At 73.5% G+C, this 57309-nt stretch carries 43 protein-coding genes and 2 pseudogenes (1 of these 45 only partly in view); 18 read left to right on the forward strand and 27 right to left on the reverse strand.

The genetic code is table 11. From position 1 onward, the window contains the following. Positions 1-89 precede the first annotated feature (89 nt). Positions 90-413, reverse strand: a complete 324-nt coding sequence (locus tag ACZ60W_RS22125; protein WP_469757055.1) for a hypothetical protein — start codon at positions 411-413, stop codon at positions 90-92. Between the two features lie 283 nt (positions 414-696). Between ACZ60W_RS22125 and ACZ60W_RS22130 the strand changes: the two genes are divergently transcribed. Continuing rightward, complete coding sequence (locus tag ACZ60W_RS22130) at positions 697-1683, forward strand: aldo/keto reductase (protein ID WP_469757056.1); 987 nt, start codon at positions 697-699, stop codon at positions 1681-1683. Positions 1684-1775: 92 nt separating this feature from the next. Here ACZ60W_RS22130 and ACZ60W_RS22135 read toward each other — a convergent pair whose 3' ends face one another. Next, on the reverse strand, positions 1776-2648 hold the full coding sequence (locus ACZ60W_RS22135; protein WP_469757057.1) for a hypothetical protein: 873 nt from the start codon (positions 2646-2648) through the stop codon (positions 1776-1778). A gap of 288 nt (positions 2649-2936) precedes the next feature. Here ACZ60W_RS22135 and ACZ60W_RS22140 point away from each other — a divergent pair, with 288 nt between their 5' ends. Continuing rightward, positions 2937-3575, forward strand: coding sequence for a GNAT family N-acetyltransferase (locus tag ACZ60W_RS22140; RefSeq protein WP_469757058.1), 639 nt, complete (start codon positions 2937-2939; stop codon positions 3573-3575). A gap of 28 nt (positions 3576-3603) precedes the next feature. Here the strand turns inward: ACZ60W_RS22140 and ACZ60W_RS22145 are convergent, their stop codons facing one another. The 6 genes from ACZ60W_RS22145 to ACZ60W_RS22170 all read right to left on the reverse strand — a co-directional run bounded on the left by ACZ60W_RS22145 (position 3604) and on the right by ACZ60W_RS22170 (position 11596). Continuing rightward, entirely contained in the window at positions 3604-4704 is a 1101-nt protein-coding gene (locus tag ACZ60W_RS22145; protein WP_469757059.1) for an aldose epimerase family protein, read from the reverse strand. Positions 4705-4984: 280 nt separating this feature from the next. After that, positions 4985-6043, reverse strand: a complete 1059-nt coding sequence (locus ACZ60W_RS22150; protein WP_469757060.1) for a LacI family DNA-binding transcriptional regulator — start codon at positions 6041-6043, stop codon at positions 4985-4987. Positions 6044-6170: 127 nt separating this feature from the next. Further along, the gene (locus ACZ60W_RS22155; RefSeq protein WP_469757061.1) at positions 6171-7223 is read right to left on the reverse strand and encodes an ABC transporter permease; all 1053 of its coding nucleotides are present in this window, start codon (positions 7221-7223) and stop codon (positions 6171-6173) included. Then, entirely contained in the window at positions 7220-8194 is a 975-nt protein-coding gene (locus ACZ60W_RS22160; protein WP_469757062.1) for an ABC transporter permease, read from the reverse strand. The genes ACZ60W_RS22155 and ACZ60W_RS22160 overlap by 4 nt, the downstream gene beginning before the upstream one ends. Continuing rightward, entirely contained in the window at positions 8191-10017 is a 1827-nt protein-coding gene (locus ACZ60W_RS22165) for a sugar ABC transporter ATP-binding protein (RefSeq protein WP_469757063.1), read from the reverse strand. The genes ACZ60W_RS22160 and ACZ60W_RS22165 overlap by 4 nt, the downstream gene beginning before the upstream one ends. Positions 10018-10510: 493 nt before the next feature. Continuing rightward, positions 10511-11596: an ABC transporter substrate-binding protein gene (locus ACZ60W_RS22170; protein WP_469757064.1), complete on the reverse strand. Its 1086-nt coding sequence runs from the start codon at positions 11594-11596 to the stop codon at positions 10511-10513. 592 nt (positions 11597-12188) lie between these two features. Between ACZ60W_RS22170 and ACZ60W_RS22175 the strand changes: the two genes are divergently transcribed. Continuing rightward, on the forward strand, positions 12189-15491 hold the full coding sequence (locus tag ACZ60W_RS22175; RefSeq protein WP_469757065.1) for a LamG-like jellyroll fold domain-containing protein: 3303 nt from the start codon (positions 12189-12191) through the stop codon (positions 15489-15491). A gap of 229 nt (positions 15492-15720) precedes the next feature. Continuing rightward, the gene (locus tag ACZ60W_RS22180; protein ID WP_469757066.1) at positions 15721-16863 is read left to right on the forward strand and encodes a S1 family peptidase; all 1143 of its coding nucleotides are present in this window, start codon (positions 15721-15723) and stop codon (positions 16861-16863) included. A gap of 97 nt (positions 16864-16960) precedes the next feature. Here ACZ60W_RS22180 and ACZ60W_RS22185 read toward each other — a convergent pair whose 3' ends face one another. Next, complete coding sequence (locus ACZ60W_RS22185; RefSeq protein ID WP_469757119.1) at positions 16961-17437, reverse strand: AbfB domain-containing protein; 477 nt, start codon at positions 17435-17437, stop codon at positions 16961-16963. Positions 17438-17455: 18 nt separating this feature from the next. Continuing rightward, a pseudogene (locus ACZ60W_RS22190) lies at positions 17456-19786 on the reverse strand (AbfB domain-containing protein); the annotation flags it as partial. Positions 19787-20563: 777 nt separating this feature from the next. Between ACZ60W_RS22190 and ACZ60W_RS22195 the strand changes: the two are divergent. Next, positions 20564-21826, forward strand: coding sequence for a family 16 glycosylhydrolase (locus tag ACZ60W_RS22195; protein ID WP_469757067.1), 1263 nt, complete (start codon positions 20564-20566; stop codon positions 21824-21826). 134 nt (positions 21827-21960) lie between these two features. Beyond that, a complete protein-coding gene (locus tag ACZ60W_RS22200) occupies positions 21961-23628 on the forward strand; it encodes a glycoside hydrolase family 64 protein (RefSeq protein ID WP_469757068.1) in 1668 nt (555 codons plus the stop codon). Between the two features lie 96 nt (positions 23629-23724). Here ACZ60W_RS22200 and ACZ60W_RS22205 read toward each other — a convergent pair whose 3' ends face one another. Further along, positions 23725-25104 carry a cytochrome P450 gene (locus tag ACZ60W_RS22205; protein WP_469757069.1) on the reverse strand — a complete coding sequence of 460 codons (1380 nt, stop codon included), beginning with the start codon at positions 25102-25104 and terminating at the stop codon, positions 23725-23727. Positions 25105-25407: 303 nt separating this feature from the next. On the opposite strand from ACZ60W_RS22205, the pseudogene ACZ60W_RS22210 reads away from it, so the two are divergent. Further along, a pseudogene (locus tag ACZ60W_RS22210) lies at positions 25408-25677 on the forward strand (helix-turn-helix domain-containing protein); the annotation flags it as partial. Here ACZ60W_RS22210 and ACZ60W_RS22215 read toward each other — a convergent pair. The 5 genes from ACZ60W_RS22215 to ACZ60W_RS22235 all read right to left on the reverse strand — a co-directional run bounded on the left by ACZ60W_RS22215 (position 25628) and on the right by ACZ60W_RS22235 (position 36183). After that, a complete protein-coding gene (locus ACZ60W_RS22215) occupies positions 25628-26362 on the reverse strand; it encodes an SOS response-associated peptidase (RefSeq protein WP_469757070.1) in 735 nt (244 codons plus the stop codon). The pseudogene ACZ60W_RS22210 and the gene ACZ60W_RS22215 sit on opposite strands and share 50 nt — an antisense overlap. Before the next feature lie 113 nt (positions 26363-26475). Then, positions 26476-28806 carry a M9 family metallopeptidase gene (locus ACZ60W_RS22220; RefSeq protein ID WP_469757071.1) on the reverse strand — a complete coding sequence of 777 codons (2331 nt, stop codon included), beginning with the start codon at positions 28804-28806 and terminating at the stop codon, positions 26476-26478. A gap of 137 nt (positions 28807-28943) precedes the next feature. Then, positions 28944-33617, reverse strand: a complete 4674-nt coding sequence (locus ACZ60W_RS22225; protein ID WP_469757072.1) for a DNA repair ATPase — start codon at positions 33615-33617, stop codon at positions 28944-28946. 93 nt (positions 33618-33710) lie between these two features. Then, on the reverse strand, positions 33711-35765 hold the full coding sequence (locus ACZ60W_RS22230) for a flotillin family protein (RefSeq protein WP_469757073.1): 2055 nt from the start codon (positions 35763-35765) through the stop codon (positions 33711-33713). Positions 35766-35958: 193 nt separating this feature from the next. Next, complete coding sequence (locus ACZ60W_RS22235; protein WP_469757074.1) at positions 35959-36183, reverse strand: hypothetical protein; 225 nt, start codon at positions 36181-36183, stop codon at positions 35959-35961. A gap of 224 nt (positions 36184-36407) precedes the next feature. Here ACZ60W_RS22235 and ACZ60W_RS22240 point away from each other — a divergent pair, with 224 nt between their 5' ends. Further along, positions 36408-37469 (forward strand): PucR family transcriptional regulator, encoded by a 1062-nt coding sequence (locus ACZ60W_RS22240; protein WP_469757075.1) that lies wholly within the window; start codon positions 36408-36410, stop codon positions 37467-37469. A gap of 45 nt (positions 37470-37514) precedes the next feature. Here ACZ60W_RS22240 and ACZ60W_RS22245 read toward each other — a convergent pair whose 3' ends face one another. Continuing rightward, positions 37515-38210: a TetR/AcrR family transcriptional regulator gene (locus ACZ60W_RS22245; RefSeq protein WP_469757076.1), complete on the reverse strand. Its 696-nt coding sequence runs from the start codon at positions 38208-38210 to the stop codon at positions 37515-37517. A gap of 184 nt (positions 38211-38394) precedes the next feature. Here ACZ60W_RS22245 and ACZ60W_RS22250 point away from each other — a divergent pair, with 184 nt between their 5' ends. Next, positions 38395-39897, forward strand: coding sequence for an APC family permease (locus tag ACZ60W_RS22250; protein ID WP_469757077.1), 1503 nt, complete (start codon positions 38395-38397; stop codon positions 39895-39897). Between the two features lie 111 nt (positions 39898-40008). Here the strand turns inward: ACZ60W_RS22250 and ACZ60W_RS22255 are convergent, their stop codons facing one another. Beyond that, positions 40009-40659: a YoaK family protein gene (locus ACZ60W_RS22255; RefSeq protein WP_469757078.1), complete on the reverse strand. Its 651-nt coding sequence runs from the start codon at positions 40657-40659 to the stop codon at positions 40009-40011. A 335-nt stretch (positions 40660-40994) separates the two neighbouring features. On the opposite strand from ACZ60W_RS22255, the gene ACZ60W_RS22260 reads away from it, so the two are divergent. Beyond that, complete coding sequence (locus tag ACZ60W_RS22260) at positions 40995-41315, forward strand: lysine transporter LysE (RefSeq protein ID WP_469757079.1); 321 nt, start codon at positions 40995-40997, stop codon at positions 41313-41315. 69 nt (positions 41316-41384) lie between these two features. Here ACZ60W_RS22260 and ACZ60W_RS22265 read toward each other — a convergent pair whose 3' ends face one another. Further along, the gene (locus tag ACZ60W_RS22265) at positions 41385-41858 is read right to left on the reverse strand and encodes a hypothetical protein (RefSeq protein WP_469757080.1); all 474 of its coding nucleotides are present in this window, start codon (positions 41856-41858) and stop codon (positions 41385-41387) included. Between the two features lie 469 nt (positions 41859-42327). Here ACZ60W_RS22265 and ACZ60W_RS22270 point away from each other — a divergent pair, with 469 nt between their 5' ends. Next, positions 42328-42795, forward strand: coding sequence for a PH domain-containing protein (locus ACZ60W_RS22270; RefSeq protein WP_469757081.1), 468 nt, complete (start codon positions 42328-42330; stop codon positions 42793-42795). A gap of 82 nt (positions 42796-42877) precedes the next feature. Here ACZ60W_RS22270 and ACZ60W_RS22275 read toward each other — a convergent pair whose 3' ends face one another. The 3 genes from ACZ60W_RS22275 to ACZ60W_RS22285 all read right to left on the reverse strand — a co-directional run bounded on the left by ACZ60W_RS22275 (position 42878) and on the right by ACZ60W_RS22285 (position 44168). After that, entirely contained in the window at positions 42878-43153 is a 276-nt protein-coding gene (locus tag ACZ60W_RS22275; RefSeq protein WP_469757082.1) for a hypothetical protein, read from the reverse strand. Beyond that, positions 43071-43340 carry a maleylpyruvate isomerase N-terminal domain-containing protein gene (locus ACZ60W_RS22280; protein WP_469757120.1) on the reverse strand — a complete coding sequence of 90 codons (270 nt, stop codon included), beginning with the start codon at positions 43338-43340 and terminating at the stop codon, positions 43071-43073. Before ACZ60W_RS22280 ends, ACZ60W_RS22275 begins: the two co-directional genes overlap by 83 nt. Positions 43341-43619: 279 nt before the next feature. Continuing rightward, complete coding sequence (locus ACZ60W_RS22285) at positions 43620-44168, reverse strand: GNAT family N-acetyltransferase (protein ID WP_469757083.1); 549 nt, start codon at positions 44166-44168, stop codon at positions 43620-43622. A 195-nt stretch (positions 44169-44363) separates the two neighbouring features. On the opposite strand from ACZ60W_RS22285, the gene ACZ60W_RS22290 reads away from it, so the two are divergent. Further along, entirely contained in the window at positions 44364-45158 is a 795-nt protein-coding gene (locus tag ACZ60W_RS22290; RefSeq protein WP_469757084.1) for an SDR family NAD(P)-dependent oxidoreductase, read from the forward strand. A gap of 210 nt (positions 45159-45368) precedes the next feature. Then, on the forward strand, positions 45369-46193 hold the full coding sequence (locus ACZ60W_RS22295) for a dienelactone hydrolase family protein (RefSeq protein WP_469757085.1): 825 nt from the start codon (positions 45369-45371) through the stop codon (positions 46191-46193). A 70-nt stretch (positions 46194-46263) separates the two neighbouring features. On the opposite strand, the gene ACZ60W_RS22300 is transcribed toward ACZ60W_RS22295, so the two are convergent. Further along, on the reverse strand, positions 46264-47640 hold the full coding sequence (locus tag ACZ60W_RS22300; RefSeq protein ID WP_469757086.1) for a lipase family protein: 1377 nt from the start codon (positions 47638-47640) through the stop codon (positions 46264-46266). A 269-nt stretch (positions 47641-47909) separates the two neighbouring features. On the opposite strand from ACZ60W_RS22300, the gene ACZ60W_RS22305 reads away from it, so the two are divergent. Continuing rightward, positions 47910-49196 carry a PucR family transcriptional regulator gene (locus ACZ60W_RS22305; protein ID WP_469757087.1) on the forward strand — a complete coding sequence of 429 codons (1287 nt, stop codon included), beginning with the start codon at positions 47910-47912 and terminating at the stop codon, positions 49194-49196. A 58-nt stretch (positions 49197-49254) separates the two neighbouring features. Here the strand turns inward: ACZ60W_RS22305 and ACZ60W_RS22310 are convergent, their stop codons facing one another. Together ACZ60W_RS22310 and ACZ60W_RS22315 are read right to left on the reverse strand one after the other, a co-directional pair. After that, a complete protein-coding gene (locus ACZ60W_RS22310; protein ID WP_469757088.1) occupies positions 49255-50415 on the reverse strand; it encodes a hypothetical protein in 1161 nt (386 codons plus the stop codon). A gap of 328 nt (positions 50416-50743) precedes the next feature. Beyond that, positions 50744-51322 (reverse strand): fasciclin domain-containing protein, encoded by a 579-nt coding sequence (locus ACZ60W_RS22315; protein ID WP_469757089.1) that lies wholly within the window; start codon positions 51320-51322, stop codon positions 50744-50746. A gap of 236 nt (positions 51323-51558) precedes the next feature. Here ACZ60W_RS22315 and ACZ60W_RS22320 point away from each other — a divergent pair, with 236 nt between their 5' ends. The 4 genes from ACZ60W_RS22320 (at position 51559) to ACZ60W_RS22335 (ending at position 56075) form a co-directional block, all read left to right on the forward strand. Further along, complete coding sequence (locus tag ACZ60W_RS22320) at positions 51559-53061, forward strand: cryptochrome/photolyase family protein (RefSeq protein WP_469757090.1); 1503 nt, start codon at positions 51559-51561, stop codon at positions 53059-53061. A gap of 39 nt (positions 53062-53100) precedes the next feature. Further along, positions 53101-54390 (forward strand): NAD(P)/FAD-dependent oxidoreductase, encoded by a 1290-nt coding sequence (locus ACZ60W_RS22325; protein ID WP_469757091.1) that lies wholly within the window; start codon positions 53101-53103, stop codon positions 54388-54390. A 137-nt stretch (positions 54391-54527) separates the two neighbouring features. Next, a complete protein-coding gene (locus tag ACZ60W_RS22330; RefSeq protein WP_469757092.1) occupies positions 54528-54983 on the forward strand; it encodes an SRPBCC family protein in 456 nt (151 codons plus the stop codon). A 42-nt stretch (positions 54984-55025) separates the two neighbouring features. Beyond that, positions 55026-56075: a MerR family transcriptional regulator gene (locus ACZ60W_RS22335; protein WP_469757093.1), complete on the forward strand. Its 1050-nt coding sequence runs from the start codon at positions 55026-55028 to the stop codon at positions 56073-56075. Positions 56076-56192: 117 nt separating this feature from the next. Here the strand turns inward: ACZ60W_RS22335 and ACZ60W_RS22340 are convergent, their stop codons facing one another. Together ACZ60W_RS22340 and ACZ60W_RS22345 are read right to left on the reverse strand one after the other, a co-directional pair. After that, positions 56193-56999 carry a DUF1295 domain-containing protein gene (locus ACZ60W_RS22340; protein ID WP_469757094.1) on the reverse strand — a complete coding sequence of 269 codons (807 nt, stop codon included), beginning with the start codon at positions 56997-56999 and terminating at the stop codon, positions 56193-56195. Then, positions 56996-57309, reverse strand: the final stretch of a protein-coding gene (locus ACZ60W_RS22345) for a class I SAM-dependent methyltransferase (protein WP_469757095.1). The gene runs 1039 nt beyond the window's last position; the window shows 314 of its 1353 coding nt (coding positions 1040-1353); its start codon lies beyond the right edge, outside the window; the stop codon is at positions 56996-56998. The genes ACZ60W_RS22340 and ACZ60W_RS22345 overlap by 4 nt, the downstream gene beginning before the upstream one ends.

Consider the following 57309-nt stretch of genomic DNA (forward strand, 5'->3'; position numbering starts at 1 on the left):
GGTTTTTGTTTTTGTGGTGGGGGTGGGCGTGGGGGGGGGGGGGGGGGGGGCAAACCCCCCCCCCCCCCCCCCCCCCCCTTCGGTGCGCGTCACCACAGATGGCGTAGTCCGTACGCGACGGTGCCGGCGACACTGAGACCGGCTCCGTAGGCGAGGCCGCGGACGAAGTGCGCGAACGCGGCGGTGCACTGGAGCCTGACGTACCGACCGAGGGGGCTGGTGGCGAACTCGGTCGGGTTCCTGAGCTGGGCGGTACACCTGTGGGGACCGCCGCCGTGGCGGTGGTCCCCGGCGCGACGCCGGGTGTCGAGGGGGAGTTTGCGTATGCCTCCGGGCGCGGTCTCCGCGCCCGTCCCCTCGGCGGTGGCCGGCGTGGCGGTGGTCAGTATCGGACTGCTCGCGACGGTACTCATGCCCTCACCAACCGAGCTGACGGACCGGGCGGCACTGGCGGTGGCGCCGGTTCACCCCTGTCGGGGACCGCCTTCCCCGGAAGGAGGGAATGTGCTGATCCAAACGAGGTGGAGTGCATCCACGGACGTCACGGACGGGTGAGGGGTGGTGCGACGCCGGGCTCGTCCTGGTCCTGTCGGCCTCCTCGCGGGTCGTCGCGTGGGCGGCGGAGCCGGGTTGACTTCGAGTGCGCTTCACCGCCTAGCGTCCGGGGCGATGATCCCGTACTCAGGAGGCAGCGGCATGAACGACGTTCCCACCCGGCGCCTGGGCAGCCTGGAGGTCTCCGCGCAGGGCCTGGGCTGCATGGGCATGAGCCACGGCTACGGCGCGGCGGACGACGCGCAGTCGGTGGCGACCCTGCACCGTGCGCTCGACCTCGGGGTGACCCTGCTGGACACCGCCGACTTCTACGGCGCCGGGCACAACGAGGAGCTGATCGGGCGCGCGGTGGCCGGTCGGCGCGACGAGGTGGTGCTGGCCACGAAGTTCGGCTTCGCCAACCGGCTGGGCGAGCCCACGCTGATCCGCGGTGACGCCGCCTACGTACGGCAGGCGTGTGACGCGTCGCTGCGCCGGCTCGGGGTCGACCACATCGATCTCTACTACCAGCACCGGGTCGATCCGCGCGTGCCGATCGAGGAGACCGTGGGCGCGATGGCCGAACTCGTCAGGGCCGGGAAGGTCCGGCACCTCGGGCTCTCCGAGGCCGGCGCGTCCACGATCCGGCGGGCGCACGCCGTGCATCCCATCGCCGCGCTGCAGAGCGAGTGGTCGCTGTGGACCCGCGGGATCGAGGCCGAGGTCGCCCCCGTCTGCCGCGAGCTCGGCATCGGCCTGGTTCCCTTCTCCCCGCTCGGACGCGGCTTCCTCACGGGCCGGTACAGCTCGGTCGACGCCCTGGCCGAGACCGACGTGCGTCGCACCCAGCCGCGCTTCGCCGACGGCAACCTCGAACGGAACCTCTCGATCGTCACCAGGCTGACCGAACTCGCCGGGACCAAGGGCGTCACCCCCGGCCAGCTCGCCCTCGCCTGGGTCCAGCACCGCGGCGAGGACGTCGTGCCCATCCCGGGGACGCGGCGCCGCCGCTGTCTGGAGGAGAACCTCGCCTCCCTCGCCGTCGACCTGTCCACCGAGGACCTCGCCGCCATCGAGGCCGCGGCGCCCCCCGAGCAGATCGCGGGCACGCGCTACGACGCGACCAGCCTGACCTTCGTCGACGGCTGAGGCGCGCACACCGGCCCCACACGTGCGGGGACACGGCCGCCGAGGCCGACGTCCCCGGCCGTGGTCGTGTGGAGACGAGGACGCCGGCCCTGTCACTCTCCCCCGCACCCGCCACAACCACCGCAACTGCTGTCGCTGCTGCAGGAGTCGGCGTCGATGGCGGCGCCGCAGGCATCGCCGCCGTGGGTGCGGGTGCGGTGGCGGGTGGGCTGTGCCGGAGGCGGCGGCTTCGGGGGTTGTCTGGTGCGGGCGACGGCCTGGCGGGTGGCGTCGGGGAGGGCTGCGCGGGCGGTCTCGGTCCGGTCCTGGCAGACGGTGTCGAGGGCCTTCCAGCGCCGCCGTTTCTCGGAGGGCCAGAGGCATCCCGCGGCCCACTGAAGCAGCAGGGCGGCCATGCACACGTAGAGCCAGGACATGCGGTGGGTCTCGGGGAAGAAGGCCGTGGGGGCCAGGGCTCCGCCGGCGTGGACGCCCATGCCGAACGTGGTCAGCAGCGAGGTCGCGAGCATGAGGGACTGGCTCTTGCCCGAGGCGGTCACGTGCACTGTGGGAGAGCGGTGTTCGACGTGGTGCCGGAACACGGCGAAGCGGGCCTCGGTGGGGATCTCGTGGAGCCGGGTGGTGGTGCCCGAGGGGGTGGCGCGGAGGGCCTCCGCCAGGGCCCGGAGGGCGTGGTCGGCCTGTCTCCTTCCGCGGTGGGAGGGGCGCAGTTCGCCGGTGGAGGACACCTTCACGACGCCGTCGTCGACGAGCATGCAGACCGCGGTCTCGGCGGCCTCGGTCATTCCGCCGAGGAGGAACGAGGCCCGTACGGGATGGGGCCTGAAGGCGAGGAGGCGCTCGACCTCGCGCCGCTCGTCCCGGTCGCGGAACCAGCAGTACACGCCGCGCAGTCCGTTGCACAGCGCGAAGATCAGCAGCCAGAAGGCCACGATCCCCTCGCTGTCGGTCAGCCACCAGTCCACCTGTCGCCCCCGTCTCGGTGCGGTCCTCGGCCCTGACAGGGGCCGCATGGCGCGCAGTTGAGCGATCGGCCCCTCTGCCGGTACCAGACCCGTACGCGCTCGCCGTGGTTCCCGAACGGGGCGGGAGGGAGGCCTCGGAAGGCGAGGCGGCCCGTCTGCCGGAGCGGCGGGGGCCCGCGGGCGAGGCGGCCCGGCATCAGGGCGGCGGGGCGACGGCGCGTCGCCGGGCCGGACCGCATGCCGGAAAGGGCGTGCGGGAGCGCTCCCATTGTGGGATCGTCCCCGGACATGCAGACAGAACCGTTTGTTCGCCGTTACCGGGGTTCGGATCGGGCGGAGCTCGCCGAGATCTGTGTGAGGACGGCCCATGAGGGCGGGGACTCGTCCGGGATGTATCCGGACCCGGAGTTGATGCCGACGATCTTCGCCTATCCGTATGTGGAGTTGGAGCCGGAGTACGCGTTCGTCCTGGACGACGGGGCGGGGCGGGCGGTGGGGTACGTGCTCGGGGTGCCGGACACCGCCGGGTTCGTGAAGCGGTTCCGTGACGCGTGGCTGCCGGTGGTCGAGGGGAGGTTCCCGGCGCCCGGGGCGGACGGCGGGACGGCGGCGGACATGATGACGGGGCTCCTGCACACGCCCGAGCGGATGGTGCGGGCGGAGCTGGCCGCGTATCCGGCGCATCTGCACATCGACCTGCTGCCGGAGTGGCAGGGGCGGGGGTACGGGCGGGCGCTGATGGACGCGCTGCTGGCGGCACTCCGTGCGGGCGGGGTGCCCGCGGTGCACCTGTGCATGGTGCGGGCGAACACGGGGGCGCGGGCGTTCTACGACCGGCTGGGTTTCCGGCAGTTGGAGGTGCCCGACCCCGGGCCCGTCTGGTACCTGGGCCGGTCGACGGCCGCGGAGGGCCCGTCGGGTGGGTGAGGGGAGCCCCCGCCGGCAAGAGCCGGCGTCAGTCGGCCGTCGGCGTCGGCGTGGGTGAACCGGGGCGGGGGAAGCGGAACTCCGTGCGGCGGCGGCCGGTCGTCCCGGGGCGGAGGACGGGGCTCGGGTAGGCGGGGCGGTTGGGGGCGTCGGGGAGGTGCTGGGTCTCCAGGCAGACCGCGCCGTGCCGGCCCAGGGGGTGACCGCTCGGGTCGGTGAGCGTGCCGTCGAGCTGGTTGGCGGTGTAGACCTGGAGACCGGGGGCGGTCGTCCAGACCTCCATGGTCCGGGCGCCGTCCGGCGTCGACAGGCGGGCGGCACGGCGCGGTGCGGCGGATTCACAGGAGGCCAGGACCCAGCAGTGGTCGTAGCCCTGGGCGTCGCGGATCTGGGCGTCGTCGGCGGCGAGGACGCCGGTGCGCAGGGTGCGGGGGGCGGTGAGGTCGAAGGGGGTGCCGGCCACGGGGGTGATCGGGCCCAGGGGGATGCCGGTCGGGTCGACGGGGAGGTAGTCGTCGCCGTCGACCTGGAGGGTGTGGTCGAGGATGTCCCCGCCGTCCGCGGCCAGGTTGAAGTACGCGTGGTTGCTGAGGCTGAGGACGGTGGGACGGTCGGTGGTGGCGGTGCAGTCGAGGGCGAGGGTGCCGTCGGCGTCGAGCGAGTAGGTGGCCGTGACGTCGAGCGCGCCGGGGAAGCCCATGTCGCCGTGGGGGCTGTGGAGCCGGAGCCGGAGCGCGACGGTGTCGCCCTCGGTGTGCGGGGTCGCCTCCCACACCCGGGCGTCGAAGCCGACGGGGCCGCCGTGGAGGGCGTGGCCCCGGTCGTTGGCCGGTACGGCGTGGGGCGTCCCGTCGAGGGTGAAGCGCCCGTGGGCGATGCGGTTGGCGTACCGGCCGATCAGCGCGCCGAGGTACGGGCTCTTCTCCGCGTACTGGTCGAGGGACGGCAGGGAGAGGACGACGTTCTCGGTGCGGCCGGTCGCGTCGGGTACGCCGAGGGCGTGGAGGATGCCCCCGTACGTGAGGATCTCCGCGTAGGCCCCGGAGGGGGAGGTGAGTCGCCAGAGCGCGACCTCCTCCCCGGTCGGGGTGGTGCCGAACGGCCTGGCGTGGATGGTGGCTCGGGGCATGGGATGTCCTCGTCACGAGTGGGGGGAGGCGGCCGACGGGAGGCGGCTCGGCGCGGGGTGCTGTTCCGTGGGCGCTGTCGCCCCGGCGGGGTACGGGCGCCGGATCCCGGCCCCGGGGGCAGACGGTGGGCCCGTGGGCAGAAGGCCGGCCCGAGGCGGACGGGCGGCCCGGCGACCGTGGACAGGTGACCCTGCCCGGGGCGGACGGGCGGCCCGGCCACGGCGGGCGGGAAGCCCGGTCCGTGGGCGGGGTCGGCCCGTCTCCGAACACCGTCGTCCGTCAGTCCTCGGCTTCCGGTGTGGGCTGTCCCTGCGGGGCGGCGGCGGGGGCTGCGGCGCCCGTCGACTCGCGTACGACGAGCCGGTAGCCGGGTCTGATGCGCCGGGGTTCGGAGACGGGGCCTCCGGCCAGGCGTTCGACGAGCCGGTCGACGGCGTGCCGGGCGATGGCCGGCTTGTCGGGGGCGACCGTGGTCAGGGTGATGGCCCCGTAGCGGCTCTCCTCGATGTCGTCGAAGCCGACGACGGCGATGTCCTCGGGGACCCGGAGGCCGCGTTCGGTGAGGGTGCGCAGGGCGCCGAGGGCGATGAGGTCGTTATAGGCGAAGACGGCGTCGGGGACGATGCCGCGGTCGAGGAGGGCGGTCATGGCGGCGGCGCCGTCGCCACGGCCGTAGCCGTCGGTGGCGACCACCAGGGACTCGTCGGGCGTGACGCCCGCCGCGGCGAGCTCCTCGCGCCAGCCGCGCAGCCGGAGGTGGGCGGGCTGGCGTTCGCGCCCGGTGCGGGAGCCGAGGAAGGCGATGCGCCGGCGGCCGAGGTCGAGGAGGTGACGGACCGCGGTGCGGGCGGCGGCCACGTTGTCGATGGCGATCTGGTCGTACGGCGCCTCGTACTCGCGCTCGCCGAGCAGGACGAGCGGCGAGGTCTCCTGGCGGGCGAGGAGGTCGTCGTTCTCCAGGTGGATGGGGCTGAGGATCAGCCCGTCGATGACGTGGGAGCGGAACTCCTGGCACACGAGCAGCTCGCGCTCGCGGAGCCCCGCGGTGTGGTCGACGAGCACGGTGTAGTCGTGCTGGGCGGCGGCGTCGATGACGGCTCCGGCGAGTTCCGCGAAGTAGGGGTTGCCGAGTTCGGGAACGGCGAAGGCGATGATGCCGGTGCGGCCCTTGCGGAGGTGGCGGGCGGTGAGGTTCGGGCGGTAGCCGAGCTCGTCGATCGCCTGCTGCACCTTGGCGCGCATCTGCGGGGTGACGTGGGGATAGTTGTTGACCACGTTGGACACGGTCTTGATCGAGACGCCGGCCCGCTGCGCGACGTCCTTGAGGCTGACGCCCACGGAACTCCTCTGGTTCGGCTCTGAACGGTCGGCCGCCGGGTCCGGGGCCGGTGCGGCCCGTCCCCGGTGGGGGCTCGGGCGCGCTCCTGGCCCCGGGTCACGGGGGCCGGTGGGGATGGGTCCGGCGTCAGAGCGTCCTTCTGCTGCGTGAAACGTACCTCTGCGCCACCACGACGAGGATCAGGAATCCACCGCTGACCACCGATTGGTAGGAGGAGTTCAGCGAGCCGATCTGGTTGATCAGGTTCTGGATGACGGCGAGCAGCAGCACGCCCCAGAGGGTGCCGCTGACCGAGCCGGCACCTCCGACCAGCAGGGTTCCGCCGATGACGACGGCGGCGATGGCGTCGAGCTCCATGCCGGTGCCGATGATGGTGACGCCGGAGGAGAGTCGGGCGGCGTTGAGCGCCCCCGCGAAGCCCGCGAGGAGCCCGCTCAGGACGTAGACCGTCACCTTGGCGCGGGCGACGGGGAGACCCATGAGGGTCGCCGCGTCGGCGCTGCCGCCGACGGCGAAGAGCGTCTGGCCGAAGGAGGTCCGCTGCAGGACCAGACCGCCGAGGCCGAAGAGGGCGAGGGCGACGAGGATCGGGTGGCCGAAGCCGCCGACGGTGCCCTGGCCCAGTTCGGCGAAGGCCGAGCCCTTCGGTACGAGGTAGGTCGTGGCGCCCTCGTCGGTGAAGGCGAGCAGCAGGCCGCGCGCCCCGAGGAGGGAGGCGAGGGTGACGATGAAGGGCGCCATCCCGGCCCGGGCGATCAGCAGGCCGTTCAGCGTGCCGATCGCCCCGCAGACGAGAAGCGGCACCAGCAGCGCGGGGAGCAGGCCCCACTGCGAGGCCCAGGCGGCGAGGACGCCGCCGAGCGCGAAGACGGAGCCGACGGACAGGTCGATGCCGCCGGTGATGATCACCAGGGTCATGCCGAGGGCGACGATGGAGAGGAACGACGCCTGGACCAGGACGCCGCGGGAGTTGTCGAGGGTGGCGAAGGTCGGGTACGCGAAGGAGGCGATGACCACGACGAGCAGCAGGACGACCAGGACGCCCTGGCGCTGGACCAGGGAGAGGAGGCGTTCGGCCGCGGTGAGGCCGCTCGCGGGACGGTCCGCGTCGGTCTTGCCGCCGGGTCCGGAGCCCTTGACGCCGGTCCCCGGGGCGGTGAGGGAGGAGGTGGGGTTCATCGGGATCGACGCTCCCGTGCGACGTAGACGGCGGCGATGATGATGGCCGCCTGGGCGATCTGGGCGGTGGAGTCGGGCAGGTCGTGCTTGACCAGGGTGGCGCGCAGCAGCTGCATGAGCAGGGCGCCCGCCACGGTGCCGAGCACGCGGACGGAGCCGCCGCTCAGCGGGGTGCCGCCCACCACGACGGCGGTGATGGCGGAGAGCTCCATCAGGGTGCCGAGGGAGGAGGGGTCGCTGGCGGTGAGGCGTGCGGTGGCGAGGATGCCGGCGAGGGCGGCGAGCACGCCGCACAGGACGTACACGCCGATGAGCACCCGCTTCACCGGCAGGCCGGCGAGTGCGGCGGCCGTGCGGTTGCCGCCGATGGCGACGACCTGGCGCCCGAAGGTGGTGCGGTGGACGAGGAAGGCGACGCCGAGCGCCAGGATGCCGGCGATCAGGACGACGAGGGGGATGCCCAGGAGGCTCCCGGTGCCCAGGGAGAGCAGGTCGGGGTTGACGATCTGCTTGAGCTGCCCGTCGGCCAGGACGAGCGCGATGCCGCGGCCGCCGACGAAGAGGGCCAGGGTCGCCACGATGGGTTGCAGCCCCACCACCGAGACCAGGGTGCCGTTGACGAGGCCGACGACGGCTCCGGCGAGGAGGGCGACGAGGAGGGCGGGCACGAGGCCGTAGCCGAGATAGAGCGGCAGGAGGGCCGTGGCGAGGGCCATGGCGGAGCCCACGGACAGGTCGACGCCCTCGGTCCCGATCACCAGGGCCATGCCGAGGGCCACGATGACGATCGGGGCGACCTGGATCAGCTGGGTCCGGAGGTTGTCGACCGTGAGGAAGTGTTCGGTGAAGAAGGCGTTGAAGAGCAGCAGCGCGGCGACGGCGGCGTAGACGCCGTACTCCTGGAACCACGCGGTCGTGTTCCGCCGGGTCGCGGTGCCACGGGCGGGCGCCGCGGCGGCCTGGGTGGTCATCGGGGGTCCTCCTCGGCGGCCGAGGCCGGGGCCCGGTGCGCTTCGCGGGTCGTGGGCGCCGCGTCCGGCGGGGAGCCGGGCCCGGCGGGCTTGGTCAGGGGTACGGCTCCGGGGGCGGCGGCGCCGGTGTCGGCGGGGGCCGGTGCGCCGGGGTGCGCCGTGCCGGGGGGCTGCGCCGCGTCGTCGGACTCGGCGGCGCCGGCGGGTGCGGTGAGGTCGGCGGGCTCTGCGGCGTCGGCCGGCGCGGCGTGGTCGGCCAGGGCGGCGAGGAGGGCGTCCTCGGAGACGTTCTCGCCGACGAGTTCGCCCGCGGTGGCGCCGCTCCTGAGGACGACGATCCGGTCGGCGCCCTCGACGAGCTCCTCGATGTCGGAGGAGACGAGCAGGACCGCCAGGCCCTCCTGGGCGAGCTCGTCGATGAGGGCCTGGACCTCGGCCTTGGCACCGACGTCGATGCCGCGGGTGGGCTCGTCGAGGAGGAGGACCTTGGGTTCGAGGCAGAGCCAGCGCGCGAGGAGCACCTTCTGCTGGTTGCCGCCGGAGAGTTCGCCGACCTTCTGCTCGGGGCTCGACGCCTTGATGCGCAGTCGCTTCATGAAGATGTCGACGACGCGGTCCTGCCGTGCGCGGGAGACGATGCCCGCGCGGGAGAGCCGGGGAAGGGCGGCCAGGACGATGTTCTCCCGGACCGACAGGCCCGGGACGATGCCCTCGGCCTTGCGGTCCTCGGGGAGCAGGCTGATGCCGGCGCGGATGGCGGCGGCGGAGGACGAGCGGCCCAGCGAGACGCCGCCGACGCGGACCTCGCCCGCGTCCAGGGACAGGGCGCCGGCGAGGGCCTTGGCGGTCTCGCTGCGGCCGGAGCCGAGCAGGCCGCCGAGGCCGAGCACCTCGCCGGGGTACAGCTCCAGCGAGACGTCGTCCAGCTGGTGGCGCCGGACGAGGCCGGTGGCGGTGAGGACGGGCTCGCGGGCGACGTCGTGGCCCGCGGAGCCGAAGCTGGTGAGGCCGTGGCGGCGGACCTCGGAGATCTCGCGGCCCAGCATCATGGACACGAGGCTCATGCGGTCGAGTCCGGCGAGCGGGCCGGTGTGGATGTGCCGGCCGTCGCGGAGCACGGTGACCCGGTCGCAGATCCGGTAGAGCTCGTCCATGCGGTGGCTCACGTAGACGACGGCGATGTTCCGCCGGCGGAGGTCCTCGATGACCCGGAAGAGCGTCTCGACCTCGCGCGGTTCGAGGGACGAGGTGGGCTCGTCCATCACGACGACGTGGGCCTCGACGGAGACGGCCCGCGCGAGGGCGACCATCTGCTGGGTGCCGATGCCGAGGGTGCCCAGGGCGCGGCGGGGGTCGACGGTCACGCCGAAGCCCCCGAGGAGGGCCGCGGCCTCGGCGTGCATCCGCGGGAAGTCGATGAGCCCGAGACGGTTCTTGGGCTCGCGGCCGAGGAAGATGTTCCGGGCCACGCTCATCAGCGGGACCAGGTTCACCTCCTGGTAGATCGTGGAGATGCCGGCGGTCTGCGCCTCGGAGGGGCGGGCGAACCGCACCGGCTGTCCCGACAGCAGCAGTTCGCCGCTGTCGGGGCGGTGCACGCCGGTGAGGACCTTGATGAGGGTGGACTTGCCGGCGCCGTTCTCGCCGACGAGCGCGTGGGTCTCGCCGGCGCGCAGGGTGAACGAGACGTCGTCGAGGGCGACCACGCCGGGAAAGCGTTTCCCGACGCCGCGTGCCTCGAGCACCGTCGGCGCGGCCGAGGGCGCGGTGCCGCTCGTCGCGGTCGGCGCGGCCTCGGGCGGCGCCGCTTCGGGGGGAGCCATGAGCGTGGCCTTCCGGAGAGGGAACGTGGAGAGAGGAGAGCGTGGAGAGGGGCGCGGACGGGCCCGTGGTCGGGGCGGCTTCCGCGGCCAGCGGGGGCGGGCCCGGAGCGGCTGGGCCCTGGGCCGGGTCGACATCCGGCCGGCCGCCGTAGAGACCCGTCCGCGGCCGGTGCGGAACCGGATGGCACGCGGGCCCCTGGTGGGGGGCGCGTGTCCGGGGCCGCCCTCGGACCGGTCGGAGCCGTACGAGCGGGGCGCGCGTGCGGACGTCCGCCGGACCGTACGAGCCGGGCGCGGGCCCGAAGTGCCGCCGGAGCCGCGCCGGTCGGCCGCCAGGGACGGGACGGCCGACCGGACGGCCCGCGGGTTCCGCCGGTGCCGGCGGTCCCGCCCCGGCCTCCGGTCCGTCACGACCGGCCGGGCCCGGGCGACCGTCCCTGCCGGTCCCGTGGTTCCCGCCGGAACCACGGGGCCGGATCGGGCCGGTCGTGGGTCAGTACGCCCCGCCGAGGGAGGACTTGGCGTTGGACGGGTCGTAGGAACGGTCCTGGATGATGACGTCCTCGGGGATGCCCTCGCCGGCGTAGAACTTCTGCGCGGTGGCGAAGGCGAGCGGGCCGAAGCGCGGGTTGGACTCGATGACGGCGTTCAGTTCGCCGTTGGCCAGGGCCTGCACGGCGTTGCGGGTTCCATCGATCGACACGATCTTGACGTCCTTGCCGGGGGCCTTGCCGGCCGCCTTGAGCGCGGTGACGGCGCCGAGCGCCATCTCGTCGTTCTCGGCGTAGACCGCGGTGATGTCGGGCTTGGACTGGATGAGCTGCTCCATGACCTGCTGGCCCTTGTCGCGGGCGAACTCGCCGGTCTGCTGGGCGACGATCTCCAGGCCGGGGGCGGTCGCCTTGACCTGGTCGACGAAGCCCTTGGTGCGGTCCGTGGTGACGCTGTTGCCGGAGGAGCCGAGCAGGATGGCGACCTTGCCCTTGCCTCCGGTGGCCTTGATCATCGCGTCGGCGGCGCGCTTGCCCTGCTCGACGAAGTCGGATCCGAGGAAGGCCAGGTAGTCCTTGCAGGCGGTGGCGTTGACCTTGCGGTCGATGGTGAGGACGGGGACCTTCTTGGCGGCGGCGGCCTGGAAGGCGGGTTCGAGGCCGTCGGAGTTGAGCGGGGCGATGATGAGGAACTGCGCGCCCTGGGCGAGCATGTCCTGGATGTCGCTGATCTGCTTGGGCAGCTGCGACTGGGCGTTGGTGGTGAGGAGCTTCTTGACGCCGATCTTGGCGGCCTCGTCCTTGATGGACTGCGTCTCGGCGATGCGGAAGGGGTTGGCCTCCTTCTCCGACTGGGAGAAGCCGACGATCGCGTTCTTGAGGTCGAACTTGGGGGCGCCGTAGGTGGTGAGGGTGCAGCCCGGGCCGGCGGACGCGGTGGGCGTCTGGACGGTCTGGGCGCCCTGGCTGCTGTCGCCGCCCGCGTTGTCCGTGGTCTCCGACTTGGCGCAGCCGGAGAGGGCGAGCGTGGCGGTGGCGGCGACGATGCACGCGACGGAGAGCGTGCGGTATCTCTGCGGAAGGGTCATCGTGAGGACACTCCTTGGCGGGGGGACAGCACCGCCGAGTGGCGTGCGGTCGCTCAGAGCAGGAAAGCGGAGCCGGTTCGCCGTGAAGGGACGGCGGGCCCGTGGTACGCAGCCTCGTGCAGCCCGGATCACGCCCATGAGCTGGGCGGACACGAGCGGGGAGCAACCTCCCGAGGGGGCGGCGACTCCGGCTTTACAACGTTATAACCGCGCCTCGGCGACCTCTGCAAGAGGCGGGGGCGACGTTTCCGGAATGCTTCCGCCGATCGGTTCCGCCGTGACGGCGACGGAGTTGACGGTCGGTCGGAACGAAGGGCGCGCGGGGTCTGGACAGCCTCCGCGGGGCGTGCTGTCATTCCGCTGCACACAGTTTTCCAACGTTGGAATGACAGCCGCCCGCCCCTCACGGCACCGCCGTGGCGATGTCCGGGCGGCCCGTCCGGCGCCGGCCTCCGCCTGCCGGCGCGGCTGTGCGGCAACCGCCGGGCGCCCGCGCCCCCGAGGTGGACACGGCACCTCGCAGGGGCACTTCCGCCGACACGTGATCCCCGGGTCCGGCCGCTCCGATCCCCTCTCTAAGAGGAAAGATTCGATGACACGACGAAACACCCGCCCCCGAACCGGAATATGGGCGCTGCTGACCGCCGCCGCCCTGGTGCTGCCCGTCGGCGCCCTGACCCCGACCGCCTCGGCCGCCCAGCCGGACGGCACCACCTCCCAGGCGGCCCAGCCGGGCGGCACCTTCTCCTCCCCCGCCGCCCGGGACGCGGCCATCGAAGTGCACGGCCTCAAGGGCGAGTACTTCAGCATGTCGGCGCCCGGCGCACGGGACTTCGACAAGCTGGGCGGCACCTCCCTCGACCCGCAGATCAACTTCTCGGGCCTCACCGGCACCTTCCGGTCGCTGACCGGACGGACCGAGCACACCACCGCCCGCTGGACCGGGCGGATCGAGGCGCCGGTCACCGGCGACTACACCTTCTACGGCATCGGGGACAACGGCTTCCGCCTGTTCGTCGACGGCAAGCCGGTGATCGACCACTGGGTGCCCGACTGGGACCGCGAGCAGACCAGCGCCCCGGTCCGGCTCACGGCGGGCGAGAAGCACGACTTCCGGCTGGAGATGTTCCAGGACGTCGGCGGGGCCAACATGTTCCTGCGCTGGTCGACCCCGACGCTGGGCAAGCAGCTGGTCCCCGAGTCGGCCTTCACCCCGCCCGCCGACTTCCAGGTCTACCCGGTGGAGCCGACGGTCCCGGCGAGCGGCCGGCAGCTGCGCCTGCGCTTCGACCACCCGGTCGGCGGCCTGGCGTCGGTCGCCGGGCACCTGACAGTGGAGGCGGACACCACGCCCCTGCCGATCCGCTCGGTCACCGTGGCCGGGGACGACCCGAACACCGCGGTCGTCGAGCTGGCCGAGCCCGTCCAGAAGGGCCAGCAGGTACGCGTCGACTACGACGGCGCCGGCGGCCTGAAGAACGGGGACGAGACCGTCCCCCGGATCCTCCGCTCCGCCGCCAACGCCTCCACGCACCGGCTGACCACCCCATGGGGCGACACGCTGGACCGCAAGAACCCGCTGCCGGAGTACCCGCGGCCGCAGCAGGTGCGCTCCCGGTGGAAGAACCTCAACGGGCCCTGGCAGTTCACGGGCGCGGACGCCGGCGAGCAGCCGGTCTTCGGCAAGGACCTCGACGAGAAGATCGTGGTGCCCTTCCCCGTGGAGTCCCAGCTGTCCGGGATCGAGCGGCACGAGGACCACATGTTCTACCGCCGCACGATGGACGTGCCCAAGGACTGGAAGGTGGGCAAGGCCGGCAAGGACAACCGGCTGATGCTCCACTTCGGGGCCGTCGACTACCAGGCCACCGTCTGGGTCAACGGCAAGCGGGTGGCCGAGCACACCGGCGGCTACAACGCCTTCAGCGCCGACGTCACCGACGCCCTCACGGCGAAGGGCCCGCAGGAGGTGGTGGTCGCCGTCACCGACACTGGCGGCCCCAACCAGCCGACGGGCAAGCAGTCCACCAACCCGGGCGGCATCTTCTACACCCAGTCGTCGGGCATCTGGCAGACGGTGTGGATGGAGCCCGTGGCCCCGGTGGCCATCGACGACCTCGTCACGACCCCCGACATCGACACGGGCACGCTGGCCGTGAAGGTCGCGTCCGCCCGCGCCTCGGCCAGCGCGCGCGTGGAGGCCGTCGCCCGTGACGCCCGCGGCAAGGTCGTCGGCCGGGTCTCCGGACCGGCGTCCGGGACCCTGCGCCTCCCGGTCGCGGGTCAGCACCTCTGGAGCCCGGACGACCCGTACCTGTACGACCTGGAGGTACGCCTGACGGACGGCCGGTCGACCGACCGCGTCGACGGCTACTTCGGCATGCGGAAGATCGCGATCCAGAAGGTGGGCGGCTTCCAGAAGCTGGTCCTCAACGGCAAGCCGATCTTCTCGCTGGCCACGCTGGACCAGGGCTTCTGGCCGGACGGCCTCTACACCCAGCCGAGCGACAAGGCGCTCGCCTTCGACCTCGAGGCGCACAAGAAGCTCGGCTTCAACGCCGTGCGCAAGCACATCAAGGTGGAGTCGGACCGCTGGTTCTACCACGCGGACCGGCTGGGTCTGCTGGTCTGGCAGGACTTCGTCTCGGGCGACCTCAAGGACGACGCCGGCCACCAGGCGTTCGTGGACCAGGGCCGCGAGATGATGCGCCAGCACCACGACTCCCCGTCGGTCATCGGCTGGACGGTCTTCAACGAGGGCTGGGGCGAGTGGAACCGCGAGGAGACCGGCCGGATCGCGGAGGCGGTCAAGGCGGCCGACCCGACCCGCATCGTCAACGCCCACAGCGGGGTCAACTGCTGCAACTCGAAGGGTGACTCCGGCAAGGGCGACATCGTCGACCACCACGACTACAACAACACCGACCCGGCCTACCCCGACCACCGGGCGGCGCTGGACGGCGAGCACGGCGGCTTCACCCTGCGCGCCCCGGGCCACATGTGGCCGGGCGCCCCGACGGTGATCTACAGCGGCGTGGCCGACAAGGAGGCCCTGACCCGCACATACGTGGAGAACACCGAGAAGTACTACCTGGAGGCGGCGGGCGCCGAGCTGTCCGGGTCCGTCTACACCCAGATCTCCGACCTGGAGAACGAGCTCAACGGCCTCTACACGTACGACCGCCGGGAGATCAAGGTCGACCCGGCGCGGGTCCGCGCGATCAACCTGAAGGTCGTCGCGGCCGGCGCGGCCGCCGGACAGCGCGGCCCGGTCAAGGGCGGCGCCTCCTGGTCCCTGGACGAGGGCGCGGGCACGACGGCCCGCGACTCCGGCCCGGGCGGACGGACGCTCACGCTCGACGACGGGACGGGCTGGGGCGCCGGGGTCGGCGGAAGCGCCCTGACCTTCGACGGTCAGGGCCACTTCGCCCAGACGGACGGTCCCGTCATCGACACGACCACCAGCTACTCCGTGTCGGCGTGGGCGACCCTGGACTCCCTGCCGGGCAACTACGCGACGGTGGTCAGCCAGGACGGCCGGCGCCAGGAGAACCCCTTCTACCTCCAGTACGGCCAGGGCGCCTTCGCCTTCAGCACTCCGGGCGGCAACCGCGCCCGCCACGTCACCACTCCCGAACTCGGCCGCTGGTACCACCTGGTGGGCGTCCGGGACGCCGCCGAGAACGAGATCCGGCTGTACGTGGACGGGGTCCTGGCCGCCACGGCGGCCGCGGGTCCGGCCGATGTGAGCACGGGTCCGTTCGCGGTCGGCCGCGCCAGGTGGGGCGGCGGGAACGTCGACTTCTGGAAGGGCTCGGTCGACGCGGTGCACGCCTTCGACAAGGCGCTTTCCTCCGAGGAGGTGGCCGCGCTGCACGCAGCCGAGAAGCCGTAGGGGCGACGTTCCGGGGCGGCGCGGGAGGACCGCGCGGCCCCGGGATCCCCGGACCGCGGGCACGGGCCCGCGGTCCGGGCCTTCGGCATGCCCGGGAACCGCCCCTCGGGGCGGTCTCCGCGACGGCCGAAACCTGGTATGGACCTGACAAGCCTGTCCGGTTAGCGTGGCGTCGGCGCTCACTGAGAGCGCTCTCAAGGATGGCTCGCCCCCCACACCAGGAGGTCCCGTGAAACGCACCACCCCCCTGCGCGCCGCCATCGCCGCCGCGCTCCTGACGGTCGGCCTGGGCGCCGCCCAGGCCGGCGCGGCCCCACTTCCGGAGCCCGCGGCGGCGCCGTCCGCCTCGGCCGGACTCCTCGACGCCATGGGCCGCGACCTCGGGCTCACCGCGGCCGAGGCGGAGGAGCGGCTGAGCGCCGAGAAGGCCGCCGTCGAGGTGGAGAAGGCCGCCCGCCGGAGCGCGGGCGCGGCCTACGGAGGTTCCTGGTTCGACGCGGCGACCGGGCGGCTCGTCGTGGCCGTGACCGACCGCGCCGAGGAGGCGGAGGTCCGCGCCCTGGGCGCCGACACCCGCCTGGTCCGGCACAGCGCGGCCGCGCTGGACCGCGCCAAGGCCCGCATGGACACGCTGGGCGCGCCCGCCGGGGTGGCCGGCTGGCACGTCGACCCGAAGAGCAACAGCGTCGTGGTCGACGTCGTCCGCTCCGAGCGCGGCACCCCGGCCGTGCGGTCCTTCGTGGACCGGGCCCGGGCGGGCGGGCCCGTGACCGTCGCCGAGGCGGCGCAGGCCCCCCGGACGTACGCGGCCGGCACGGTCGGCGGCGACCCGTACTACACCGGCAACGTCCGCTGCTCGATCGGCTTCTCCGTCTACGGGGGCTTCGTGACGGCCGGGCACTGCGGCCGGGCCGGCGCGGCGGTGCGCGGCTGGGACGGCTCCGCGATGGGCACCTTCCAGGGCTCGTCGTTCCCCGGTGACGACTACGCGTACGTCTCGATCCACAGCGGCTGGTGGACGGTGCCGGTCGTGCTCGGCTGGGGCACCATCCCCGACCAGCTCGTCCGCGGGTCGGCCGAGGCCCCGGTGGGCTCCTCGATCTGCCGTTCCGGCTCCACCACGCACTGGCGCTGCGGAACGGTCCTGGCCAAGAACGAGACGGTGAACTACAGCCAGGGCGCCGTCTACCAGATGACCAAGACCAGCGTCTGCGCCGAGGGCGGCGACTCCGGCGGCTCGTTCCTCAGCGGTGACCAGGCCCAGGGCGTCACCTCCGGCGGCTGGGGCAACTGCTCCTCCGGCGGCGAGACCTGGTTCCAGCCGATCAACGAGATCCTCGGCCGGTACGGCCTGCGGCTCCACACCGCCTGAGTCCGTGACGCCGAACGGGGCCTTCCGGGCACCAGCGCCCGGAAGGCCCCGCGGTACGGCTCCCCGTCCGGCCCGAACGGGCCGGACGGGGTTCGCGTCAGGGAGCCCAGGGCGCCTCGACCGACCAGCTGCTGTCGGCGCCGAGTGTCTGGGGACGGTCGAAGCCCCCGCTGCCCGCGCCCGAGGCGAGGTACACCGCGGACTCGAAGTGGCGCAGGTAGGAGCCGGGGATGTTCAGCGACTCGAAGGTGACGCCGGTCCCGCCGATGCCCGGGCGGGCACAGAAGGTGGCGTCCTGGCGGAAGAGCGCGGTGCCGTCGTCGGTCGCCGTGCGGACCCGGCTGTCGGCGTGACGCAGGTACCGGCCGGGGTAGTTCACCGACTCGAACGAGTAGCACGAGGAGTCGGCGAGTCCGCGGCGCAGTGTGAAGGTGGCGTCCTGCTTCAGCAGGGTGCCGCTGCCCGCGTTCACGACCTCGGTCCACGCGAGGCTGTCGGCGTGCCGCAGGTAGCGGTCGGTGTGCCCCCAGGTGGTGACGCGCAGCGAGCGCCGCGCGTCGGTGGGCAGGAGCACCGAGCTGCGCCACAGGGCGGGCTCGCCGGTGTTCCAGGTCGCGTCGGCGGCGAAGGAGGACGCCGTGTCCCAGGCGTTCGGGCCGCCGCTGCGGGCGAGGTACACGCCGTCGGCGTAGTGACGCAGATAGGAGCCGGGGAAGTTGAGCGACTCGTACGAGGTGCCTCCGGCCGCGAGTCCGGTGCGGGCGCACCAGGTGGCGTCGGCCGCGAACGGCCCGCCGGTGTCGCCGTCGAGGCGGACCCGGCCGCCCGAGTGGCGCAGGTAGCGGCCCGGGAGGTTCACCGACTCGAAGGAGTAGCAGCGGGGGTCGGCGAGTCCGGTGACGGTGCGGAAGGAGGCGTCCTGGCGGGCCCCGTCGGCGGAGGCCGCGGTCAGCACGTCGGTCCGGGCCAGGGAGTCGGCGTGGCGGAGGTAGCGGTCGGTGTAGCCGGGGGTGGTGACCCGGAAGGAGCGGACGTGACCCAGGCTGAGGCCCGGTGTGGCGTTGAGGTTGCGGGAGGCGGCGATGAGGGCGCCGTGGGCGGCCCGGAGCCGGGCGGTGTCGACCTTCTGGACCCTGCGGTCGTAGCTGAACAGGCCGTTGTACTCGCCCTCGACGTCGGTGATCTCGGTGTAGACGTACGCGGACAGGCCCTTGGTGAGCATCAGCTGCTGGGTGTCGCGGACCATGCCGGTGTAGCGGTCGTCGAGCTGTGCGGCGCTGGACACCTGCTCGTAGGCGAAGAACCGTCCGTCGGGGCTGTATTCGTGGCCGGGGGTGCGCAGGCCGATGCCGCCGAACTCGCCGAGCACGGAGACCCGGGTGGCGGAGGGCCTGGGCCCGTCGGGTCCCGTGTAGACGTGCCAGTCGATGATGTCACCGGTGCCCGGATCGCCCTTGGAGGCACAGCAGTTGTAGCCGCTGTGCGGGTTCATCAGCCGGCCGGGGTCGTAGTTCTCCAGGTCGGTGGTGATCCGTCGGGTGTCGTCGAGGTTCCACTCCCCCCAGCCCTCGTTGAAGGGGACGTAGGTGACGACGGCGGGCGAGAAGCGGTGTTCGTCGATGATCTCGCGGGCCTCGGTCTCGAACTCGGAGATCTGGGCCGGGGTCCGGTCGGCGTCGAAGGCGAGGGTCGAGGGGATGTCCTGCCACACCAGCAGTCCGAGCCGGTCGGCGTGGTAGTACCAGCGGGCGGGTTCGACCTTGATGTGCTTGCGCACCATGTTGAAGCCGAGGTCCTTGTGCTTCTGCAGGTCGGAGGCGAGGGCGGCGTCGGTGGGCGCGGTGTAGAGGCCGTCGGGCCAGAACCCCTGGTCGAGGGTGCCGATCTGGAAGACGAACTCGCCGTTCAGGGTGGGCCTCATGACGCCGTTGACCAGCTTCTTGCCGATCTCCCGCATGCCGAAGTAGCTGGTGACGGTGTCCACGGCGGCACCCGACGGGTTGCGCAGGGTGACCCGCAGGTCGTAGAGGAAGGGGTCGTCGGGCGACCATCGCCGGGCGTTCGGCACGGGGACCGAGAACTCGGTGAAGCCGCCGGTGGCCGTGCCGACGACCTGGGCGCCGTTGAGCGCCTCGGCCTGGACGCTGTGGCCGCTGACGTCGCCCCGGGTGAAGACCTTGACGCGGGCGGTGTTCGTCGCGAGGTCGGCCCGGATGTCGACCGAGTAGATCGACGAGGCGGGGGTGGGTTCCAGCCAGACGGTCTGCCAGATGCCCGAGGTGGGCGTGTAGAAGATGCCGCTGGGGTTGACGGTCTGCTTGCCGACGGGCTGCTTCTCTCCGCGGCCGTCGGTGGGGTCGTAGACGCGCACGATCAGTTCGTTGGCGCCCGCGCGCAGCTGCGGGGTGACGTCGACCTCGAAGCGGTCGTAGCCGCCGCGGTGGCCGGTGACGCGGGTTCCGTTGACCCAGACGGTGGCCTCGTAGTCGACGGCGCCGAAGTGGAGCTGGACCCGGCGGCCGGACCAGTTCTGGGGCACGGTGAAGGTGCGGCGGTAGAACATCAGGTCGCGGTTGTCGTTGCGCATGATCCCGGAGAGCGCGGACTCCACCGGGTACGGGACGAGGATGCGCTCGGGCAGGGTCTGACCGACCGGCGGCGCGGCGTTTCGGTCGACGTTGCCGGCACCGTCGACGGGCGGGTTGAGGAACTCCCACTCCCCGTTCAGGGACATCCAGTCGGGCCGCGTCATCTGGGGGCGCGGGTAGTCGGGCAGCGGGTTCGTGGTGGACACCTGGGAGGTCCACGGGGTGGTCAGGGGCGGCGTCTTCGGGACGACGGCGGAGGCGGCGGTGGTGCCGGTGAAGACAAGTCCTCCGGCCATCGCCAACAGGGCCGCCAGACAGGCGACGATGCGTCGCATCGAACTCCTCCTGGGCAGGACGGCGCCCGGACTCGCCGGCCCGCCGACCATCAGGATGGTCGAAGTCCGTTGAATCCGTGCGGAGTTGGCGAGCGGCTCACACAGCGGGCAAGTGCCCCGCTCCTCGGACGGGCCGAGGTGCCGGGGAACCTAACACGTAACAGTTCTCAACGGAATCCCCCGCGGAAAACCATGAAATCAAACAATTATCGCCGCATGGCACGGTCAGGTCCGTACCAGTATCTTGACATGCACATCTCAGCCCTCGATGCTGCCGACAGGGCTTACATCGTTGTACACGCGTCGAGCCGCTCACGGGAGTACCCATGCACGATGCACCCCGTCCAACGGACCCCCGACCGGCCGGGAGCGGCACCGGCGACCGGCCCGGACCCGATGCGGCCACGCCCTCGGCCGCCCGCGCCGCGGCGGGCCGGGCGGAGCCGGGCCCGAGGGCGCGCGCCAGGGCACCCTCCGGCCGGCCAGGGAGGCGATGCGGACCCCCCAACGCCCCCTTCCCCGAGGCCCCGACCCGCCCCCGCACTCCCTCAAGTCAGCCTTAAGCGAGCGTTAAGCCGCAGGTCACTCAGGAAAAGCGCAGGTCAGCGACGCGTAAGGAGTGACCGCTGACGTTGCCATGACAGTTACCCCTCCGTAATACTCACTGCCCGCGGACGACTTCGCGTCGCATTGAGAGCGCTCTCAGGCGACGCCTCGCGGGTTCGCCCCGCCCTGTCGCCCTCGTTCCCCGACCCCCACAGACAAGGGAGCACGCCCATGGCTGCTGCTCATCGCGCACGACGCTGGTCCTTCGGCGGCGTGGTGCTCGTCGTCACCGCCGCCCTCGTCGCGGCCGTCCTCATCTCGTTCAGCGGATCGGTCGCACCGCGGGCCGACGCCGCGGTCGCCGCGCAGACCTGGTCCGACGAATTCGACGGTGCGGCCGGCCGCGCACCCGACGGTGCCAAGTGGACTCTGGAGACCGGCGGTTCGGGCTACGGCAACCACGAGCTGCAGTACTACACCAACAGCACGTCCAACGCCGCGCTCGACGGCCAGGGCCACCTGGTCATCACGGCGAGGAAGAACACCGACGCCGGCCTCGGCTGCTGGTACGGGCAGTGTCAGTACACCTCGGCCCGGCTGAACACGGCCCGGACCTTCACCCAGGCGTACGGCCGCTTCGAGGCCCGCATCAAGATCCCGCGCGGCCAGGGCATCTGGCCCGCGTTCTGGATGCTCGGCAACGACCTCGGCACCGTGGGCTGGCCCAACAGCGGCGAGATCGACATCATGGAGAACATCGGCCGCGAGCCCAACACCGTGCACGGCACGGTGCACGGCCCCGGCTACTCGGGCGCGGGCGGCCTCGGCGCCGCGTACAGCCTGCCCGGCGGCCGCGCCTTCGCCGACGACTTCCACGTGTTCGCCGTCGACTGGAGCCCCACCGCGATCGTCTGGTCGGTGGACGGCACCACGTACAAGACGCTCACCCCGGCCGACACCGGCGGCAACAAGTGGGTCTTCGACCACCCGTTCTTCGTCATCCTCAACCTCGCGGTCGGCGGCGACTGGCCCGGCAGCCCCGACGGGTCCACGGCCTTCCCGCAGACGATGACCGTCGACTACGTCCGCGCCTCCTCCTCCGGCAGCGCGCCGGCCGCCCGCCCGATCCGCGGCATCGGCGGCATGTGCGTCGACGTGGCCGGTGCCTCCAGCGCCGACCGCACCCCCATCCAGCTCCACAACTGCACCGGGAACGCCGCCCAGCAGTGGACCGTCGGCAGCGACGGCACCGTCCGCGCCCTCGGCAAGTGCCTGGACGTGGCGGGCGGTTCCACGGCGGACGGCGCGGTCGTCCAGCTCTACACCTGCAACGGCACCAACGCCCAGAAGTGGACGTACACCGCCGCACACGACTTCACCAACGTCGGCGCCGGCAAGTGCCTGGACGCCAAGGGCAACTCCTCGGCCGACGGCACCCGGCTCCAGACCTGGACGTGCAACGGCGTGGCCGGCCAGAAGTGGACCCTCGGCTGACCGTCCCGACCCGGCGGACGGGCCCTCCCCTCCCGTCCGCCCCCTTCCCTCCCGGTCTCCCCGCATCCAATCGCTCCCCCACCCGACCTCACGCAGAACGGACCCCCACCGTGACGGCACGCCACCAGCGAACGATGTCCCGCAGAAAGATCCTCGCCGCGACCGCGGGCCTGGCCGTGGCGGTCCCCGCCGTGGCCAGCTGGCTCGAAGCCGGCGCCAGCGCGGCCACCACGCCCACGCTCCCCCTCGACCTGGTCAACACCACCGGCACCAACACGGTGTACGCCTACGTGCTGGGCCGCGACCCGGCCGCGGGCGGCAACTGGGCCTTCATCCAGGCCAACGGCTCCACCCTGTACCACCCGCCGGCCCCGGCCAACGACCAGACCCCGCTCGGCGCCGACTGCGCCATCGCGCTCAACGCGTCCGGCGCCGGGGCACGGAGGGTGACGCTGCCGCGCCTCTACAGCGGCCGCATCTACTTCTCCGTCGGCGCGAAGCTCACCTTCCTGATGAACCGCGGCGGCGGACTGGCCCTGCCGTCGGTGAGCAACCCCACCGACCCCAACGTGAACGTCCACCACGACTTCTGCGAATTCACCTTCAACGCCGATCAGTTGTACGCGAACATCACGTTCGTCGACATGGTCTCGCTGCCGATCGCCTTCCAGCTGGAGACCGGTCAGGGCACCCAGACGGTGCGCGGGCTGCCCTCCGACGGCCTGTCACGGGTCGCCTCGGCCCTGCGCGCCCAGTCCGCCGCCGACGGCAGCGACTGGAGCAGGCTCATCGTCACCAAGGGCGGGGGCGACCTGCGGGTCCTCAGCCCCAACCTGGCGATCCGCGGCAACAACGCGCTGTTCCGGGGGTACTTCGACAGCTACGTCGACGAGGTGTGGAACAAGTACCGCTCGACCGACCTCCGCATCGACACCCAGTTCACGTGGGGCACGCTCACCGGCCGGGTCAACGGCGACACCCTCACGTTCCCCGGGGCCGGCAGCTTCGCCAAACCGTCGACCCTGTCGATCTTCTCGTGCAGCGACGCGCCCTTCACCACGGGCAACGACCTGATGGGCAACCTCAGCGCACGGCTCGCCGCCGCGTTCAACCGCACCACCCTGCTGGACAACGCACACCAGCCCACCGCCGAGAACCCGGCCGCCTTCTACACCCGGCCCCGCACCAACCACTACGCCCGCATCCTGCACAACACCACCCCCGACCGCCTCGGATACGCCTTCCCGTACGACGACGTTCACCCGGCCGGTGTCGACTTCGAGGGCAAGGTGCAGTCCGGCAGCCCCGGCCGCTGGACCATCACCGTCGGCGGCGTGGCCGGCGGGGGCGGCACACCGAGCCCGACGCCGACCGCCACCGCCACGGGCGGCGGGGTCAGCGCCTTCGCCACCCTCCAGGCCGAGGCGTTCAACGCCCAGTCCGGAGCGCAGATCGAGCCGTGCTCCGACAGCGGAGGCGGCTCCGACGTCGGCCACCTGTCGAACGGCGACTGGCTCCGCTTCTCCTCCGTCGCCTTCGGCACCACCGGCGCCACCCGGTTCAGCGCCCGCGTGGCGTCCGGCGCCGCCGCCGGCGTCAGCGGCCTCGTCCAGGTCCGCCTCGGCAGCCCCACGGCCACCCCGGTCGGCAGCTTCGCCGTCGCCAACACCGGCGGCTGGCAGGCCTGGCGAACCGTGCCCGCCGACATCGGCCGCACCACGGGCACCCATGACGTCTACCTGACCTTCGACAGCGGCCAGCCCGCCGACTTCGTCAACGTCAACTGGTTCACCTTCGCCTGACGTCCCCTGTGCCGGGGTCCGCGTCCGCGCGGGCCCCGGCCTCGTCGTGACCGGCGGGGTGCGGGGCCCGCTCCCCGCCCCTTCAGTCCCCCTCCCTCAGGACGCCCCTCCGGCGGATCGCCCGGCCGGTGCGGCCACCGGGACGCGGGGGCACGCCCGCATGTGCAGGTCGCGGAGTTCGAGCGTGACGGCGGCGGCGAGGCGGCCGCGATGCTCGGTGAGGTGCTCCAGCCGCCACCGGGACGCGATGGTCGCGAGGGCGAGGGTGGTCTCGACCATGCTGAAGGAGTCGCCGACGCACTTGCGGGCGCCCGCGGCGAACGGGAGGAAGGCGTGGCGCGGCGGCCGGGGATGCGGTGAGGCCCAGCGGTCGGGGACGAACGCCTCGGGGTCGGGATACAGATCGGCGCGGTGGTGGATGAGATAGGGGCTGTACGCCACGCTGGTCCCGGTCGGCAGGCGGTACCCGCCGAGTTCGGTGTCCGTGGTGACCTTCCGCGTGAAGAACCAGCCCGGAGGGCGGAGCCGGAGGGTCTCGGTGACGACGCGTTCGGTCAGCGGCAGGCGCGGCAGGTCGGCGTGGGTCGCCGGCGCCCCGCCCAGGACGGCGTCGACCTCGGCGTGCAGTCGGCGCTCGACGTCGGGATGGCGTGCCAGGAGGTCCACGGCGGAGGACAGCGCGGCGGCGGTGCTCTCGATCCCGGCGAGGACGAAGGAGACGATCGTGTCGCTGATCTCGGCGCCGGTCATGCCGGGGCGGTCGTCCCCGGGATCGCGGGCCGCGACCAGGGCCGAGAGCAGGTCGCCGTGGTCGGCCCCGTCGGCGCGGCGCCGGCCGACGAGCCGCTCGACGGTGGCGTGGAGGCGGGCCCGGGCGGCCAGGTGGGCGCGGTTGCCGGGGGTGGGCAGGCGGTCCAGCGGCGGGACCAGGAACATGCGCCGGTAGAGGCTCCCGACCACGGTGGTGACGTCGTCGACGAGCCGGCCGTGCTCGGCCGGGGACAGCGCGTCGGAGAACAGGGTGGCGGTGATGATCCGCGAGCTGGTGTTCATCATCTCGGCGGGCACGTCGAGGATCCGGCCGGCGCTCCAGGCGTCGGTCGTCTCCTGGACGCAGGCGGTCATGACGCGCGCGTAGTCCGGGAGCCGGGCCGCGTGGAAGGCCGGCTGGGACAGCCGCCGGAGCCGTCGGTGCGCCTGGTGCGGGCAGGAGACCACGCCGTCGCCGATCACCTCGCGCAGACGGTCGTAGAGCGGACCGCCCTTGTCGAAGACGCGGTCGTCCAGCAGGGCACGGCGGGTCAGTTCCGGATCGCAGATGACGACGATGCCGGCGGGGCCGAGCCGGACGCGGACCAGATCGCCGTGGGCGGGCAGCGAGTTCAGGAACGCCAGGGGGTCCCGCAGCAGCGGCACGACGTGCCCGAGCAGGGGCAGCGCCCGGGGAGCGGCGGGGATCGATCGGAAGTCCTTCATGACGCGGTGCGGCTCCTCTGGGTGGTCCCGGCACGGGGAGGGGCGGGACCCGCCGGGTCGGTGGGCGGTGTTCAGAGCAGCCTGGTGGGGGGACAGCGGCCGGTGCGGAACGCCGCAGCTCAGGGGCGGTCACCCGGGTCGCCGTCGGGTTGACGCCCGGCGGCGCGGCCGGCTGCGGGAAGGGGACGCACCTGCGGAGGTGCCTCGGCCGTACGTCCCGGTGGTGTACCGCCGTTACTCCCCCGGGAGCAGTCCGGGCCGTGCGCGCTGCTCGCGATGACGACGCTGCTGCCCACCCTGCTCGGGGCCTCCGGTTTCGTCGTCGAGGACATCCGCCCGGCCGAACTCCTCGTCGCCATCCGCACCGTGGCCGCGGGCGACGCCCTCTTCTCCCCCCTCACCGTCAAGACTCACGTCAGCCGCATCATGGGTCGCCTCTCCGTCCGCGACCGTGCTCCACTCGTCATCGTCGCCTACGAGTCGGGCCTGGTGGCACCGGGGCGCCAGCCGGCCCGGCGGCGGGTCAGCGCGGGGGGTCGAGGAGGTGGGCGCCGTTGTTGCGGACGTTGTTGACGGCGGCGGAGACGGGGCGGACGGTGAGGAGACCGTCGGCGGGGCTGGTGAGCAGGGCGCGGAGGTCGTCGGTGTCCTGGTGGTGGGGGTCGAGCCAGGTGTCGTAATGGTCGGGGGTGAGGGCGAGGGGCATGCGGGGGTGGACGCGGCCCGCGGCGTCGGTGGCCTCGGTGGTGATGATCGTGCAGGTGGTCAGCCAGGCCTCGGGGTCGTCGTCGGCGGCGACGTCGGGATTGCGCCAGTACTCGTAGAGGCCGGCCATGGCCATCACCTGGCCGTCGGAGGGGGTGATGAAGTACGGCTGCTTGCGGACCTTGCCCGTCGCCTCGTCCTTGAGCGGTTCCCACTCGTAGAAGCCGTCGGCCGGCAGCAGGCAGCGGCGTCTGGCGAAGGCGCGCCGGTAGGCGGGCTTCTCGTGGACGGTCTCCACCCGGGCGTTGATCATCCGGGAGCCGATCTTCGGGTCCTTGGCCCAGGAGGGGACGAGTCCCCACTTCACCGCCCGGAGCCGGCGGGTGACCTCCCCGCCTTCGCCGTGGCCGGCGCGTTCGAGGATCGCGTAGACCTCGTCGGTCGGGGCGACGTTCCAGCTGGGCGCCAGGGCCTCCTCGGGGCGCCATTCGGTCACCTGGAAGAGCTGGGTGAGGTCCTCGGGACTGCGAGTGGATGTGTAGCGGCCGCACATGGGGCCACTGTGTCACGCCGTCCGGCGCCGGGGGTGGGGAAACGGCGATCGTCCCGACGCCGGGGGCCGGTTCCGCCGGGGCCGGCCGGGTGGGCCGGCCCCGGCGGAGGGGGTCACCCGGTGTGGGTGGACAGGGTGACGCCGCTGAAGTCCTGGGCGGCGGCGAGGCTGAAGTAGACCCATCCGGAGGGCGGGTTGTCGATCGTCAGGGTCTCGCCGTTGCCGCTGGAGGTGGACTTGGCGAGGTGGCTGCCGGTGGTGGCCCAGCTGCCGCCGCCGTAGTAGAGGTCGGCGTCGCCCGTGCCGCCGCTGCTGGTGAGGCTCAGCCGGCGGACCCCGGCGGGCAGGTACACGAAGTGGTAGCTGTAGTTGCCTGCGGCGGCCGTGAGGTGGTCGCGGCGGCAGTCGCCGTCGAACTGGCGGGGGTCGGCGAGGGTGCAGAGCGGGCTGGTCGGGGCGGCGGGGGCCTCGGGGAGCGGACCGCAGTCGTCCGTCGCGCAGGTGGTGGTCAGCCAGGTCGCGAACCCGGCGTCGTAGCGTGTGCCGATCGTCTGCTTGAGGAAGACGCGGGCGCCGTTCCAGTCGCCGCTGCGGTACCGGCCGAGGACGGTCTGCACGTCGGCGGGGTGGGCCTGGAGCATGTAGCGGACCGCGAGGAAGCCCCAGCGGTAGACCCGGCCGGAACTGACCTCGGGGTCCTCGTCCTGGCCGTAGACGGTGTCGAAGAGCTCGCTCAGCCTGTAGGTCTGCCTGCCGGCCTCGGCGATCGCGTCGGCGTTGCGCTCGTCGCGGTAGCCGAAGGAGATGTTCTCGGCGATGCCCTCGACCCACCAGATGGTCGGCGTCGTCATGCCGGCCTCGAAGTCGCCGTACATGTCGAAGCGGCCGTCGAGGTAGTGGGTGTACTCGTGGTTGAGGTTCCAGATCTGGAAGTCGGGGCGCAGCCAGTGGGCCTCGTGGGCGATGAAGCGGGCCTGGTTGCCGGGGGCCGCCGGGTTGCCCTCCTCGTACATGCCGCCGTTGTCGACGTCGATGTCGTAGATGGCCCAGGCGTACAGGGCGTACTGGGTGTAGTCGTCGAAGACGACGACCTCGAGGTCGGTGTTCACGTCACCGGGGATGGCGCCCTGGTCGCCGATGATCCGGTGGAAGTAGGCGTCCTGGTTCACGAGGCTGGTGCAGGTGCCGGCCAGCTGGCCGGGGGACATGTCCTGGGCGCGGATCCTCAGCGCGGGCGTGCAGGTGTGCTGGAGGGGCAGGATCGCCGGGAGGACGCGGCCGCCCAGGTCGCAGATGGCGTAGGCGGCGCAGTTGCCGCGGTCGTACTGGCGCGTGTACCAGCCGAGGTTCATGGTGAGCGGCGCGGTGGGGCCGACGTTGGGGTAGCGGTTGATCAGGTCCTTCAGGAGCGGGCGGACGCGGTCCTTGAGCTCGGGGACGTCGAGGGCGTAGCCGAGGTAGCGGCCGACGTTGCTGACGGTGTCGAGGCGGTTGAGCTGTGCTCCGTTGCGGGTGACGAAGCCGGCCCAGGTGTCGAGCAGGGCGGGGTCGGCCTTGAGGGCGGCGCGCCAGCCGCGGGCGTCGTTCTTGGCCTTGAAGCCGTTCTCGACGACCCATTCGACGTGCTGCATCGCGAGGTTCATGCGGGCGGGCCAGGTGGCGTCGTAGCCGGCGAGCATCCACTTGACGACGCCGGCGTACCGGCCGGCGGTGTGGGTGCTGTCGATGAGCGTGACGACCTCGTTGAGGATCTCGCCGTTGGCGTCGGTGACGTCCTTGCTGCGCGGCGCGGCGAAGAAGGCGTCCAGGGCGCCGCGGGCCGCGCCGTCCAGCGTCGTGCCGTAGTCGCCGACGACGTCCGCGTGGTTGTCCTGCACGTAGTAGCCGGCGCGCAGGAACAGCACCAGCTGACCGGTCGCGGCCCGGTTGTCGCCGGGGTAGGTCGTGGAGGCGTCGCGCAACGCGTCGGCGACGGTGACCATCTGGGCTTCGCGGAAGGTCTTGCGGGCGTTCTCGCCGGTCAGGCCGAAGAGGGGGTAGGTGCAGTCGATCCGGGGCAGCGCCTTGAGTTCCCGGACCAGCGCGGCGCCCGTCGCGTCCATGACGCGGGACAGGTCGCCGCAGTCGTCGGCGGCGGCCGAGGAGCGGTTCCTGGCCGTGGCGGTCGGGGTGGCGGTCGGCGCGGGCGGGACGGTCTCCTCGGTGCCGTCCTGCGAGGAGAGGTGGAAACGGGGGTTGCTGTTCGTCGCGTCGGGCGACTTGGGGACGGGGCGAGAGCGGGGCGCCGGGTCAGCCATCGTCCGTACGGTCGCGCCGGTCGGGGCCGTGGCGCCGGCGGAGGCGGCCTGACTCTGCGGCGCGAGCAGGCCGAGCGTGATCAGGACCGCGGCGCCGAGCGCCGGAAGTCTGCGCGCGTGGTCCTTCGATATCCGGAAGGGGTGCATCTGTGGGGGCCTCCGGGGCCGTTGTGGCCGCGTGCTGGGACACGAGGCAGTTGATGTGTGACGTGTAAAATTTCACATGTCGCACTTCACTGGAAGCCTTCGGACCGGATTACTCGCGCTCCGCAACTGATTCGTTGTCAACGACCGCGTCGTGCGTAGGCGGTGGTGATCTCCGTCCAGCGGGCCGCCTGGGCTGGGCTCAGGGGGCCGCGCAGGGAGGCGAGTTTGAGGAGGTTGGCCTCGGCGTCGGCGGTGAGGGTCTGGGCCTCGGCGGTGTAGTGGTCGTCGACGAGGGCGGCCAGCTCGGCGGCGTCGAGGGCGGGCGAGAGCCGGGCGGCGATGCGGTTGAGGTTGCGGTACGACCCCTGGAGCCGGAAGGGCGGTTCGGTGCGGGTGTCGTCGGCGCGGCCGGCGGAGGCGATGTAGGCCGCGTTGACGGCGAGGACGGTGTCGCGGGCCGTGAGCAGATGGCGCAGGAGGGCGAGGAGGCGGTCCAGGTCGGCGGGGGCGTAAGGGTGGGCGAGACGGTCGCGGCGCGCGGTCGGGTCGTCGGAGGCCAGCCGGACCAGGAGTTCCAGGTCGGCCCGGTCGCGTCCGCCGAGCGGGGCGAGGTCGGGGTGGGAGGTGAGGGCGTTCTCGACGAAGCTCAGGGCGAAGGCGTCCTCCTTTCCGGTGAGGACGTCGCCGAGGTTCCACACGTCGGCCCGGTTGGCGAGCATGTCGGGCACGCGGAAGAGGTGCCCGTCCTCCGTGTAGGGGTTGCCGGCCATGCAGACGGCGAAGCGTTTGCCCCGGAGGTCGTGGCCGTCGAGGGTCCGGGTCGCGTCGCAGAGGGGGATGAACTTCTGGAGGAACTCGGGGGCGGTGTGCTGGATGTCGTCGACGTACAGCAGCACGTTGTTCGCCGCCGAGAGGGCGAAGCCGATCTTCTCCAGTTCCCGGCGGGCGGCGGCGTCGGGCGCCTCGGCGGGGTCGAGCGAGGTCGTGCCCTGGCCGAGGGCCGGGCCGTCGACCTTGACCAGGAGGAGGCCGAGGCGGTCGGCGACGTACTCGACCAGGGTGGTCTTACCGTAGCCCGGCGGGGAGAGGAGCAGGAGGAGGCTGTGGGAGTCGGTGCGCTTGGCGTCGCCCCGCGCGCCGATCTGGCGGGCGAGGTTGTCGCCGATCAGCGGCAGGTACACCTCGTCGACGAGCCGGTTGCGGACGAAGGACGACATGACGCGGGGGCGGTACTCGGCCAGGCGCAGGCGGGCCCGTTCGGCGGTGAGGAGCTCGGCGCGGCGGTGCTGGTAGGCGCGGAAGGCCGGGACGTCCCGCTCGGCGAAGGCGCCGGTCCGGGTGAGGAACTCGTCGAGCCGCAGCGTGAGCGTGCGCCCTTCCAGGCGCGGATGGGCGCCGAGGAGACCGCCGACGGTGGCGGTGGTGGGGGCGTCCACCTCGTAGCGGTCCAGCTCCGGGTGGAGTGCGACGGCGACGGCCTCGGCGAGTACGCCCTCGTCGGGGCGCTCGCCGGACGACGCGGCGTAGGCGGTGAGCCACGCCTCGACGAGTTGCCTGCGGGCGTGGGGCTCGGTGACGACGTCGAGGGCGTCGTCGAAGCCGGCGGTGCCGACGGTGTGGCGGAACGTGTCCAGGAGGGTGCGGGCCGCGCCGGAGACGGCGAAGCCCGCCGGGCCGGTGGCGAGTTCGTCGACGAGGTAGGCGGCGGCGGTCGGGTCGCCGATGTGCTCGGCGAGTTCGCGGCGGAGTCCGTCGACGGCCGAGGCGGCGCCGAAGAGGTCGCGGGCGCGGGTGAGGGCGACCGCGCGGTGGGTGAACTGGGCGCGGGTGTCGGGGGTGGTCGCGCGGGCCCAGAAGTCCTGGGCGGCGGCCCGCGCCGCGCCGGGGTGGCGCAGCAGTCCGGCCCCCTCGTGCAGCCCGAGGACCGCCGTGAGGATCGCGGCCGCGTCGTGGTCGTGGACGCCGCGCTCGTAGCCCTCGTCGTAGGCGGCCTCCGCCGTCCGGCGCGCGAGGGCTTCGAGGTCCGTGCTCCGGAGGACGTCGGCGGAGTGGGTGGCGAGGAGGCGTGCGGCCAGGTGCTCGGAGCGGTAGACGTCGGGCGACTCGGAGGGAAGGGTCCGCTCCCAGAGGGGCCGGGTCGCGGTGAACCCGGGGTCGGTGACGGGCGCGCGGTAGTCGGTGCCGGTGACGGCCAGGGCGAGGGAGTCCCCGGTGGGGACGAGGGTCAGTTCGGGCGCCTGCCGGTTGACGGCGAAGAGGTGCCGGCCGAGCCGGATCGTGTCCCCGCCGTCGGTGTACAGGTCGGTGCGGTCGCGCAGGGCACGACGGGCTTCCTGGCGGGCGGCGGCGAGCCGCCCGTCCACTTCCTCGGCGTGGACCTGGTCGCCGAGTTCCCGCAGTTCGCCGGCGGTGCGACGGGCCCGGGCGACCATGGGGTCGGAGGCGAAGTAGGTGTGGACCTCGTCGAGGTCGCCCAGGGCGGCGGCGCGCCGGGCGATCGTCTCCAGGACCCGGTCGGCGGATGCGGCGAGACGCTCCGCGCGCCGGGCTCGGGCGTCCAGGAGGGACTGTCTGCGGGCGGTGAAGGCGGTGTGGATCTCGGTGCGCCGGTCGCCGATCTCGTCCAGGAAGCCGTCGTGCTCGGCGAAGCGGGACTCCACGTTCTCCAGCTGGAGGAGGAGGCGGCCCAGTTCCTCGTCGGAGCGCTCGGGGGTGTCGGCCGCGGCGAGCGCTCCGGTGACGGCCTGGGCGAGCAGGGCGAGTTCGGCGGCGAACTCCGCCCGGCCCTCCTGGTCGAGGAGTTCGGCGCGGCGGGCGGAGAGGACGGCACGGGCGCGGTTCAGGGCGCCGAGGACGTCGGCGATGCGCTCCAGGACGGCGGTGCGGACGGTCGCGTCGGCGATGTCGAGGCCGGCGACGATCTCGCTGAGGGTCCCCAGTCCGAGGGTGTGGGTGTCGAGCCGGTCGCGGAGGGGTCCCGCCGCCGCGGCGCTGGTGAGCGCGCCGGCTTCGTCGGTGAGCCGGGCGGCGTCGGCATGGTGGGCGGTGAAGGCGTCGTCGCGGCGGAGGAAGGCGACGGCCCGGCGGGCTGCGGCCTCGATGTCGGCCTCGACGTCGGCGGCGAGGGCGTCGACGGCCTCGGTCCGGGCGTGCGGCATCTCCTTGAGCGTGGTCAGGTGGCCGTGGGCCCGGCGGAGTTCGGTGATCCGCGCGATCCACTCCTCGGCCGTGGCGGGGGCCTCGCCCCGGAGGCGGCGGACCAGCCCGGCGATGGTCCCGCCGGCCTCCTCCAGGGCCTCGGCCGCCGCCCTGGTGAGCTTCTCGACGGCCGCGAACTCGTCGAGGACCTGCGCGGCGGTGGCGCGCAGTGCGGCCAGGGGGGTGTGCAGGTCCCCCGCCTCGGGGGCGTCGAGCCAGTGGTGGGTGTCGGCCGCGCGCACGCAGGCGGCGACGAGCGCCTCGTGGACGGGGCCCGCGGGGGTGAGTTCGGTGGCCTGCCGGGCGACGGACAGGCAGTCGGAGATGCCCCGGACGAGGTCGGCGTCGCCGATGCGGGCCAGCGGGCCCTCGGCCGGCGGCGGTACATGGGTGTCGGCGACGTACGGGGTCCGCCAGATCTGCACCGGGTGCACGCGGCCCGGCTCCTCGTCCTCGGCCCGCAGGACGATCATCGTCCCGTCGTCGAGGAGGGCGTGGCCGCGGCAGGAGAGCGGGGTGGCGATCTCCTTGCGGATGAGGTTGTACGGGAGGAGGAGACCGCGGCCCGCCTCCTGGGCGTGGAAGACGAAGAGGATGTCCTCGCCGTTCGGCGAGCGGACGGCCCGCTCGAACGTCAGCTCGGCCGTCGGTGTGTCGAAGGTCTTGACGACGCCGGAGGCGAGGCAGTGGCCGCCGGGGAACACGACGCCCTCGTCGTCGGGCAGCCGCAGGCACGCCTGCCCGAGGCCGTCGAGCCGGACCACGGTCCCGGTCAGGGTGTTGAGGACGAGGTGCCGTCGGGTCTCCTCCTTGTACGGGCGGACCCGGATGAGGAGGAGGGCGCCGACGGTCGCGTGCGCGACCTCCGCGTCGGCCAGGGACTGCAGGGGCTCCTCGACGGGTTCGGTGTGGACGCCGTCGCCGGTGCCGGTGTCGTTCGCGGTCTTCACCGTCAGCCGCCCGCCGACGGTGGAGACGAAGGCGCGGCCGCCGAGCGAGATGTGCGGGTGCCTGCCCTGCACGTGGTCGTCGCGGGTGGTCTCCACCCACGCGACGTCGTGCGCGGGAGGCAGGACGTGGTCGCGCTCGCCCTGTGCGTCGAGGAAGGCCGTCTCTCCGGACGGTCCCACCGACCAGCGCAGGACGCGCAGGTCGTCGGCCTGCTCACCGGTCTGGAAGACGGCGAGCAGCCGGTTCTCCACGCGCCGCAGCCGCAGCAGCCGGGCGCCCCGGAAGTAGCGGTGGAGTGCCGTGAACTCCTTGACGAAGTCGGGGTCGTCGAGCAGCCCGGGGACGGCGTCCTCGGGCAGCGGGTTCAGGTCGCGGTCGTACAGGGCGAGGACGTCGGCGACGGTGGTCCCGCCCTGACGCCCCGCGGTGGCCGTGTGCCGGCCGTGGAGCAGGACGCCGTCCCCGACGGCGACGACGTCCCGGGAGAGGCAGCTCCGCTCGGTGCGCAGGCGTTCGGTGCCGGTGAGGGCGAGTCCGCCGGAGCCGAAGGCGGCGGTGCGCGCCTCGTTCAGGGCGACGGCGCGCCGGGACAGTTCCGCCGCCTGCGCGGCGAGGCGGCCGCGCAGCACGGCGTAGGTGTCCTGGTCGATCCGGGTGCTCATGCCGTTCCACTCCTCGTACCGATGCGACGGAGGTCCGGTGCCGGCACCCCCGTGGCCGGCACCGGACCTCATGGACCACTCCTCGGGGGAGGGTCAGTTCCTGGACGCGCCGTTGAGCGCGCCGGGCCCGGCCTGCGCCGGGTTCTCGCCCGGGGTCACCGCGTCGAGCACCCCGGACTTCACGACCTTGGCGAGCAGCGCCGAGACGCTGAGGTTCTGCACGGCGGCGCTGGAGAGGGACCCGAGCACCGCGGTCAGGTCCTCGGTGAAGGAACCCTCGCCGTCGAGCCAGGGCCCGGCGAGCGTCCGCGCGGTCCGCGAGTGGTCCACGAAGCCGTCGACGGACTTGCCGAGGGCGATCGACTGGACCAGGCGGTCGAGGAAGACCGACTCGCCCCCGACGATGTTGATGTCGGCGTTCTCCAGGCCGGTCGCGAGGACCGTGGCCTGGGCCTCCGCGACCTGGCGCTGCACTTCGAGCCCGGCGAGGCGGACGTCCTTCTCGGCCTCCAGGCGCAGCCGGTACTCCTCGTGGGTGCGGGACGCCTCGTCGAGCGCCGCCATCGCGGCCGCCTTCTCGGTCAGCCCGGCCGCCTCGGCCTTGAGCTTCTCCCCGATCGCGGTCGCCTCGGCGAGCGCCATCTCCCGGGTGCCGGCCGCCTCGGCCAGCGCCTTCTCGCGCGTGCCGGCCGCCTCGGCGCGCAGCCGTGCCTCGGTGGCCTCGGCCTCGGCCCGGCCGGCCTTCTCGATCGCGTCGGCCTCCCGCTCCCGCACCTGCGCGGCGGCCAGCCCCTCGGCCGCCGCCTCGGCCTGGATGCCCTCGGCGAGGCGGATCTTGGCGCGTGCCTCCATGTCGGCCGCCTTGTGGCGGGCCTCGGCGAGCGTGAGCTCCTCTGCGGCCCGGTGGACGGCGGCCTGCTCGGCGGCCTCGGCGGCCTTGATGTCCTTGACCAGCCTCTCCTGGGCCTCGGCCTCGGCCGCGATGACGACGGCCTGACGGCCCCGCTCGGCCTCCTCCACGGCCCGGAGCCGCTTGATGGACTCCTCCTGCTCGGCCACGGTGCGGTCCACCGCGACGCGCTCGCGGATCACCTCGGCGATGTCACGCCGTTCCGCCTCGACCTCCTTCTCGGCGGAGATGCGGGTGAGTTCGGTCTCGCGGTCGCGGGCGATGACCTCCAGCATCCGGTCCTTCTCGATCCGCTCGTTCTCGACGGCGATGACCCGTTCGCGGTTCTTCTGCGCGACGGCGACCTCGCGGGCCTGGTTCTCCCGCTGGATGCCGAGCTGTTCCTCCGTCCGCAGGAAGGCGCTCTGGGCGCGCAGGCGCTCCTCCTCGACGACCCGGGCGGTCTCGGCCTCCTCCCGGGCCCGTACGGTGTCGATCTCGCGCTTCTGCTTGATCTCGGCGTCGGCCTGGCGGCGCTCCAGTTCGAGGATGGCCTCGCGGGCGTCCACGTTCTGCCGGGTGATCTCCTTCTGCTCGTTCTGGCGGTACTCGTTGGTGCGGACGTTCTCGACGGCCGTCAGCTCGGTGATCTTGCGGATGCCCTGGGCGTCCAGGATGTTGCCAGGGTCGAGATGGGTGAGCGGGGTCTGCTCCAGGTAGTCGATCGCCGCGTCCTCCAGGCTGTAGCCGTTGAGGTCGATGCCGATGATCTCGATGATGCGGAAGCGCAGTTCCTCGCGCTTGGTGTACAGGTCGGTGAAGTCCAGCTGCTTGCCGACGGTCTTCAGCGCCTCGGAGAACTTGGCGTTGAACAGCTCCTGCAGCGTCTCCTTGTCGCTGGCGCGTGCCGTGCCGATGGCCTGGGCGACCTTGATGACGTCCTCGACGGTCTTGTTGACCCGGACGAAGAACGAGATGCGGATGTCGGCACGGATGTTGTCGCGGCAGATGAGCCCGTCGCGGCCGGTGCGGCTGATCTCGATGGTCTTCACCGAGATGTCCATGACCTCGGCCTTGTGGAGCACGGGCAGGACGACCTGCCCGGTGAAGGTGACGTCGACCTTGCGCATCTTGGAGACGATGAGCGCCTTGCCCTGCTCCACCTTGCGGAACAGCCGGCTGAGCACGAACAGGAGGGCGAGGGCGACGAGCAGGGCAACGGCGACGAGCAGGCCGATGCCCAGGGTGATGGCATCCATGGGAATCCCCGAGTCGGTCGAAGAGGAGGCACGCGCGGCCGGACGGCGATGCGGGGCCCGCGTGCTCGTGGCACGCGGGGTCCGTCTCGCCGGTGCCGCCGGCGCGTGGCGCGGCACGCTGCCGCGGGGCGCCGACGCGGCCGGGGCCGTGCCGGAGGGTCGGGTACGACGGGCTGGCCGTCCCGTGCGTGACTCAGGTCCGGTCGGGGTCCGTGCCCGTCCGCGGCACGCGGAGGGACACGGTCCGGCCGGCGAAGTCCTGCCGGGACGGCCCGGGTTCGTCGGGGACCGGCTGCCGCAGCGGCGCCGTCGCGCGGCGTCGAGGGCGGCGCGGGGAGGAACCCGCCATGAGGAAGCCCGCGCCCGCCCGCGGCGCGCGCAGGGGTACGGGGCGCGCGGAGGCGGTCCGATCCGTCATCACTCTCCCCCTCGGTGCGCGCCGCACGCGGCTTCCCGTCCCCGGCATTCCGCCGGTGATGTCCCCCCGGCCACCTCATGCTGACAGGGAGCCCTGGTTGCCCGCATTGCCGTGACCCGGCAGTCTTGACGCGTTCTTGATGCCGGTGGCAGCCCGTGGGATCGTGCCGCCGGCCCGGCTCCCCGGCGGGGAGCCACGGTCGACGGTGGGGAAGCGGGGGCGGCATGACGGAGCGGGACATACCCGAGGAGTACCTGGAGGGGTACACGGCGGCGCTGGCCGACGCCTGTGCGACCGGTCGCAGGCTGCGGCGCGACGAACTGGACGTGCTGCGCGCGCGGGGCGAGCGGGCCGCCGAAGCGGGTGTCGGTCTGCGGGAGTCGGTCCGAAGCCATCTCGCCGCCGCCCAGGACCTGTGGCGGGAGCTGCCTCCGGCCGCGGCCGGTCACCTCCTTGCCGCCGTCGAGTGGGCCGTGGACGCATTCGCCGAGGGGCACGAGCGGGCCCAGCGGCTGGCGATCCGTCAGGAGGAGGCGTTCCGGCGGGAGTTCATCGACGACCTGCTGCACGGGCGGAGCGACCTGGGGCGTCTCGCCGAGCGCGCCGAGCGTTTCGGTCTGCTGCTCGCCCAGGCGCACGCCGTGGCGGTGGCGCAGGGCCGCGTGCCGTACGACGACGGCTGCCCCGAGACGCGGCACGTGGAGTCGTCCCTGGTGGCCCGCTTCGGGCACCGCCGCATCCTGCTCACCACGAAGGACGGGCGGCTGATCTGCGTCGCGCCGGCGGACGAGCCCGACGTGCTGACGTTCTTCGCCAAGCAGGCGTACGCGGCGACCGACGGCGGGCAGGTCGCCGTCGGGCGGGCGCACACCGGGCCGGGCGGCGTCGTCCACTCCTACGAGGAAGCCCTGAACGCACTCGACCTGGCCACCCGCATGGAGCTGAACGAACCGGTCCTGCACGCCGCCGACCTGCTGGTCTACCCCGTCCTCACACGGGACCGGCAGGCCATGGCCGATCTGGTCGTCAGCATCCTGGGCCCGCTCCGGGAGGCCCGCGGGGGCGCCCAGCCGCTCATCGACACCCTGGCCTCGTACTTCGACACGGGCTGCGTCGCCGCCGAGGCCGCCCGGCGGCTGAACCTCAGCGTCCGGGCCGTCACCTACCGGCTGGACCGCATCCACCGGCTGACCGGGTCGGACCCCGGCGACCCGGTCCACCGCTACACCCTCCAGACGGCGGTGATCGGCGCCCGTCTGCTCGGCTGGCCCGACCGGGAGCTGTGAGGAGAAGCGGTCGACGTGCCGGGCTCGCCGGTCCCTCCCCGCGGCTCACCCCGGCAGCCGGGCCCGGAACTGGGCGAGGAGGAGCTCCAGCGTGTCGGGGAAGGCCGAGCCGGCCATCGCGGGCAGGTGGTCGAGCACGGCCCTGAGGTGGGGGTGGGAGTCCGCCGCCAGGCCGCGTTCGGCGCCGGCCCACGCCGACGCGTTCCGCTTCTTCTGCTCGCTGTCGAGGTCGCGGACCTCGGCGTCCAGCGCCGCGTGGGCGAGGACGGTGTCGATGAAGACGTGGTAGTGCCGCACGGCGTCGGCCGGCGGGAATCCGGCCCGCAGGAGGATGCCGAGGCCGGTGTCGACGGCCTGGTACTCGGCGGGCCCGGCGGTGAACCGGGAGGCGCGGACGGCGGCCAGCCGGGGATGGCGGAGCACCGAGCGGTGGACGCGGGTCGCGAAGTCCCGCAGGGCCTCGGTCCAGTCCTCGCCCGGGGTGAAGCCCTCCAGGGACTCGCCGATGAGCCGGTCGGCGACCGCGAGGAGGAGCGCGTCGGTGTTGGCGAAGTACCGGTAGACGGCCGACGGGTCGCATCCCAGCGCCTCGCCGAGCCGGCGGACCGTGAGGGCCCGCCCGCCCGGTGCCTCGATGAGCTCCAGCGCGGCCGTGACGATCAGCTCCTCGCTGAGCACGGTGCCGCCCCGGGTGGGCCGTCGGCGTCTGCGCCCGACGGGGATGCGCTGGGGATCCGGCATGTCGCCCTCCGTGTCGACGGCCGCCCCCGTGGCGGGACGTCCGGCTCCGCTCTTATGACAACTTATTGACGCAACTATGGCACGGCGGTTTCATCGGCGCACAGCCCTCGTCCGCCGCCGTCCGGGAGACCCGTTTCCCCAGGCCGCGGCCGGACCGGGTTCCCGCCACCCCAAGGAGTGCTCCATGGCCGCCGTCCTCCCCGAGACGCCACCGCCCGCGCCGACGATGCGGCGCACGCTGGGCGTCCGCGACGGGATCGCCATCGCGGCGTCCAGCACCGCCGCGACCACCAGCATCGGCATCGGCATGGGGGCGCTCGCCCTGTACGCGGGCCGGCAGACGCCCGCGCTGCTGCTGGTCGCCGTGGTGCCGATCCTCGGGATCGCGCTGTCGTACGCCCGGCTGAACCGCACCGAGCCGAACTGCGGGAACGGCTACACCTGGGTCGGCCGCAGCCTGGGCGCCTGGCCCGGCTTCCTGACCGGCTGGGTGGTCCTCGTCGCGAACATCGTGTTCATGGCGTACACGGGCGCCGTCACCGGCTCGGTGATCCTGCAGTTCGCGAACAAGCTGGGGGTGCGGAACCTGTTCGGCGTCGCGCTGGACCCGGGCTCCACCGGGGTCAGCACGGTGGTCGGCCTGGTGGCGCTGGTGCTGGTCACGGTGACGGCCGTGACGGGGGTGCGGTCCGCGACGCGCCTGCAGTGGGCCCTGCTCGTCTTCGAGTACGCCGTGCTCCTGGTGTTCTGCACGTGGGCGATCGTCTCGGGCGACCAGCCGTTCTCGTGGGACTGGCTCGACCCGTTCGCGATCGGGTCCGCGCAGTCCCTGGCCCAGGGGCTGGTCCTGGCGGTGTTCGTGTTCTGGGGCTGGGACGCGGCCTTCACCGTGAACGAGGAGACGAGGAACCCCTCCGACGCCTCCCGGGGCGGCTTCATCGCCCTGCTCGCCATGCTCGGGCTGCTCGTCTTCGCGGCGATCGCGTTCCAGCGGGTGATGGACGACGGCGAGCTCATCGCCCAGGGGCCGCAGGCCCTGACCCACCTCGGCGGCACGCTGGCGCCGGAGCCGTGGGGATCGCTCCCCCTGGCCGCGCTGATGTGCTCGGCCTTCGCCTCGCTCCAGTCGTCCGTCATCCCCACCGCGCGCGGCGCCCTGGCGATGGGCCGGGACCGGACGCTGGGACGGCTGTGGACGAGGATCCACCCGCGCTACGGCTCACCCGCCGCGGGCACCGTCATGATCATGGCGATGGCGGCCGCCCTCGCGGTCCTCGCCCTCGGGATCCCGCGGATCAACCTGATGATCCTGACCGCCGTGAACTCCATCGGCCTCATCGTCTCGCTCTACTACGGCCTCACGGCGCTGGCCTGCGCGGTGCGCTTCCGCGGAGCGCTGCGCGAGGGGCCGGGCGAGGCCCTGCGCGCGGTGATCGTCCCCGGTGCCAGCGCCCTGGTGCTGTTCTGTCTCGGCCTGTACCTGGCCTGTCGGTACGCCACCATGAGCGACCACTTCGAGGCCACGCCGGACAACGGCTGGTTCATGCTGCTCATCCCCGGTCTGATCCTCCTCACCGGCCTGTTCGCCGCCGCGGTCGCCAAGTGGCGCCGCCGCTCCCCCTACTTCTCCACCGGCCGCGGCACCGACGCCGACGCGATCTCCCTGCCGATGGACGCGTCGCGGTAGCCGATTGCCCGGTCCGAGTCGGGTCCGGTCGGCCGGCGTCCCGTCGGACCGCGGTCGGACCGCGGCGGGTCGGAGCCCCTTGCGACGCGGAATCCGTCGATCCCAGCCCGCTCACGTCCGTCGGCGCGCGGCGAAGGCGACCGCCACCAGCAGCACCAGGGCGGCGACGAGCACGCCCGGGACTCCGGTGGACGCGTGCAGCAGGCCGCCGGCGAGCGCCCCGGCCGCGAGCGCCACCACCGACGCCCCCCGGCGCAGGGCCGCGGGCCCCGGCCGGTCGGCGGCCAGGGCCGTCAGCGTCCGCGTCATCACGGTGGTGGTCAGGTCGGGCACCCCGAGCCGGTGGACGACCGCGTTCTGCAAGCCCATGCCGCACGCCAGGGGCACGAGCACCGCGTAGCGCCCCCACTCGGCCCCCTGCGCGGCCAGGGCGACCGCGACCAGGAGCACCTGCACCGCCACCAGCGGCGCGAACAGCCTCGCCGGCTCGTCGTCCCTCCGCCACGCACCCCCCACCACCGCCCCCGCGACGAACCCGGCCAGCGCCGCCGCGGACGCCGACGCGGACAGCTGGGCCGCCCCGGACAGCGCGAACCCCAGGAACACCACGTTGCCCGTCATGTTGGCGACGAAGACCCTTCCCAGCCCGAGGAAGCTCGCCGCGTCCACCAGCCCGCTGACGAACGTCAGCACCAACAGCAGGGGGGCGGTCCGGGCGTACCGGTGGCCCTCGGGGAACATCCACCCCGCCACCGCGCTCACCGCGCACCCGCGCTCGCCCGCCGGAACCACGGCCGTGCCGACGCCCGCACCCCGGCGGCACCCCTGCCACCGACCGCCGACCGCACCCTCACCATCCGCCCACTCCAGCAGAGGCCCCACCCCCGCCGAGCACCCCACCGCCGCACCGGGTGCACAACTCCCCCGAACGGCCGCGCCGGGCCCCCGGGGCGCCGCCCTCGCCCCGGACGCCCGGCACGCACGCCGGATCCGCCGCCTTCGGCGTCAACCTTCCCGTGTCCACCGGGGTCCCTCCTACCGGACCCTGGTGGAGGGCTCGGCATGCGTGATCGGGGGGCTCGATGAGAGTGCGTCGGATGGCGAAGGGTGTCGGCAGGTTCGTGGTGGAGACCGTGGGGGAGGTCGTCGGCGAGGCCGTACTCACTCTGCTGGCGTGCCTCCTGCTGGGGTGCCTGGTCCTGGTCGGCTATCTGAGCTGGTCCTTCAGCCCGCGCTTCACCCTCGCGGGTGCCGGACTTCTCGGTCTGTTCCTGACCCACGGCGCGTGGCAGACCTTCCGGACGCGCGAGAACGACCGTCGTCGGGGCCTCGCCGCCGTGACGGCCGCGGGCTTCGCCGTCGCCGCGGCGACGGCGCTCTTCCTCTTCTTCTACGCCACGGGCTGCGGCTGCCTGTAGGTCGCCGCGGACGCGGGCGGGCCGCCCCCGTCGTCCCGGGCGCAGCGGGCCGGGGGTGCGGCCCGCGGGTCAGCGGGTGCGGCGGCCGGCGTTGCCGCGGTTCTGGCGGCTGCGGGGCGGGCGTTGGCTGCGGCGGACGGCGGCGGTGTCGTCGGGGCCGGCGGCCTGCTCGGAGGAGAAGGTGACCTGGACGGGAGCGGGGGGCGGGGTCCTGGGTGCGGGGGTCGAGGTGCCGGGCGGGGCCGCGGCGCCGGTGAGGACCGTGGTGTGGGTGATGTGCGGGGCGCAGCCCTGGCAGATCTCGGCGAGGGTCCACACGTCGCCGACGAGGCGGTTGTGGATGAGGAGCAGCATGGTGCGGCCCACGCAGGTCGCCCGGTTGGCGTGGTAACGGCACTCGGCCGCGGCGCAGGCGCAGGTGGCGCCGGGGCGGGGGGCGGCGAGGCGTGCGTGGGCGTGCGCGTGCTGGTGGGCGAAGAGACGCAGGGCGTTGATGTCCCTGGAGCGCGGGGGCATGCGGCACGCCGCGGTGCTGCACGTCACCGTGGCGGAATGGTCGGGGTGCCCGGTGAGACGGACGGTCCACGTTCTGCCCGGCGGGCGTGATCCGGGAGGGTTACTCACTTCGCACTTCCATTCGATCGACTGGTGCAGTGGCTCATGGTTCCACCCCTTCCGGTGCTTTGGGCAGATCCCGGCGGCCGCTGTACCGAGTGAGACGCATTGCACGACTGAATGCCGACCTTGCCACGAGTCGTGGGCCGATGATCGCTTCCGTCCGCTGCGTCGCGGAATACGGGTCGACTTCCCCCGACGATGGGGGGATCGGGGGTCCAAACGGACATACCATTCACGACGCCCGCGCCCGGCCTCCTCCGGGGGCCCGCGCGCGGCGCCCTGCCGTGCGCGACGTGAACCCAAGGGACTGATACCCCGCCTCCCTACGCATCGAATCCGCCGTCGCCGCCGGACTGGGCCCCGCGACGGCCGCCGCCGCCCTAGGGTCGTGGCCATGAGACCCACACCTCCGCACCCGATACCCACACGCACCCTTCACAGACCGGGCCAACGCGTCGCGCTGTTCCTGGTGGGGGGCTCCTTCGCCGTGCTGGGTTTAGGGGCGTTACCCCTGATCACGACGGACCCGGCCGCCGTCCTGCTCTACGTCGTCGTCGGCGCCGCCGGCCTGTGGGTCGCGTGCCGCAGCTGTGTGATGGGCGTGCGCGTCGACGCGGCGGGCCTCACCGAACGGGGGCTGGGCCGCTCGAAGGTCATTCCCTGGTGCGCCATCAGCGCGGTCCGCTCCGGTGACGGACCCGGCACGGCCCCCGCGCAGGCACCGCAGCTGCTGCTCCGCGACGGCGGGCAGGCGGGCCTCGGCGCCCTCGCCTCGTACTCCCGTCAGGCGACCGAGGCCGACCTCGACTTCATCAGGTCCCTCCACGCCACCCACACCACCGGATGTCCCAACTGCGCCTGACCTCCGCCGTACGGCCGCGGTCGGCCTCCAGGCGGGGGCGCGCCGGGCGGGGGCGGGACCGGCACCCCCTCCGGTCAGGGCGTCAGCCGAGGGCGAGCGGGCGGAGGCCGAGTCGATCGATGCGGAGGGCCTCCGCCTCGTCGAACGGCTCCCGGCCGGTGGCCTTGCGGAGGAACCCGGCGCGGCTCCCCGCGAGGTCGTCGACGGCCGCGAGTCCCTCCGGGCCGACGAGCAGCCGCAGGACGGCCCCTCCCGCCTCCGGGGTCAGCCAGGGGTCACGGCCGAGGGTGTCCGCGAGGTCGAGGGCGTGGACGGCGACTTCCACGATCCGGGTGAGGAGGAACTCCGAGAGGAGCATGGCGTCGCCGTGCCGGGTCCGGACGGTAGTACTCCGCCGCCGAGATCTCGGCCCGTTCGGGCGCGGGCGCGGCCGGCATGGCCGGCAGCCGGTCGACGACGACGCAGACGTGCCCGAGCAGGTCGCGGACGTTCCAGGGGGTGCAGCGCGTCGGGAGGTCACGCTCCGCGGCGGAGAGTCCCGACAGGGCCTCGGTGAGGGGCCTCGCATTCCCGGCGGAAGGCGTCGAGCAGGCGGTCGTGACGCGCGGCGCCCCCGTCCACGTCGGGGCACTGCCTGATGCCGTCCGGCAGGGAACGGCTCCTGATCCTCGGGGTCACCCGCCCCGCGCGGGCCGTGGCGGGTGTCGGTCGCGGCCTTCTCCAGCCCTCACGCGCGCGGCGGGAACGGCGGTTGCAGCGGGCCCTGGTCGTGGAGCGCCGCAGCCGGGGCGTGGCGAGGGAGCCGCGGGCGGGCGGACTCGCGGTCAGCCGGGCTGCGGGCCGCCGGAGCGTACGCCGAACCACTGTTCCGCGCCCCACTCCTCGTACCGGGTGACCTCGGTGAAGCCGAGGGTGGAGGCGAGGCGCATGGCGCGGGTGTTGGCGGTCCGCGTGGTGAGGACGACGGGCTCGCCGGGCAGGGTGGCGGTGAACCAGGCCAGGGCGGCGGAGCAGGCTTCGGCGGCGTAGCCGTGGCCCCAGGAGTGGGGGAGGAAGAGGTAGCCGAGTTCGGCCTCACCGCCTTCGGGGCGTACGCGCCCGGGGCGTTCGGGGTCGCGCCGGTCGAGGGTGACCATGCCGATCATCGTTCCGTCGCGTTCGACGACGAAGCAGCCGGGGCGCCGGCCGGGGGTCTCGGGCACGGCGCCGTCGAGTTCGGCACGCGGGCGGGCGCCGCCGATGTGGGCGCCGACCTCCGGGGAGGCGAAGAGGTCGATGAAGGCCGCGCGATCGCGGGCCTCGGACTCGCGGAGGACGAGGCGTTCGGTCCGTATCGGGGCGGTCGGCCAGGTGCCGGGTCCGAGTTCGGTCATGCCGGGCAACCTATCCCACCGCGACGGGACGTGAACGGCGGAGGCGGGCCGGTCACACCCGCGCGGGGGGCTCCGGGCGGAGGCCGCCGGGGCAGACGGGCGCCCCGCGAACGGGGGCTTGTCGATGCCGCTCCGTACGGAGCGGGTAGGGGTGTGAGGCAGCGATTCCGAAGATCCGTAAGGAGCCCGTCATCCATGCTCATCGACCTGACAGGACGGACCGCGCTGGTCACCGGCTCGACGCAGGGCATCGGCGCCGCGATCGCCACCGGTCTGGCGCGGGCGGGCGCCCGTGTCGGCGTCAACGGGCGGACGGAGGAACGGGTGGAGGGCGCCATGGCGGGCATCCGCGCGGAGGTTCCGGGCGCGGACCTGGTCGCCGTGGTCGCGGACGTCAGCTGCGAGGAGGGGGCGCGGAGGGCGGCGGAGGCACTCCCCCGGGTGGACGTCCTGGTGAACAACCTGGGCATCTTCGGCGAGGCGGATCCGCTGGAGATCAGCGACGACGAGTGGCGGCGCTACTTCGAGGTCAACGTGCTGGCCGCCGTGCGCCTCATCCGGCAGTACCTGCCCGGGATGAGCGGGCGCGGCTGGGGACGGGTGCAGAACATCGCCAGCGACTCGGCGGTGGTGATCCCCGCCGAGATGATCCACTACGGCATGTCCAAGACGGCCCTCCTCGCGGTGACACGCGGCTTCGCCAAGCAGGCGGCGGGTACCGGGGTCACCGTCAACTCGGTGATCGCGGGGCCGACGCACACCGGCGGTGTCGAGGACTTCGTGTACGAGCTGGTCGCCCGCGACCTGCCGTGGGACGAGGCGCAGCGCGTCTTCATGCGCGAGTACCGCCCGCAGTCGCTGCTGCAACGGCTCATCGAGCCGGCGGAGATCGCCGCGATGGTGGTGTACCTCGCGTCGGACCAGGCGTCCGCGACGACGGGCGGTGCGCTGCGGGTGGACGGCGGGTACGTCGACTCCATCCTGCCGTAGGAGCGACACGGGCACGTCGCCCCCGTCCTGCCGTCGGAGGGACACGGGGCCGGCCGGTCCGGGGGCGGGGGGGACGGATGGGGCGGGGGTCGCGGTCACGGATGATCGGGCGCGACCCCGACGGGTGGACGCAGGCGCCTTCACACCCCCGGCTACCCGCGAGTAGGGTCGTGCGCTGTCACGCCCCACCGCGAGCAGCCAGGAGGACACGTGGCCGACGACGGCCTGACGGACTTCACCCGGGAGCGGTTCACCCACCAGGGCCGCTCGCACACGGTGCTGCGGTCGGGCAGCGGGCCGGCGGTCGTGGTCATGGCCGAGATCCCCGGCATCACGCCGAAGGTGGCCCGGTTCGCGCGGCGGGTCCGCGACATCGGCTGCACCGTGGTCCTGCCGGACCTGTTCGGCGTCGCCGGACGCGATCCCGATCCGGCGGCCCACGGACGGATGGGGACGGTCGTCACCGGTCTGCGCGCCGTCGCCCACATCTGCGTCAGCCGGGAGTTCACGGTGCTCGCGGCCGGCCGCACGTCTCCGGTGGTCACCTGGCTGCGCGCCCTGGCGGCCCACGAGCACGAGCGGTGCGGCGGGCCGGGGGTGGGAGCGGTCGGCATGTGCTTCACCGGGGGATACGCCCTGGCGATGGCGACCGACGAGCGGCTCCTCGCGCCGGTCCTCTGCCAGCCGTCGCTCCCCCTCGCGGTCAGCGCCCGCCACCGGCGCTCCCTGGACATCTCCCCGGCGGACCTGCGGGCGGTCCGAGAGCGGTGCGGGTCGGGCCTCGAGGTGCTCGGCCTGCGGTTCCGCGGCGACCGGCTGGCTCCCGGCGAACGCTTCGACCTGCTCAGGGCGACGCTCGGCGAGTCGTTCGTCGGCATCGAACTCGACGACGACACGGCGAACCCCGACGCGCTGACGCCCCCGCACTCCGTCGTCACCGAGCACCTCGTCGACGAGCCGGGGCAGCCGACCCGCGAGGCACTCGACCGCGTCCTCGACCACTTCAGGAGCCGGCTTCTGGAGCCCCGCGCCTGAGCGGGCGGCCGGACGGGGGCCGGGCCGCACTCCCGCCGCCGGGCCGCGTCCGGCGGGAGTGCGCCGCCGGTCAGGACAGCGGCGCGGGCCGCTCCGGCGCGAGGGAGTTGCCCGCGGGGATGCGGCCGCAGTCGGTCGGGGCGGGACGGCCCGCGAAGCGGTCGTCGAGCCAGTCCAGCGCGAGCGGCGCCCAGACGACGGGCACTCCCGTGTGGCTGAGCAGGTTGTACTGCCGGTAGGCGATCGCGTCGTTGCCGGTGGCGCAGTACTGGCGGGCGAGGGCGCGCACGTCGCCGGCGACCATGACGGCGTCGCCGGTGCCGATGCCGTCCGGATCGGCGAAGGTGCCTTCGAGGACGCCGCCGTTGCCCTGGGCGATGAAGCCCGGGACGGTCGGCGTGGGGGCCTGGCCGAGGTTCACCCGGTTCACCGCCTCGACGAACTCGGGGACCGAGTTGGGGTTCGCGTAGGCCGGCTTCGCCATCTTCTTCCAGGTGAGGCCCGGGAAGCGTCCCAGGGCGTCCACGATGGAGCCGTCCTCCAGCCGGTCGTACACCGCGCGGCCGTAGTCGTTCATGTACTGCTTCAGGTCGATGTCGTAGGAGCGGGAGACCCCGATGAGCGCCATGGGGATGACGCCCGACCAGACGAGGGAGCCGTCCACGTACTTCAGGTTGTGGGCGGGTGCGACGAGCAGGCCGCCTTCGGCGAAGCCGACGAGCCTGCCGTTGACGTCGGGCGCGTATCCCGGGGCGAGCGCGGCCGCCCAGCTGCTCGCGATGGCGCCGCCGGAGTAGCCGATGAGGCCGACGCGGGTGCGGCCGTTCATGCCGGTCGCGGCGGACAGGCTCGCGGCGCGGATCGAGTCCAGGGTGTTGGTCGCGTACTCGGGCCCCGCGGCGAAGTCGGCGCGCTGCCCCTGGGTGTCGGGGATGACGAGGGTGTAGCCCTTGGCGAGCAGGGGCGCCATGAAGAGGGCTTCGGCGTTGGGGATGACGCCGCCGAGCGAGAGGTCGCCCGCGATCGCGCGGGAGGGGCCGTCCTCGGGGTCGAGCGAGTCGTAGAACGACTGGTACGAGACGGCCTTGCTGCCGTCGCCCGTGAGGCTGCGCACCACGGTGGTCACGTTGGCGGCGGGGCGGCCCTGGGCGTCGGTGGTGCGGTAGAGCAGCTGGATCGCCGTGAGCGGGGTGGGAATGCCCACGAGGTGGTACGGCAGCGTACGGGTCTTCAGCACGGCGCCCGGGGCGAACGAGGCGAGCGGCCGGTCGCCGTCGTAGGCGTAGAACGGGTCGCCCGCCGCGGCCGCGCCGGCCGCCGGCGCCGTGCCTCCGACGACGGTGGCGGCGGCCGGCGCGACCCCGGAGGCGGTGGCGGCCGGAACCGCGGTGAGGGCCGCGGCGGTGGCCACCGCGAGGGAGATCAGACGGGCGGGTGTCCTGGACATGCTTCCTCGATTCGTGGAGGGGTGACCGGCGGGCGGGAGTGGCCCGCGTGCGTCGGCTCGTCCGGCCGAAGGGGCGTGCCCGGCCCGGACGTCGGGGGTGCCGACCGCCGCCGGAGGCGCGTCGGGGAGTGGACAACGCGGCAGTCGCCACGTCTGGCCATCCACCGGCCGAACGTGTTACCAACCGGTAGGACGTGTCCCGGAAACATCATGGAGGCGGTGCGCGGCCGTGTCTCCGGGGCGGACAACAGAGATGTGCGAGGTGGATTGTGACCGCGTCCAACACCCGAGCGGGCGAGCCCGTGCCGCACTTCGGCGGCGTTCCGGTCCACACGCGGCTCCGGTCCGCCGTCGGCGCGCTGGAGCGGGCGGTCATGGGCCGCCTCGTCGAACGCCTGCCGGTCTACGGGACCCTGCCGTCCGAACAGCTCGGCGGCGACATCGCCCGGCAGGTGAACCTCGGCATCCGCAGCTTCGCCGACGTGCTGCGCACCGGCGAGCTGCCGGACCAGGCGGAGCGGGCGGCGATCCGGGAGTCGTCGGCCCGGCGGGCGGACGAGGGCGTGCCCCTGGAGGCCGTGGTCGGCGCCTACCACCTCGGGGCCGAGGAGTGCGCCGCGCAGGTCGTCTCCGCGGCCGAACCGGACGACCTCCAGGACGTGCTGCGGGTGCAGCACCGACTCCTGGCCTATCTGCGGCTGGTGAGCTGCGAGGTCGCCGCCGGATACGTGCAGGAGCGGCAGACGGCTCTCAGCGACGAGCAGGTCGCCCTCCAGGAGCTGCTGTCCCGGCTGCTGGAGGGCGGCAGCCCGCAGGCCGCCGCCGACCGCGCCGGGATCGCCCTGCCGCCGAGCTATCTGGTGCTGAGCATCGACATCGGCCCGCACCCGGACGAACTGCGGCCCGGCGTGAACAAGCCCGTCGTGGTGCGCCGCAAGCTCCGGCGGCTGCGCAACGAGCTACAGCGCCACACCGTCGGAGTGCCGTTGTCCGCGCTGTCCGGCGACGGCGGCCTGGTCCTCGTCCCCCGGGACGACGGGGCGGACTCCGGCCTCGACGGCGCGGAGCGGGAGGAGCTCTCCCGGCGGATCGGCGGGCTCCGGCGGCTGTGCGGGGCGGAGTTGCTCGTGGCGGCGGCCGTCGCCGCACCCGAGGGCGTCGCCGAGGCCGCCCGGCTGGCCGACGACGTCCGCGCGGTGGCCCGGGCCTCCGGACGCGGACCGGGTCTGTACCTCCTCGACGACGTGCTCCTCGCCTACCAGCTGAGCCGCCCGAGCCCGGCCAGGGAGGGGCTCGCCGCGCTCCTCGGCCCGCTGGACACCCGCCCCGAACTGCTCGCCACCCTCCGCACGTTCCTCGCCTGCGACCTCGACCGCCGCCGCGCCGCCGCCGTCCTCCAGGTCCACCCGAACACGGTCGACTACCGCCTGCGCAGGACCGGGGACCTCGTCGGGCTGGACGCGTCCCGGGGCGCCGACCTGCTCACCCTCCACGCCGCGCTCGCGGCCCATGACGCGGTCCTGCGGGACGGGCCCGGCGGCGGAACGTCCGCGTGACCGCCGCGCGGGACGAGGCGTGCACGCCCGGTGACCCGGTCCGCTTCCTCCGCTCGGGCTACCCGGGCAGCGAGGCGAGGAAGTCCCGGAGGTCGTGGGCCCGCCGCTCGCCCCAGGGGCCGTGGCGGACCCGGGTGCCCGCGTGGCCGAGGACGACGTACCAGTCCCATCCGACTCCGGCGCCGCCGCGGTAGTCCGTGTCCCGCACCTTGTCGATCTCCAGAGCCAGGGCCCCCAGGGAACCGTAGGGGCAGGCGAGGACGGACGAACGGTCGCGCGCGTACAGCGTCGTGGGGGTGAAGGCGATCAGGTTGGTCGAGAGCGTGGACGACAGGAAACCCTTGTGCCGGGAGACCGCGAGGACGGGTTCCTCGCCCGCCATCTCCAGCCGGACGCGGATCCTGCGTTCGGCGCTCGCCGTGAGGGCGGCGCGGTGGGTGAGCAGTCTGCCGGGTTCCGCCTCGACCCGCGCCTTCACGTCGTTCGCGGAGATCGTGCGGGGCCCGGGCCGCGGAGCCGGAGGCCGGTCGTCCCCCTCGGGTCCGGGGCCGGGCGGCCTCGGTACGGGTGCGGGCGGGGGGCCCGGGGAGCGTGGAGGGTCGGCCGTCACCTCGGCCACGTCGGCGGTCGTGCCCGCGTGACCGTGCCGGACGACGAGTTCCCTGAAGCCCGGCGAGTCCAGGGCCTCGTGGAGGGGCGTGGCGTGGAGCCGCCGCCAGCCCATGGTGCGGTTGTCCTCGACCGCCACGCCCACCACGCGTGCGCCGCAGAAGACCGCCGTTCCCGAGGCGCCCGCCCACGGGCGGTCGGCCCCGCCGGACGCCGCCGGCCAGACGGGGCAGTCCAGGACCCAGCCCGAGGAGGCCGTGGACACCACGGGCAGGTCCCCTCGGATGTACTCGAACTGCGCGATGCCCCCGTCGTCGGCGGCGAAGTCGGGGAACCCGGCGCCTTCGAACGGGACGGGGGTGACGCCGGCCGGCCTCCCCCACCGCACCGGCCCCTCCTTGCTCTCCACCGGTTCGTCCAGCCAGAGCAGCGCGATGTCCGGCGCCGTCGCGTGCGACGGCGGGACGGGGTCCGGCCAGCAGACCTGGGCCGAGCGCTCGACGAGGCCGGAGCCGAAGCGGGGGTGGCCGACGCGCACCACGACGCGCCCGACCGGGGCGCCCTGGTGGCTCACCACGTGCAGCGCCGTCAGGACGAGCCGCGGACCCACCAGGTACCCCGACCCGGATCCGCTCGGTCCTCCCGTGCGGACCCACACCAACCGCTGGGGATGCACCTCAGCCCTCCCGGCAGGGCGTCGGGGCGCCGCACACCCGTGCCTCTGCGCTCACTTCGGCCGACGACCTCACCACATGCGCCTCCCCCACGCCCGATCCCCCGTGACGTCACGCTCCCAGCCTCCCCCAACTCCCCCTCACGCCGCAGCGCTTCGCCCTCACCCGCACCGTTCGGCGTACGGCCGCCCCCGATGGGGTCGTGCGGCGTCCCGGGGCGGATCGGGAGACCGCCCCGGGACGCCGTGTGGCCGGAATGCCGGGTCACTTCGGCATGAGGACCGTGTCGATGATGTGCACGGTGGCGTTGGAGGTGGCGACGTCGCCGCAGACGATCGTGGCGGAGTCGTTCACCTTGTAGGTGTCGCCGGAGGCCGAGGTGGTGAGGGTGCCGCCTTCCAGGGTCTTGAAGGACCCGTCGGCGAGATCCGCCTTCTCCACGGGCTGGCCCACCACGTGGTACGTGAGGATCTTGGTGAGCATGGCCTTGTCGGCGAGGACCTTGTCCAGGTCGGCCTTCGGGATCTTGGCGAAGGCGTCGTTGGTCGGCGCGAAGACCGTGATGTCCTTGGCGTTGTTCAGCGTGTCGACCAGACCGGCCTTCTTCACGGCGGCGACGAGGGTCGACAGGGCCGGGTTGTTCGCGGCGGCCGTGGCCACCGGGTCCTCGGCCATGCCGTCGAACGAACCCGCGCCGTCCTTCGGTACGGAGGCGCAGGCGGGGCCGAACGGGGCGCCGCCGTCGTCGGCCGAGGCCTGGGGTGCCAGGGCTCCGAGCGAGAACGCGAGGGCGCCGGCGGCGAGTGCGGCCGGGACACGACGTCGGGTGAGCGTGGTGTTCATGGCGTTTCCTCCCAGCGGCCGGACACCGCGGAGGGTACGGCCGTGGATCTGTGGTCCTTTCATCAGTCCATTCGGTGCCGAGGGTGACTCCGGATGGGAACCGGGGCGCATTTCTTTCCGGGCCGCCGCGCCCGGAAAGCCGTGTTCGGCCCACTGCATCCGGGGCGGCTCCGCACGGCGAAGTCATCAGGGGCGCGACGAGGCGTCACGCGGGGGCCGAGCGGAACGGGAGCGCTATGAGCGGGACGCACTGGCTCTTCGGCGACCAGTTGGGGCCGGAGTTCCTGCGGCCGGGCGGAGACGGCGGTCCGGCGCGGGACGCCCCCGTGGTGATGGTCGAGTCCCGTGCCGTCTTCCGCCGCCGGCGCTTCCACCGGGCGAAGGCCCATCTGGTCCTGTCGGCGATGCGTCACCGCGCCGAGGAGCTCGGCGACCGCGTGACGTACGTGAAGGCGGACACCTACCGGGAGGGGCTGCGGAAGGCCGTGGGCGACGGACCGGTGACGGTGCACCATCCCACGTCGCGGGCGGCGCTGGCGCTCGTACGGTCCCTGGACGGCGTCACGGTGCTCCCGCCGCGCGGCTTCCTGGTCCGGCAGGAGGACTTCCGCACATGGGCCGGCGGACAGCGGGGGCTGCGCATGGAGGCCTTCTACCGGACCGTCCGGCGTGACCACGACCTCCTGATGGACGGCGCGGAGCCGGCCGGCGGCACGTGGAACCTGGACCACGAGAACCGGGAGCCGCCCCCGCGTGGGGCGCGGACGCTGGGGGCGGAGGCGCCCTACCGGCCCCGCGAGGACGCCGTCGACGAGGAGGTCCGCCGCGACCTCGACCGCTGGGAGCGGGACGGGGACGTGTCCTTCGTCGGCAGGGACGGCCCCCGGCGGTTCCCGGCGAGCCGGCGCGAGGCCCGTGCCGCGCTGCGGCGCTTCCTCGACCACCGGCTCGCGGGGTTCGGAGCGCACGAGGACGCCGTGCTCGCCGACGACGACGTCATGAGCCACAGCCTGCTCTCCTCGTCGCTGAACCTGGGACTGCTCGACCCGGCCGAGTGCGTGGAGGGTGCGGAGGCCGCGTGGCGAGCGGGCGAGGCGCCGTTGAACTCGGTCGAGGGCTTCGTCCGGCAGATCGCGGGATGGCGCGAGTACGTCTGGCAGCTGTACTGGCACTTCGGCGAGGAGTACCGGACCTCGAACGCGCTGGGGCACACCGCCCCCCTGCCGGACTGGTGGGACGAGCTCGACGCCGACGCCGTGTCGGCCCGCTGTCTGTCGACGGTGCTGCGTCAGGTCAGGGACACGGGCTGGACGCACCACATCCCCCGGCTGATGGTGCTGGGCAACTTCGCGCTCCAGCGCGGCTGGGACCCGGCGGCGGTGACGGACTGGTTCCACCGCAGCTTCGTCGACGGCTACGACTGGGTGATGCTGCCCAACGTCGTGGGCATGTCGCAGTACGCGGACGGCGGCCGGATGACGACGAAGCCGTACACGTCGGGCGGCGCCTACATCCACCGCATGAGCGACCTGTGCGGGCCCTGCGCCTACCGGCCGGACCGGCGCGTCGGGGCCGACGCCTGCCCGTTCACCGCGGGTTACTGGAACTTCCTGCACCGCCACCGGGACGCGCTGTCGCGCAACGCCCGCATCTCCCGCGCGGTGCACGGCCTCGACCGGCTCAAGGACCTGTCGGAGCTGCTGGAGCAGGAACGGGACCGGGGCGAGGGGCCGCCGTGACAGGGCGACCGCGGACCGACGACGACGGAGGAGGACGGCATGGGCACGACGGACGGCGGACGGTACGACGTGGTGGTCGTCGGCGCGGGGGCCGCAGGGCTCGCCTGCGCGGACGACCTGAGCGCGGCGGGGCTCCGCGTACTGCTCCTGGAGGCGGACTCGGCGGTGGGCGGGCGGATGCGCACCGACCGGGTGGCGGGGTTCACCGTCGACCGGGGCTTCCAGGTCTTCAACACCTCCTATCCACAGGTCAAACGGCGCATCGACCGGAAGGAGCTGCGTCTGCGGCCGTTCACGCCCGGCGTGCTCGTCCGGACGGAGGACGATCTGCTGCGGTTCACCGACCCCTCCCGGCGGCCGCGGGAGAGCCGCGACCTGCTGCCCGGGAGGCTGGCGTCCGGCCGTGACCTCGTGGCGCTCGGGGCGCTGTCGGCGCGGGACGCGCTGGCACCGGCGTCCGTGCTGCGGCGCGGCCGTGACGGCACCACGCGGACGGCGCTGGCCGGTGCCGGGGTGTCGCCGCAGCTGGTGGAGACGTTCCTGCGGCCTTTCCTTTCCGGTGTCTTCCTGGAGGACGAGCTGGAGACCTCGGCCCGCTTCTTCCACCTGGTGTGGCGGAGCATGCTCCGCGGGACGCTGTGCCTGCCGGCGGAGGGCATCGGGGCGGTACCCGCCCAGCTCGCCTCCCGTCTGCCGCCGGACGTCCTGCGGACCGGCACCCGCGTCTCCGCGGTGACCGGGAGCGGGGCCGTCCTCGCGGACGGCGGCGAGGTGCCTGCGCGCGCGGTGGTCGTCGCGACCGGGCAGCGGGTCGCGGCCGAGTTGCTGCCGGGGCTCCGCGTCCCCGACGGCCGGACCGTCACCACGCTCTACCACGCGGCGGCGCGGCCCCCGCTGACGGAGCCCGTCCTCGTCGTCGACTCACGTCGCAGGTTCCTCAACACCTGCGTGCTGACCGCCGTGCAGCCCGGGTTCTCCGCCGACGGCCGGGCGCTCGTCTCCACGTCGGTGCTCGGCTCGCCCGGCCCGTCCGAGACGGCGGCGGTCGTGCAGGCGCTCGGTGACGCGTACGGAGCCGACCCCGGCGACTGGGAGCTGGTCCACCGGGTCACCGTCCCCGACGCCCTGCCGGCGATGCCGGGCCCCGTGCCGCTCTCCCGGACCACGCGGTTCGCGCCGGGCCGGTACGTGTGCGGGGACCACCGGGCGACCGGTTCGCTCCAGGGCGCGCTGGCCTCGGGGACACGCGCCGCCCGCGAGGTGCTCGCGGACCTGCGGGCGGCCCGGCCGGAACGGGTGCGGTGGATCGAGCCGGCCGTGGGGTCCTGACCGCGTCCGGCGGCCGGGAGCGGTCGTGTACGGGATTCCCCTGCATCCGGAGCGTCCGCGCACCCGGAAGGGTGAGTGTCGGGGTGGGCGCGGCCGAGGCCGAGGGCCCGAGAGGACGGACACAGGAGGTCAGTGCGGTGATCAGTGTGGAGCGCGGTTTCGTGGTGCGGCTGCCCGTGGGCGAGCTGGTGGCCTACATGGAGGACTTCACCCGCACCGAGGAGTGGGACCCAGGGACGGTGACGTGCGTGCGGCTGGACGACGGACCCGTACGGACCGGGTCGCGCTGGCGCAACACGTCGCTCTTCCGGGGCCGCACGACGGAGCTGGAGTACCGGCTGGCCGCGCGGGAGCCGGGCCGGCTGATGTTCGTCGGGGAGAACAAGACGGTGACCGCGGTCGACGACCTCCGGTTCGAGGAGGCGGGCGACGGCACGCGGCTGACCTACCGGGCCTCGCTGACCTTCAAGGGTCTCGCCAAGCTGGCGACGCCCTTCCTCCGGCCGGAGTTCGAGCGGCTGGCCGATGAGGTGTCGGTGCAGCTCCCGGCCGTCGCGGAGGCCCGACGCTCCGACGGCACGCCGAGCCCGTGACCGCGCAGACTCGCATCGTTTCCGCATCGCCTGGTGGGTGACATGGCCGAGAAGACACTCGGGATGACGACGGGCGCGGTGGCGCGCCGACTGGGGGTCTCCCCGACGACGGTGCGCTCCTGGGAGCAGCGCTACGGCATCAGCCCCGCCGTACGCGCCGAGGGGCGGCACCGTCGGTGGAGCCCGGCGGACGTGGCGATGCTGGAGGAGATGTGCCGCCTCACGGCGTCGGGGGTCCCACCCGCCGAGGCCGCCCACGCCGCCCAGCTGGTCCGCTCGGAGTGGGGGCCGGTGGCCGCCGGGGCGCCCGACGCCCCGCCGGTCGCCCCTCCCGCGGATCCCGGCGGTGCCGCCGGGGCCCGGGACGCCACGCGCCGTGCCGGGCCGGGCGGCGGGCTGCCGCTGGGCGACGTGCGGCAGGAGTGCCGGGGCCTCGCCCGGGCCGCCGTGCGCCTGGACGGCCCGGCCATGGAGGTGTTGCTCCGGGACGTGCTCACGCGGTACGGGCTGGTCACCGCGTGGGAGGAGGTGATGGCGCCGGCGCTGCACGCGGCGGGCCGCAAGTGGGAGTCGTCGGGCGACGGCTACGTGGAGGTGGAACACCTGCTCTCGTGGCACGTCTCCACCGTGCTGCGGCGCACCGTGGCCACGAGCCCCGCCACCGGTACCGCCGCTCCGGTCGTCCTCGCCTGCGTCCCGCGCGAGCAGCACACGCTGCCGCTGGAGGCGCTCGCGGCCGGGCTGGCCGAACGCGGCCTGCCGGTCCGGATGTTCGGGGCCGCCGTACCGCCGGAGGCACTCGACGCGGCGGTACGGCGGATGGGGCCGTCCGCCGTCGTCCTCTGGTCCCAGACCGGATCGACGGCGAACCCGTCCCTGGCCGGGCGCGTGGCGTCGACGGCGTTCGGCATGCGGGGGGCGCGGACCGCTCCCCTGGTGCTGCTGGCGGGCCCCGGCTGGCTCGGGGTGCCGGACACCTCCGGCACGGTCCGGATCACGAGTCTGCGGGAGGCCCTCGACGCGGTCTCCCGGCGGTACGAGGTGGTCTCCGCGGGATACGGGGAGCAGGCGGCGACCACGGATGACGGCTGACGGGCGACGGCTGACGGGCGGAAACCGACGAGGGGCCGGCTCCGATCGGAGCCGGCCCCTGATCCGCCGGACGCCGGACGAGAGCGCCTCGGGCGCGTCGCCGGACGCTCGCGGCGGCTACGTCGCGCGGCGGGGCGGACGGGGGAAGAAGCCGCTGGTCCGCGCCTGGTAGGCCGCGTATCCGGGGCGCCCCGCCATGTGCGCCTCCAGGAGCCGCTTTCCGCTGCCCCAGATGAGCAGGCCGCTCATCACCAGCGGCGAGACGAGGCTGAGCAGGGCGGTCTGCCACGTCGCGCAGGCCGTCAGGTACAGACCCCACCAGACGAGGAAGTCCCCGAAGTAGTTCGGGTGGCGGGTCCAGCTCCACAGCCCCCGGTCCATGATCCGTCCCCGGTGGGCCGGATCGGCCTTGAAGCGGGCGAGCTGGTGGTCGCCGACCGCCTCGAAGGCGACGCCCGCCGCCCAGAGGGCCAGGCCCAGGACGGCCGTGGCCTCCAGTGGATCGGGAAGCAGGACGGCGAACTGCACGGGCAGGGAGACGATCCAGACGAGGGCGCCCTGGAGCAGGTACACCTTCCACAGGGCGTAGAACGTGGGGTTGCCGCGGGCGCGGGCGAGCATCCGGGCGTAGCGCGGATCCTCGCCGTGCCCGCGGCCGCGGCGGGCGATGTGCGTGGCCAGGCGCAGCCCCCAGACGACGGTGGCGAGCGCGACGGCGGTGCGGCGGACGTCGTCGCCGTGGCCCGACGCCAGGGCCCAGGCCGTCACGGCGACGGCGGCGAAGGCGAGTCCCCAGGCGACGTCGACGATCCGGTGGAGGCCCTTGGCGGTGCCGATGGCGAAGGCCACCAGCATGACGGCGAGGGCCGCCCCGGCGGAGGCGCCGAGGACCGCGCCGAGCGCTCCGGCGTCGACGGCGTTCACGACGCCTCCCCGTCGGCGCCGTCGGCGGTGAGGCACAGCTGGCGGACGTCGAGGTACCCGGCGCGGAAGCCGGCCTCGGAGTAGGCGAGGTAGAACTCCCACATGCGCCGGAAGACGTGGTCGAAGCCGAGCGCGGTGACGTCGGCCTCCTCCCGGAGGAAACGTTCACGCCACTGGTGCAGGGTCTCGGCGTAGTGCCGTCCGAACCCCGTGTCGTGGGTGACGCGCAGGCCGGCCGCGGCGCTCTCGCGGGCGATGGCCTCCGGGGAGGGGATCAGACCGCCGGGGAACACGTACTTGCTGATCCAGG

The sequence above is a fragment of the Streptomyces sp. NPDC104202 genome, assembly GCF_055584185.1.

What these genes read in the sequence shown, in the direction of transcription:
- ACZ60W_RS22125 (WP_469757055.1), bottom strand. Translation starts at nt 413, where the DNA reads ATGAGTACCGTCGCGAGCAGTCCGATACTGACCACCGCCACGCCGGCC.
- ACZ60W_RS22130 (WP_469757056.1), top strand. Translation starts at nt 697, where the DNA reads ATGAACGACGTTCCCACCCGGCGCCTGGGCAGCCTGGAGGTCTCCGCG.
- ACZ60W_RS22140 (WP_469757058.1), top strand. Translation starts at nt 2,937, where the DNA reads ATGCAGACAGAACCGTTTGTTCGCCGTTACCGGGGTTCGGATCGGGCG.
- ACZ60W_RS22145 (WP_469757059.1), bottom strand. Translation starts at nt 4,704, where the DNA reads ATGCCCCGAGCCACCATCCACGCCAGGCCGTTCGGCACCACCCCGACC.
- ACZ60W_RS22155 (WP_469757061.1), bottom strand. Translation starts at nt 7,223, where the DNA reads ATGAACCCCACCTCCTCCCTCACCGCCCCGGGGACCGGCGTCAAGGGC.
- ACZ60W_RS22160 (WP_469757062.1), bottom strand. Translation starts at nt 8,194, where the DNA reads ATGACCACCCAGGCCGCCGCGGCGCCCGCCCGTGGCACCGCGACCCGG.
- ACZ60W_RS22165 (WP_469757063.1), bottom strand. Translation starts at nt 10,017, where the DNA reads ATGGCTCCCCCCGAAGCGGCGCCGCCCGAGGCCGCGCCGACCGCGACG.
- ACZ60W_RS22170 (WP_469757064.1), bottom strand. Translation starts at nt 11,596, where the DNA reads ATGACCCTTCCGCAGAGATACCGCACGCTCTCCGTCGCGTGCATCGTC.
- ACZ60W_RS22175 (WP_469757065.1), top strand. Translation starts at nt 12,189, where the DNA reads ATGACACGACGAAACACCCGCCCCCGAACCGGAATATGGGCGCTGCTG.
- ACZ60W_RS22195 (WP_469757067.1), top strand. Translation starts at nt 20,564, where the DNA reads ATGGCTGCTGCTCATCGCGCACGACGCTGGTCCTTCGGCGGCGTGGTG.
- ACZ60W_RS22200 (WP_469757068.1), top strand. Translation starts at nt 21,961, where the DNA reads ATGTCCCGCAGAAAGATCCTCGCCGCGACCGCGGGCCTGGCCGTGGCG.
- ACZ60W_RS22205 (WP_469757069.1), bottom strand. Translation starts at nt 25,104, where the DNA reads ATGAAGGACTTCCGATCGATCCCCGCCGCTCCCCGGGCGCTGCCCCTG.
- ACZ60W_RS22215 (WP_469757070.1), bottom strand. Translation starts at nt 26,362, where the DNA reads ATGTGCGGCCGCTACACATCCACTCGCAGTCCCGAGGACCTCACCCAG.
- ACZ60W_RS22220 (WP_469757071.1), bottom strand. Translation starts at nt 28,806, where the DNA reads ATGCACCCCTTCCGGATATCGAAGGACCACGCGCGCAGACTTCCGGCG.
- ACZ60W_RS22225 (WP_469757072.1), bottom strand. Translation starts at nt 33,617, where the DNA reads ATGAGCACCCGGATCGACCAGGACACCTACGCCGTGCTGCGCGGCCGC.
- ACZ60W_RS22230 (WP_469757073.1), bottom strand. Translation starts at nt 35,765, where the DNA reads ATGGATGCCATCACCCTGGGCATCGGCCTGCTCGTCGCCGTTGCCCTG.
- ACZ60W_RS22235 (WP_469757074.1), bottom strand. Translation starts at nt 36,183, where the DNA reads ATGACGGATCGGACCGCCTCCGCGCGCCCCGTACCCCTGCGCGCGCCG.
- ACZ60W_RS22240 (WP_469757075.1), top strand. Translation starts at nt 36,408, where the DNA reads ATGACGGAGCGGGACATACCCGAGGAGTACCTGGAGGGGTACACGGCG.
- ACZ60W_RS22245 (WP_469757076.1), bottom strand. Translation starts at nt 38,210, where the DNA reads ATGCCGGATCCCCAGCGCATCCCCGTCGGGCGCAGACGCCGACGGCCC.
- ACZ60W_RS22250 (WP_469757077.1), top strand. Translation starts at nt 38,395, where the DNA reads ATGGCCGCCGTCCTCCCCGAGACGCCACCGCCCGCGCCGACGATGCGG.
- ACZ60W_RS22260 (WP_469757079.1), top strand. Translation starts at nt 40,995, where the DNA reads ATGGCGAAGGGTGTCGGCAGGTTCGTGGTGGAGACCGTGGGGGAGGTC.
- ACZ60W_RS22270 (WP_469757081.1), top strand. Translation starts at nt 42,328, where the DNA reads ATGAGACCCACACCTCCGCACCCGATACCCACACGCACCCTTCACAGA.
- ACZ60W_RS22275 (WP_469757082.1), bottom strand. Translation starts at nt 43,153, where the DNA reads ATGCTCCTCTCGGAGTTCCTCCTCACCCGGATCGTGGAAGTCGCCGTC.
- ACZ60W_RS22285 (WP_469757083.1), bottom strand. Translation starts at nt 44,168, where the DNA reads ATGACCGAACTCGGACCCGGCACCTGGCCGACCGCCCCGATACGGACC.
- ACZ60W_RS22290 (WP_469757084.1), top strand. Translation starts at nt 44,364, where the DNA reads ATGCTCATCGACCTGACAGGACGGACCGCGCTGGTCACCGGCTCGACG.
- ACZ60W_RS22300 (WP_469757086.1), bottom strand. Translation starts at nt 47,640, where the DNA reads ATGTCCAGGACACCCGCCCGTCTGATCTCCCTCGCGGTGGCCACCGCC.
- ACZ60W_RS22315 (WP_469757089.1), bottom strand. Translation starts at nt 51,322, where the DNA reads ATGAACACCACGCTCACCCGACGTCGTGTCCCGGCCGCACTCGCCGCC.
- ACZ60W_RS22320 (WP_469757090.1), top strand. Translation starts at nt 51,559, where the DNA reads ATGAGCGGGACGCACTGGCTCTTCGGCGACCAGTTGGGGCCGGAGTTC.
- ACZ60W_RS22325 (WP_469757091.1), top strand. Translation starts at nt 53,101, where the DNA reads ATGGGCACGACGGACGGCGGACGGTACGACGTGGTGGTCGTCGGCGCG.
- ACZ60W_RS22335 (WP_469757093.1), top strand. Translation starts at nt 55,026, where the DNA reads ATGGCCGAGAAGACACTCGGGATGACGACGGGCGCGGTGGCGCGCCGA.